Annotated in this window: 54 protein-coding genes, 1 tRNA gene and 1 riboswitch (2 of these 56 running past the window's edge); of the genes, 27 read left to right on the top strand and 28 right to left on the bottom strand. The window is 49.3% G+C overall.

The genetic code is table 11. From position 1 onward, the window contains the following. On the top strand, nt 1-832 hold the 3' portion of the coding sequence (locus tag JWG88_RS11990; RefSeq protein ID WP_205234010.1) for a prephenate dehydratase. The gene continues 17 nt to the left of window position 1, outside the view; the window shows 832 of its 849 coding nt (coding positions 18-849); the start codon falls outside the window, past its left edge; it ends in the stop codon at nt 830-832. 85 nt (nt 833-917) lie between these two features. On the opposite strand, the gene JWG88_RS11985 is transcribed toward JWG88_RS11990, so the two are convergent. The 3 genes from JWG88_RS11985 to JWG88_RS11975 form a co-directional block, all read right to left on the bottom strand. Beyond that, complete coding sequence (locus JWG88_RS11985) at nt 918-1,259, bottom strand: IscA/HesB family protein (protein ID WP_205234009.1); 342 nt, start codon at nt 1,257-1,259, stop codon at nt 918-920. 137 nt (nt 1,260-1,396) lie between these two features. Further along, entirely contained in the window at nt 1,397-2,083 is a 687-nt protein-coding gene (locus JWG88_RS11980) for a TVP38/TMEM64 family protein (protein WP_205234008.1), read from the bottom strand. 15 nt (nt 2,084-2,098) lie between these two features. Further along, entirely contained in the window at nt 2,099-4,375 is a 2,277-nt protein-coding gene (locus JWG88_RS11975; protein WP_205234007.1) for an endonuclease/exonuclease/phosphatase family protein, read from the bottom strand. A 596-nt stretch (nt 4,376-4,971) separates the two neighbouring features. Between JWG88_RS11975 and JWG88_RS11970 the strand changes: the two genes are divergently transcribed. Continuing rightward, the gene (locus JWG88_RS11970; RefSeq protein ID WP_205234006.1) at nt 4,972-6,225 is read left to right on the top strand and encodes a cation:proton antiporter; all 1,254 of its coding nucleotides are present in this window, start codon (nt 4,972-4,974) and stop codon (nt 6,223-6,225) included. Nucleotides 6,226-6,288: 63 nt separating this feature from the next. On the opposite strand, the gene JWG88_RS11965 is transcribed toward JWG88_RS11970, so the two are convergent. From JWG88_RS11965 to JWG88_RS11935, 7 genes are all read right to left on the bottom strand, one after another. Beyond that, nucleotides 6,289-6,708 carry a hypothetical protein gene (locus tag JWG88_RS11965; RefSeq protein WP_205234005.1) on the bottom strand — a complete coding sequence of 140 codons (420 nt, stop codon included), beginning with the start codon at nt 6,706-6,708 and terminating at the stop codon, nt 6,289-6,291. Between the two features lie 88 nt (nt 6,709-6,796). After that, nucleotides 6,797-7,306 (bottom strand): ferritin-like domain-containing protein, encoded by a 510-nt coding sequence (locus JWG88_RS11960; RefSeq protein WP_205234004.1) that lies wholly within the window; start codon nt 7,304-7,306, stop codon nt 6,797-6,799. Between the two features lie 239 nt (nt 7,307-7,545). Next, on the bottom strand, nt 7,546-7,761 hold the full coding sequence (locus JWG88_RS11955) for a hypothetical protein (RefSeq protein ID WP_205234003.1): 216 nt from the start codon (nt 7,759-7,761) through the stop codon (nt 7,546-7,548). A 185-nt stretch (nt 7,762-7,946) separates the two neighbouring features. Continuing rightward, nucleotides 7,947-9,344, bottom strand: coding sequence for a dihydrolipoyl dehydrogenase (gene lpdA, locus JWG88_RS11950; RefSeq protein WP_205234002.1), 1,398 nt, complete (start codon nt 9,342-9,344; stop codon nt 7,947-7,949). 2 nt (nt 9,345-9,346) lie between these two features. Continuing rightward, on the bottom strand, nt 9,347-10,654 hold the full coding sequence (gene odhB / locus JWG88_RS11945) for a 2-oxoglutarate dehydrogenase complex dihydrolipoyllysine-residue succinyltransferase (RefSeq protein WP_205234001.1): 1,308 nt from the start codon (nt 10,652-10,654) through the stop codon (nt 9,347-9,349). A gap of 69 nt (nt 10,655-10,723) precedes the next feature. Further along, the gene (locus JWG88_RS11940) at nt 10,724-13,546 is read right to left on the bottom strand and encodes a 2-oxoglutarate dehydrogenase E1 component (protein WP_205234000.1); all 2,823 of its coding nucleotides are present in this window, start codon (nt 13,544-13,546) and stop codon (nt 10,724-10,726) included. Between the two features lie 288 nt (nt 13,547-13,834). Continuing rightward, a complete protein-coding gene (locus JWG88_RS11935) occupies nt 13,835-14,041 on the bottom strand; it encodes a hypothetical protein (protein WP_205233999.1) in 207 nt (68 codons plus the stop codon). Nucleotides 14,042-14,266: 225 nt separating this feature from the next. On the opposite strand from JWG88_RS11935, the gene JWG88_RS11930 reads away from it, so the two are divergent. The 3 genes from JWG88_RS11930 to JWG88_RS11920 all read left to right on the top strand — a co-directional run bounded on the left by JWG88_RS11930 (nt 14,267) and on the right by JWG88_RS11920 (nt 16,733). Further along, a complete protein-coding gene (locus tag JWG88_RS11930) occupies nt 14,267-15,082 on the top strand; it encodes a dimethylarginine dimethylaminohydrolase family protein (protein WP_205233998.1) in 816 nt (271 codons plus the stop codon). A 562-nt stretch (nt 15,083-15,644) separates the two neighbouring features. Continuing rightward, a complete protein-coding gene (locus JWG88_RS11925) occupies nt 15,645-16,475 on the top strand; it encodes an MBL fold metallo-hydrolase (protein WP_205233997.1) in 831 nt (276 codons plus the stop codon). 168 nt (nt 16,476-16,643) lie between these two features. Continuing rightward, nucleotides 16,644-16,733: transfer RNA gene (locus tag JWG88_RS11920), tRNA-Ser, on the top strand. Between the two features lie 114 nt (nt 16,734-16,847). Here JWG88_RS11920 and JWG88_RS11915 read toward each other — a convergent pair. Beyond that, the gene (locus tag JWG88_RS11915; protein WP_205233996.1) at nt 16,848-17,867 is read right to left on the bottom strand and encodes an NADH:flavin oxidoreductase/NADH oxidase; all 1,020 of its coding nucleotides are present in this window, start codon (nt 17,865-17,867) and stop codon (nt 16,848-16,850) included. A gap of 681 nt (nt 17,868-18,548) precedes the next feature. Between JWG88_RS11915 and JWG88_RS11910 the strand changes: the two genes are divergently transcribed. Further along, nucleotides 18,549-20,759 (top strand): histidine kinase dimerization/phosphoacceptor domain -containing protein, encoded by a 2,211-nt coding sequence (locus tag JWG88_RS11910; protein ID WP_205233995.1) that lies wholly within the window; start codon nt 18,549-18,551, stop codon nt 20,757-20,759. Continuing rightward, nucleotides 20,756-21,127, top strand: coding sequence for a response regulator (locus tag JWG88_RS11905; RefSeq protein WP_205233994.1), 372 nt, complete (start codon nt 20,756-20,758; stop codon nt 21,125-21,127). Before JWG88_RS11910 ends, JWG88_RS11905 begins: the two co-directional genes overlap by 4 nt. Before the next feature lie 53 nt (nt 21,128-21,180). Here JWG88_RS11905 and JWG88_RS11900 read toward each other — a convergent pair whose 3' ends face one another. The 3 genes from JWG88_RS11900 to JWG88_RS11890 form a co-directional block, all read right to left on the bottom strand. After that, nucleotides 21,181-21,564 (bottom strand): hypothetical protein, encoded by a 384-nt coding sequence (locus tag JWG88_RS11900; protein ID WP_205233993.1) that lies wholly within the window; start codon nt 21,562-21,564, stop codon nt 21,181-21,183. Between the two features lie 339 nt (nt 21,565-21,903). Then, nucleotides 21,904-22,470 (bottom strand): YajG family lipoprotein, encoded by a 567-nt coding sequence (locus JWG88_RS11895; RefSeq protein WP_205233992.1) that lies wholly within the window; start codon nt 22,468-22,470, stop codon nt 21,904-21,906. A 57-nt stretch (nt 22,471-22,527) separates the two neighbouring features. Continuing rightward, nucleotides 22,528-23,814 carry a citrate synthase gene (locus tag JWG88_RS11890; protein WP_205233991.1) on the bottom strand — a complete coding sequence of 429 codons (1,287 nt, stop codon included), beginning with the start codon at nt 23,812-23,814 and terminating at the stop codon, nt 22,528-22,530. Between the two features lie 266 nt (nt 23,815-24,080). On the opposite strand from JWG88_RS11890, the gene JWG88_RS11885 reads away from it, so the two are divergent. Beyond that, the gene (locus tag JWG88_RS11885) at nt 24,081-25,034 is read left to right on the top strand and encodes a hypothetical protein (RefSeq protein ID WP_205233990.1); all 954 of its coding nucleotides are present in this window, start codon (nt 24,081-24,083) and stop codon (nt 25,032-25,034) included. 85 nt (nt 25,035-25,119) lie between these two features. Here JWG88_RS11885 and JWG88_RS11880 read toward each other — a convergent pair whose 3' ends face one another. After that, a complete protein-coding gene (locus JWG88_RS11880; protein WP_205233989.1) occupies nt 25,120-26,055 on the bottom strand; it encodes a ketopantoate reductase family protein in 936 nt (311 codons plus the stop codon). 300 nt (nt 26,056-26,355) lie between these two features. Between JWG88_RS11880 and JWG88_RS11875 the strand changes: the two genes are divergently transcribed. Continuing rightward, nucleotides 26,356-26,607, top strand: a complete 252-nt coding sequence (locus tag JWG88_RS11875; protein WP_205233988.1) for a hypothetical protein — start codon at nt 26,356-26,358, stop codon at nt 26,605-26,607. Between the two features lie 145 nt (nt 26,608-26,752). Here the strand turns inward: JWG88_RS11875 and gltA are convergent, their stop codons facing one another. Both gltA and JWG88_RS11865 read right to left on the bottom strand, forming a co-directional pair. Beyond that, a complete protein-coding gene (gene gltA, locus JWG88_RS11870) occupies nt 26,753-28,168 on the bottom strand; it encodes an NADPH-dependent glutamate synthase (RefSeq protein WP_205233987.1) in 1,416 nt (471 codons plus the stop codon). Nucleotides 28,169-28,248: 80 nt separating this feature from the next. After that, on the bottom strand, nt 28,249-29,085 hold the full coding sequence (locus JWG88_RS11865; RefSeq protein ID WP_205233986.1) for a sulfide/dihydroorotate dehydrogenase-like FAD/NAD-binding protein: 837 nt from the start codon (nt 29,083-29,085) through the stop codon (nt 28,249-28,251). A gap of 303 nt (nt 29,086-29,388) precedes the next feature. Here JWG88_RS11865 and thiD point away from each other — a divergent pair, with 303 nt between their 5' ends. After that, complete coding sequence (gene thiD, locus JWG88_RS11860; protein WP_205233985.1) at nt 29,389-30,222, top strand: bifunctional hydroxymethylpyrimidine kinase/phosphomethylpyrimidine kinase; 834 nt, start codon at nt 29,389-29,391, stop codon at nt 30,220-30,222. Then, nucleotides 30,219-30,800: a flavodoxin family protein gene (locus tag JWG88_RS11855; protein ID WP_205233984.1), complete on the top strand. Its 582-nt coding sequence runs from the start codon at nt 30,219-30,221 to the stop codon at nt 30,798-30,800. The genes thiD and JWG88_RS11855 overlap by 4 nt, the downstream gene beginning before the upstream one ends. Here the strand turns inward: JWG88_RS11855 and JWG88_RS11850 are convergent. Both JWG88_RS11850 and JWG88_RS11845 read right to left on the bottom strand, forming a co-directional pair. Continuing rightward, complete coding sequence (locus JWG88_RS11850; protein ID WP_205233983.1) at nt 30,797-31,717, bottom strand: mechanosensitive ion channel family protein; 921 nt, start codon at nt 31,715-31,717, stop codon at nt 30,797-30,799. The genes JWG88_RS11855 and JWG88_RS11850 overlap by 4 nt on opposite strands. Nucleotides 31,718-31,738: 21 nt before the next feature. After that, the gene (locus JWG88_RS11845; protein WP_205233982.1) at nt 31,739-32,905 is read right to left on the bottom strand and encodes an iron-containing alcohol dehydrogenase; all 1,167 of its coding nucleotides are present in this window, start codon (nt 32,903-32,905) and stop codon (nt 31,739-31,741) included. Between the two features lie 537 nt (nt 32,906-33,442). On the opposite strand from JWG88_RS11845, the gene ilvB reads away from it, so the two are divergent. From ilvB to JWG88_RS11825, 4 genes are all read left to right on the top strand, one after another. Further along, nucleotides 33,443-35,131 carry an acetolactate synthase large subunit gene (ilvB, locus tag JWG88_RS11840; RefSeq protein ID WP_205233981.1) on the top strand — a complete coding sequence of 563 codons (1,689 nt, stop codon included), beginning with the start codon at nt 33,443-33,445 and terminating at the stop codon, nt 35,129-35,131. A gap of 13 nt (nt 35,132-35,144) precedes the next feature. Next, nucleotides 35,145-35,438, top strand: a complete 294-nt coding sequence (locus JWG88_RS11835; protein WP_205233980.1) for an ACT domain-containing protein — start codon at nt 35,145-35,147, stop codon at nt 35,436-35,438. Nucleotides 35,439-35,832: 394 nt separating this feature from the next. Continuing rightward, a complete protein-coding gene (locus JWG88_RS11830) occupies nt 35,833-36,153 on the top strand; it encodes a cupin domain-containing protein (RefSeq protein WP_205233979.1) in 321 nt (106 codons plus the stop codon). 302 nt (nt 36,154-36,455) lie between these two features. Continuing rightward, nucleotides 36,456-38,462, top strand: a complete 2,007-nt coding sequence (locus tag JWG88_RS11825; RefSeq protein WP_205233978.1) for a methyl-accepting chemotaxis protein — start codon at nt 36,456-36,458, stop codon at nt 38,460-38,462. Nucleotides 38,463-38,625: 163 nt separating this feature from the next. On the opposite strand, the gene JWG88_RS11820 is transcribed toward JWG88_RS11825, so the two are convergent. Together JWG88_RS11820 and JWG88_RS11815 are read right to left on the bottom strand one after the other, a co-directional pair. Then, nucleotides 38,626-38,811, bottom strand: coding sequence for a hypothetical protein (locus tag JWG88_RS11820; protein WP_205233977.1), 186 nt, complete (start codon nt 38,809-38,811; stop codon nt 38,626-38,628). A gap of 91 nt (nt 38,812-38,902) precedes the next feature. Beyond that, nucleotides 38,903-39,220, bottom strand: coding sequence for a BON domain-containing protein (locus JWG88_RS11815; RefSeq protein WP_205233976.1), 318 nt, complete (start codon nt 39,218-39,220; stop codon nt 38,903-38,905). Between the two features lie 543 nt (nt 39,221-39,763). After that, nucleotides 39,764-39,851, top strand: a riboswitch (cyclic di-GMP riboswitch). A gap of 273 nt (nt 39,852-40,124) precedes the next feature. Here JWG88_RS11815 and JWG88_RS11810 point away from each other — a divergent pair. From JWG88_RS11810 to JWG88_RS11795, 4 genes are all read left to right on the top strand, one after another. Continuing rightward, nucleotides 40,125-40,946 (top strand): hypothetical protein, encoded by an 822-nt coding sequence (locus tag JWG88_RS11810; RefSeq protein ID WP_205233974.1) that lies wholly within the window; start codon nt 40,125-40,127, stop codon nt 40,944-40,946. Nucleotides 40,947-41,232: 286 nt separating this feature from the next. Continuing rightward, on the top strand, nt 41,233-41,820 hold the full coding sequence (locus tag JWG88_RS11805; protein WP_205233973.1) for a PRC-barrel domain-containing protein: 588 nt from the start codon (nt 41,233-41,235) through the stop codon (nt 41,818-41,820). A gap of 485 nt (nt 41,821-42,305) precedes the next feature. Further along, nucleotides 42,306-42,941, top strand: a complete 636-nt coding sequence (locus tag JWG88_RS11800) for a PRC-barrel domain-containing protein (RefSeq protein WP_205233971.1) — start codon at nt 42,306-42,308, stop codon at nt 42,939-42,941. Nucleotides 42,942-43,280: 339 nt separating this feature from the next. Next, nucleotides 43,281-43,853, top strand: a complete 573-nt coding sequence (locus tag JWG88_RS11795) for a PRC-barrel domain-containing protein (protein ID WP_205233970.1) — start codon at nt 43,281-43,283, stop codon at nt 43,851-43,853. Between the two features lie 190 nt (nt 43,854-44,043). Here the strand turns inward: JWG88_RS11795 and JWG88_RS11790 are convergent, their stop codons facing one another. From JWG88_RS11790 to JWG88_RS11770, 5 genes are all read right to left on the bottom strand, one after another. Next, nucleotides 44,044-44,493, bottom strand: coding sequence for a hemerythrin domain-containing protein (locus JWG88_RS11790; protein ID WP_205233969.1), 450 nt, complete (start codon nt 44,491-44,493; stop codon nt 44,044-44,046). A gap of 306 nt (nt 44,494-44,799) precedes the next feature. Continuing rightward, a complete protein-coding gene (locus JWG88_RS11785) occupies nt 44,800-44,967 on the bottom strand; it encodes a DUF1328 domain-containing protein (protein ID WP_205233968.1) in 168 nt (55 codons plus the stop codon). A 17-nt stretch (nt 44,968-44,984) separates the two neighbouring features. Continuing rightward, on the bottom strand, nt 44,985-45,344 hold the full coding sequence (locus JWG88_RS11780) for a hypothetical protein (RefSeq protein WP_205233967.1): 360 nt from the start codon (nt 45,342-45,344) through the stop codon (nt 44,985-44,987). 79 nt (nt 45,345-45,423) lie between these two features. After that, entirely contained in the window at nt 45,424-45,798 is a 375-nt protein-coding gene (locus JWG88_RS11775) for a hypothetical protein (protein ID WP_205233965.1), read from the bottom strand. Nucleotides 45,799-45,851: 53 nt separating this feature from the next. Further along, the gene (locus tag JWG88_RS11770) at nt 45,852-46,205 is read right to left on the bottom strand and encodes a YtxH domain-containing protein (RefSeq protein WP_205233964.1); all 354 of its coding nucleotides are present in this window, start codon (nt 46,203-46,205) and stop codon (nt 45,852-45,854) included. Nucleotides 46,206-46,851: 646 nt separating this feature from the next. Between JWG88_RS11770 and JWG88_RS11765 the strand changes: the two genes are divergently transcribed. The 5 genes from JWG88_RS11765 (at nt 46,852) to ychF (ending at nt 51,156) form a co-directional block, all read left to right on the top strand. Further along, nucleotides 46,852-48,225 carry an MBL fold metallo-hydrolase gene (locus tag JWG88_RS11765; RefSeq protein ID WP_240194414.1) on the top strand — a complete coding sequence of 458 codons (1,374 nt, stop codon included), beginning with the start codon at nt 46,852-46,854 and terminating at the stop codon, nt 48,223-48,225. A 7-nt stretch (nt 48,226-48,232) separates the two neighbouring features. Further along, nucleotides 48,233-48,769 carry a YeeE/YedE thiosulfate transporter family protein gene (locus JWG88_RS11760; RefSeq protein WP_205233962.1) on the top strand — a complete coding sequence of 179 codons (537 nt, stop codon included), beginning with the start codon at nt 48,233-48,235 and terminating at the stop codon, nt 48,767-48,769. A 9-nt stretch (nt 48,770-48,778) separates the two neighbouring features. Then, complete coding sequence (locus JWG88_RS11755; protein WP_205233961.1) at nt 48,779-49,339, top strand: YeeE/YedE thiosulfate transporter family protein; 561 nt, start codon at nt 48,779-48,781, stop codon at nt 49,337-49,339. A 171-nt stretch (nt 49,340-49,510) separates the two neighbouring features. Then, nucleotides 49,511-49,702 carry a hypothetical protein gene (locus JWG88_RS11750; protein WP_205233960.1) on the top strand — a complete coding sequence of 64 codons (192 nt, stop codon included), beginning with the start codon at nt 49,511-49,513 and terminating at the stop codon, nt 49,700-49,702. 383 nt (nt 49,703-50,085) lie between these two features. Next, on the top strand, nt 50,086-51,156 hold the full coding sequence (gene ychF, locus JWG88_RS11745) for a redox-regulated ATPase YchF (RefSeq protein WP_205233959.1): 1,071 nt from the start codon (nt 50,086-50,088) through the stop codon (nt 51,154-51,156). Here the strand turns inward: ychF and JWG88_RS11740 are convergent. Beyond that, entirely contained in the window at nt 51,146-52,285 is a 1,140-nt protein-coding gene (locus tag JWG88_RS11740; RefSeq protein WP_205233957.1) for a glycosyltransferase family 4 protein, read from the bottom strand. The genes ychF and JWG88_RS11740 overlap by 11 nt on opposite strands. Before the next feature lie 145 nt (nt 52,286-52,430). Between JWG88_RS11740 and JWG88_RS11735 the strand changes: the two genes are divergently transcribed. Then, on the top strand, nt 52,431-53,618 hold the full coding sequence (locus JWG88_RS11735) for a hypothetical protein (protein ID WP_205233956.1): 1,188 nt from the start codon (nt 52,431-52,433) through the stop codon (nt 53,616-53,618). Nucleotides 53,619-53,802: 184 nt separating this feature from the next. On the opposite strand, the gene JWG88_RS11730 is transcribed toward JWG88_RS11735, so the two are convergent. Then, nucleotides 53,803-55,689 (bottom strand): transketolase C-terminal domain-containing protein, encoded by a 1,887-nt coding sequence (locus JWG88_RS11730; RefSeq protein WP_205233954.1) that lies wholly within the window; start codon nt 55,687-55,689, stop codon nt 53,803-53,805. A gap of 284 nt (nt 55,690-55,973) precedes the next feature. Here JWG88_RS11730 and JWG88_RS11725 point away from each other — a divergent pair, with 284 nt between their 5' ends. Then, nucleotides 55,974-56,396 carry a 4Fe-4S binding protein gene (locus tag JWG88_RS11725; protein ID WP_205234219.1) on the top strand — a complete coding sequence of 141 codons (423 nt, stop codon included), beginning with the start codon at nt 55,974-55,976 and terminating at the stop codon, nt 56,394-56,396. Further along, nucleotides 56,393-56,956: the 5' end (the start) of an aldehyde ferredoxin oxidoreductase N-terminal domain-containing protein gene (locus JWG88_RS11720; RefSeq protein ID WP_205233953.1), read on the top strand. It continues 1,191 nt past the right edge of the window; the window shows 564 of its 1,755 coding nt (coding positions 1-564); the start codon lies at nt 56,393-56,395; its stop codon lies off the right edge, out of view. The genes JWG88_RS11725 and JWG88_RS11720 overlap by 4 nt, the downstream gene beginning before the upstream one ends.

Here is a 56,956-nt window from a genome sequence, read left to right as displayed (position 1 = left end):
AACCATAGCCTTCCAGGGAATGGCCGGAGCCTACTCAGATCTTGCCTGCAGAATGGCCTACCCTGATCTCGAGACCGTACCCTGTGTTTCTTTCGATGCCGCTTTCCGCGCCGTCCGCAAAAAAGAAGCTGATCTTGCCATGATCCCCGTGGACAACTCCCTCGCCGGCCGCGTAGCCGATGTGCACGATCTTATCCCCAACGGCAGTCTCTTCATTGTCGGCGAACATTTTCAGAAAATACGCCATTGCCTGTTAGGTGTACCAGGAGCTAAAATAGCTGAATTGACCGATGTCCACAGTCACGTTCATGCTATACCCCAATGCAAAAAAATTATAAAAGAGTTGCAACTCACCAGCCATGTGGTGGCCGATACTGCCAAGGGAGCTTCCGATATCAAAAAATGGAAAGATCTTACCCAGGCGGCCATCGGTTCTGAACTGGCAGCCGACATTTACGGTCTGGATATACTCAGGAAAGATGTGCAGGATGCGGATCACAACACTACACGATTTCTGGTTTTCTCTCGCAGCAACGTGGTCTCTCCAGCCCGGAAAGGGCAGCGCTATATCACCAGTTTCGTTTTTGAAGTCCGCAATATTCCGGCCGCATTGTATAAAGCGTTGGGTGGATTTGCCACCAACGGCGTGCAAATGGTAAAGCTCGAAAGTTATGTCGGCAAGTACTTCAACGTTGCCAGCTTTTATGCCGACGTTGAAGGTCATGTTGACGAACGGCCGTTGCAGCTGGCCTTGGAAGAACTAGGTTTTTTTGCCAAAAAGGTTGTCCTGCTGGGAACCTATCCAGCCCATGACTACAGATACGCCCCTTGAACCCGCAGTTAAAAATTATCCGGATTCCTGAAGATTCTCCGCCGTACCATTCAATCCGGTACGGCGAAAAACTGACTAGTAGTTATCAGCAGCCGCATCCTCCGGAACCGCAGGAGCCGGAATGACAACCACTCCCTGCTCCAGGCAGAGGGTTCGAGGATGTTATGCTGAATCCCGATTGACTGCCTGCATCGACAAAATCGATAGAGACCTCACCGCATTCGCTCAAAAGGTTTTTCTCGATGAGAAATGTCAACTCATCCAGAGTGGTAACATCATCGCTCTTCTTCTCCTCATCAAGGGCAAGTCCCAGCGCCGGGCCGGAACAGCCGCCCTCCATCAGCATGACACGCAGAGGAGATGAGATGTTATTTTGCAGCATATATTCGTTTAGTTTTTCTTGTGCTAAGGTTGTTACATCAACCATGAATTTCACCTTCCATTCTATTTAAGAGAAATCAAGGATACACCATGGACCCTCCATGATCCTTTTTTCCATTTGATTGGATACGCTAGCAACGGAGCATTCCCAAGTCAAGCCTGCCCTTTCGATTATTTCTCCGGTTAAGTCCCCGCGTTGCCTGGTGTTTCTTCCGGGATGATGGTTTTCCTGTATTTTTTTCGCAGAAAGTACTGCAGGAGATAGGCGGCAAGTAACAGAGCCAGGGCGATTCCCAGGATTGCCAGATTCATTTCCATTACAGCGCTGCCCAGAATAATCAAAGGGATACTCAGGCCGAATTGGGCTACCCAGTTAATGGTGAGGTAAGGAAGCAATGGCATTCCTGTCATTGCCAGCAGATTATTTTTTACTGCATAGGGCAGCCCTGGAATGAGCATGAAGATGAAGGCATGCCACTTATTGTGATCACCTTTGATTTCCGGAACCGGTATATGAAAAAATTTAAGCAGGGCATAAATCCACTTCCGCAGAAAGGAATGTATAAGAAAATACGTCGCCGCCATATGGAAGAGCATCACGGCAGCAGACAGCAGTACACCTTCAGCTGTACCAAACTTCATGCCTACCAGCACCAGGAAGAACGACAAAGGCACCCCGACAATCGGCAGAATAAGCATCAGAAGCAGAAAAAATACAGGATTGATATTGCTCTCCAGATACTCTTTAAGGATGACCAGCAAATTATGACTGTGTATAAGGTAGAAAGCTGTTGCCAGGAAAATTGCCAGGAAGCCGAGCTTGGCGATCAGTAAGGAGATGTTTCTCTTGCGAATATGTTTTACCTTCATAGTTATGATGTATTGTTATTTCTTAATTTGAGGGTGGTGAAGAAAAATTCCCGACACCGGGAGATGATCGGATGCCAACCTGCATTCCCAGTCATTGACAACGGCAACTTCAATCGGTGCCAAGTGATCTGAGTAAAAAATATGATCAAGCGTAAATAACGGATATGATGAAAAAAACGTTGGATCAGGCTGAAAATGGGAATGGATTTTCTGGGCATCTTTCAACTTTTTCGAGAGTAGAGTATACACTGTCGAACGGACGCCGGCATTGAAATCTCCGCAGAAAATGACGGGCTCCGACAACGGGATCCTATCGACAATATTTTCGATGACATACTGCATCTGAACAATTCTTTCTTTTTTTATAAGGCTTAAATGGGTGTTGAGTACATGCAACGGTCCATTCTGAGTGTCGATACGAATCCACATGATCCCTCTTTTTTCGGTGAAAGCGGTGTTCGACACCAGCGGCAGATAAGTGCAACTTATGACCTTTAACGGAAAACGACTTAGGATTGCAAGTCCGTATTCACCATTCCGGCCTTTTAACACCGGAAAATAGCTCCTTTGCATATTCAGCTGTTCAGCCAGCAGACTGGCCTGATCCTGGTTGCCGGTGCGCGACATTTTCCTGTCTACCTCCTGCAATGCCACGATATCAGGAGATAGCCGACTGATGATCCGGGCAATACGCTCCGGAAAGAGTTTACCGTCCATGCCGATGCAGCTGTGGATATTATACGACATGACCTTGATGGTCTGGAGAGCCTGGTGGCCCTTTTTCAAAGCCGGTACCATAACGGGCTGACCATTCCGGAGAATCGATCTGACATGCCTGCGAAGATCGAGGGCGCGCAGAACAGGTTGGTCCATGACATCCAAGATATCCGGTACAATAACGAAACCTTGAGTCTCATTTTTACCCGGACCGCCGTGGGATCCGTTTTCAATGGGAAAGGTCAAGGGCGCCCCTTGTGGGCGCCAGCCCGAAATAATGAATTCTCCGGCGTCCCTGTGGCGGCAGAGAATTTCCATGTCCCTGGTCACTTCCTGAAGAAGTGGATGATCCTCCCCAAATGCTTCGGCTGCTTTTTGGGAAAGTGTTCCAGAACCGGATCCAGTGACACAAATAACGTCGTCATCTGCTCTATAGAAAACCAGGGGAATTTTGGCCGTCTGGACCAGTCGATCCGCATATTCCTGCATCTGTTCATGATCAAGATTTATGGGCAGATAAATATGGCCAAGAGGTCCCATGGCGGTAGTATGAATCTTCTTGTCGGCCACACTCTCCTCTGCGCCGGAAGTTCCATTCTCTCTTTTTGAATTCCTGAAGAAGCCCTTGTTGCGCTGATGAAGTCTGATGTGGGGGATGACACTTTCCGGTTCGGCAAAGCTGCAATCCTTCAACGGACCTTCCTCAAATGCCACCTCTATGGCTTCGCGAAGCGTCCTGCCATGCTCCACTACAAATGGCACTGTCGCTTCCTGACCATGATCTGAGTAAATAAAGACATGGTAGTCACGATTTTCCGAGCGCACAGCCTTGTGCACCATATCCTTGATCGTCGCATCTATCCCCTTAAGGGTCCAAAGGGCAAAAGCAGAATTCGGATTGCGGCGATGGGAATGTTCATCATAACCCACAAAATTTGCATGTATGATCGGCAGGCCCCGGGCAATATCAATCTTAACATGAAGACGGACCATCTCCCGAAGGACGATACAGGCTCCGATCCGCGAAAATATGAATTTAAATTCCTTAAAGGGATTTTTACGAAGCAAGATTCCTTTGAAAAAATCATATATTGCCAATCCCATCTCCAGAAACGATAAGCCGATAATACGAACTATTTTCTCGATATTGGCGATGAAGATGAGAATGGTATTCCTGATTTTTATATTCCGGAAGATGGACTCCAGGCTCATCGACTGGATACAGAAGGGTGCCTCCGCCGCTCCACCTGCAAAAATATTGGAATAGGAACTGCCCCCTCTGAGCAGACCCCTATGATTCTTTTCCAGTTTGTGGGCAAGTTCATCAACTGCATCGGCATCAAACATCACCTTTTCCCGCTCCTCAAGCCGATCATAATAATTAAAGGCGGGCAGGCTGCACTTTACCCCATAGAACAATTCGGCCTGTACGGCAGGAGTAGTTGACGGCAGCCCTGAATAAAACTTTCTCAGCACAAAATTATCCCGCTGAATCATGCGCTGCAGAAAGGGCAGTCTTCTTTTCTCGATAGCACTCAGGAATTGTTCGTATCCCAATCCGTCGATCTGAATCATAAGGACGCCTGGTAAATGAATATCCTGATCCGGCTTTCTCTCTGAAGATTGAATGCGCTGGACAGTCCACTCGCTTCGTCCAATTTTTCGACGGAAACTCTGTAATATTTTCCCCAGATTGGTGATCAAATTCTCGCTCTCCGGATAACTCTCCTGCATTGATAATGCAAACCTGATGTCTGGAAAAGTATCTGATTTTTATCCAAATATTATCAAATCTTAAAATGCCATCGAAGTTGCCGAGATGGACTCCGCGATAAAGCAGATTTGGAGGATTTCCTCCCCTCTGCGTTGAATAAATCCACAACAGGCAGGCTGCTACTATAACCATTTTGACACCTTTTAAAACCATGACGACTAAGAGATATTTCGAGATCGTTGGTGTTCCAGACTTCCATATCAAGGGCGAAATCCCGGCGGCATCAGCTCGACATACTGCCTTGGCAAAGTTACCACTGGCCTGCAGGATACTTTTTTGATAGGCTTACCTGTAGTGTTCCAGTAAGCTCTTATGCCCACAGGCTAATGAGATTTTTTCCGAAATCCCGTTTGCGGCACACCCGCCACCCCATAACTATTTGGAAATATTTTGCATTATGCAACCTGCAATCCAAATTTTTTCGGTACATTCGGAAATGCCTCTCCTGGTTCTCATTTTTGGAGCCTTGACCATCATCAGTCTGATTACCAAGACCTGCCTTGAGCGCTTCTCTCTCCCTCCGATTCTCGGTTATCTGCTGATAGGCGGAGTTCTCGCGGTAATCGACAGAAAAATACCACTGATGAATGAAAGTGGGGAAACAGTCCTTTCCTTTCTTTCAGCGATAGGGATAATCATTCTCCTCTTCAAGGTCGGTATTGAAAGCGACATCCATGCCCTGCTGGAGGAATTGCCCAAGGCAAGCGTCATTTGGCTGCCGGCCATGATCATAAGCGGCGTACCCGCCTATTATATCACCCGATATCTACTTGATTATTCTTTAATTCCCAGTCTTTTCACAGGCGTAGCCATGACAGCCACAAGCGTCGGAGTTTCTCTGGCTGTATGGGAGGATACCGGAAAGATGGGGAGCAGGGAGGGTGATCTTCTACTTGACACGGCCGAGCTTGACGACATATCGGGTGTTGCCCTGATGGCATTGCTGTTCAGCATTGCGCCCGTCCTTCGCGAATTCTCTGAAGCAGCCTCCTCCGTATCACTTCCGGTAACCGAATTAGTGCAGACGCTCTTTATCCAGGCGGGACTGTTTGGGGCTAAGTTCCTGATCTTCGTCTTTTTGGTCGTACTCGCAGGGAGATTTCTGGAACAGCCTCTGCTCCAGAGTGCACGAAAGATCGGCAACAAGGCAACCGTTTTAATCTTTGTAATTGGTATAGGTTTTATTATAGCCGGCACAGCCGGTCTGATCGGATTGTCTCTTCCGGTAGGAGCGCTTTTAGCCGGACTTCTGTTAAGCCGGCACCGTCGGGACTATGGCGTTGAGCCGTTTTATCAGAGCATTTATCTGTTTTTCATTCCTTATTTTTTTATCCATATCGGCTTCCAGGTCGACCCTTCGCTGGTTACAGCCTCTTTCGGCAGCGGTCTTATATTAGTTGTTGTCGCTGTACTGGGGAAAGTCGTCGGTGTCGGCATATTCAGCAGATTGTTTACCACAACCTACGGAGCCTTTCTTATCAGTGTCAGCATGGTTCCCCGTGCTGAGATCGCCATGGTGATCATTCAACGCGGCAGTCAGCTGGGTGAATGGGCTATGCCTGATGACCTCTACGCCGCTATGGTACAGGTCTGCAGTATAACATGCCTCGGCACCACCCTGCTGCTCCACTGGGCTCTGCGGCGTGAGTAAATGTCTGGATCGCCAGCCTCGGAAATTCTCGGGGTGACTTCATATCCAGGCGGGGACGTCATATCACGGAAAAACAATTTTTATAATGTCTCTGTCCCCCTTCCTGCTGGTTTTTATCTCCAGATCCATGCTGCTGTCTCGAACACCTAAAGCAAGAATGGATTTTTCTCGTTTTTTTTCCATATGGGTGATACCACGAATAGCCTCCATTACTTTTTTCCCGGTTTCAGGTGGAGGAGCCGGCAGTTCCGACTTCTTATATTTAGCTATCACTTCCATATCACCATCTTTACCTACAGACAGTGTGATTTTTTCGGCATAGCTGTTGATTCCATGCAAAAGAGCCAGCGCGATCCATTTAATTTCCCCTTCATCTTCTACAGGGGCTTTGGCCATCTCGTACATTTCCTGGAGTGGATCAGTCGTTGCAAAACAGTCACACATTTCCTGAACTTTTAAATGAAGGTTTGAGCTGTCTTTCATTGCGGTTCTCCTTTCTTTATTCTAACCCAGCTGTGCTGGATAAGTGCTTTGGTAGTTCATTTGCAACATGACCGGATTACCTTCCCGCTTAATATTGATCCAGATGATAAAATTCCGCATCCTCGAGCCAGTTGCCCGGTTCCGGTCGCGATACAAATTCAACTATGTTATCCATGATGCGAAAATGCTTGTCCTCTTCCCGGGCTAGCTTCTTAAACAGAAGTTCCGCCGGCTGGCCCACTGACTCCTCGGCCTTTTCAAGGTAAAAATCCTTGCTGCTCTCTTCAATATCCCGCGCTTTTCTGTAGGCGTTTGTTTCTTCAGTGGTATCTACATAGAGCCCTTGTTCAAAGGCGAGGTTGCCCTCCCTCATCTCCTCAAAGATATTCTTCACATCCGAGAGTATTGCGGTGTCGACAACCTCAGACAAGCCGGTCTTCTCCCGCAGGTCTTTGACAATTTTGAAGTGTTTTATCTCTTCCTCGGCCAGCATCGTGAAAATTTTCCTCAAACCTTCACTTTTGCTCTTTTCCGCGAGTTCCCGGTAATATAGCTCACCATCCTTTTCCATCTGCATGGCAAAGATGTATATGTCCATTGACAACCTCCATAATTGATTGAAATGAGTAAGAAAGCGAATCCCCGGTTACCCGTAGGCAACCGTTTTCCTCCATATAGCAGCCGCTTTCTTCAATCTACCAGACATTCACCCGCAGCGGAGTGAACAGCAAGTTCGTGTGAAGACCATGATATGATGATCTCGTAAAAACCATCGAATTTACCTGGATGGACTCTGCAGCGCAGGTTTCGAGATCATAATATTGTAAAAAGTGATCTTTATCTTGGAGTGTTATCGGCACCACCGGCATCTAACTGACACTGCTTAAAATCAATTTTTTCATGACATTTTTTGCAGGTATGTTCCCGGTTGAATTCATCAGAAAATATTTCCACTTCGGTGCCGCAATTATTGCATTTACACATGAAAGATTTCAGATCTCTCATCTTCTCAAAACCCGGGCAATGACTTGGTGTATTATTCGGTGTACTCATTCTATCCTCCTTGGTGGACTGCTTGAGATAATGAATTATTATGGACTGTGTTTACCCCATATATATTAGTTATATGAAATAGGTACTTGGAAAGTCAAGTACGCCCCGAAAGGTCTTCTTTACAACCGGTGTATCAAGAGCCTGCTAAACCTATAAGGCGGGGAGGCGGACATTTTACTTGTCCATCAACCATGAATGGCACTGTCTTCGACGTTTAGAGCAGCTTCACGCAGTGCTTCCGAAAGAGTCGGATGGGCGTGGCAGGTTCGGCCAAGGTCTTCACTGCTTGCCCCGAATCCAATGGCGATTACCGCTTCGGCAAGAAGATCGCCGGCCTGCGGTCCGATGATATGCACCCCGAGAATTCTGTCGGTATCTTTATGGGCAAGAACTTTGACCATACCGTCGGGATCTTCGATGGCAAGCGCCCTGCCATTGCCCTTAAAATAGAAGACTCCCTTTTTGAAAGGAATACCCTCCTGTTGAAGGTCTTCTTCACTTTGGCCGACGGAGCCAATCTCCGGATGAGTATAGACAATGCTGGGAATGGTCTGGTAATTGACATGGCCATATCCCGTGGCCAGCCGCTCAACGCAGGCTATCCCTTCCTCCGAGGCCTTATGGGCCAGCATGGCGCCACCGATGACATCGCCGACGGCATATATTCCCGGTATCGATGTCTGCCAGTGTGAATCAACTTCAATAAATCCTTTGCCGTCGGTTGCTCCGCCAAGCTCCTTGAACCCCAGGCCTTCGAGGCAGGGCATTCTGCCGGCGGCGACCAGTACCTTGTCGGCCATAAGCGGCACGTGACCGGCAATTTCAATGCGGCAGCCGTCATCGCGCTGCTCCACACCCTCTATCTTCGCGCCAAGCTGGAACTTCAGGCCCTGCTTTTTAAAAAAGCGTAGACTCTGCTTGGCAATGCCTTTATCCATAGTGGGCAGCACCCGGTCAAAATATTCCACCACGGTCACCTCGGCACCCAGCCGGTGCCACACCGATCCCATTTCCAGGCCGATTGCTCCGGCGCCGATCACCACCAGACGTTGGGGAACTTCATCGAGCGAAAGTGCCTCGGTACTCGAAATAATATTGACTCCATCTCTTTTCACTCCGGGTATCTCCACGGCCTTGCTGCCTGTGGCAATGAGTATGGCTTTACCCTGCACGGTCTCCACCTTTTCCCCGCTGACCTCCACTTTAAGATTTTCCAGCAGGCGGGCAGTCCCGGTAAAACGGTCGATCCTGTTTTTCTTAAACAGATGTTCCAATCCCCCGGTAAGAGTGGCTACGATTCTGTCCTTGCGGGACATCATCATCTTGAGATCGAAGGAGATGTCCTTCAGGGTGATCCCATGGACATCCATACTGTGCACGCACTCATGGTATTTCCAGGTCGACTCCAACAGCGCCTTGCTGGGAATACATCCCACATTGAGACAGGTCCCCCCGAGGCTGTCGTGTTTCTCCACGCAGGCAACTTTGAGCCCCAGTTGTGCCGCGCGGATAGCGGCGACATAACCGCCGGGGCCGGCGCCGATCACCACCAGATCGTATATATCGTTTTTCTCTGCAGCCATAATCAAATCTCCAGGAGAAGTTTCCGCGGGTCTTCTATCCGCTCTTTTATGCTTTTGAGAAAGGTTACAGCCTCACGACCGTCGATGATTCGATGATCATAGGTCAGCGCCAGGTACATTATCGGCCGGATCACCACTTCGCCGTCAATGGCCACCGGCCTGTCCTTTATGGCGTGCAGGCCTAATATGGCGCTTTGCGGAGGATTGACGATCGGGGTAGAGAGCATCGATCCGTAAATCCCACCATTACTGATGGTGAAGGTCCCCCCTTGCAGCTCGTCCATGGTCAGGCTGTTATCCTTGGCCTTTTCGGCAAACTCACCGATCTTATTCTCTATATCGGCAAAGCCCAGGCGCTCTGCCCGACGCACGACCGGGACCACCAGCCCTTTGCCGCCACCGATGGCGACACCGATGTCGCAACTGTGGCTATAGACGATATCCCTGCCCTCTATTCTGGCGTTCACCCGGGGAAAATCGAGAAGGGCCGCAACCGAGGCCTTGACGAAGAACGACATGAATCCCAGCCTCACCCCGTATTTCTCGGCAAACTCCTTGCCGAAGAGGGTACGTGCTTTCTTGACCTCGGACATGTCCACTTCATTGAAGGTAGTCAGCAGGGCCATATTCTGCTTGGCTTCCAGAAGCCTGGCCGCAATGGTGCGGCGAATAGGCGTCATGGCAACACGATGTTCCAGCTCATCTTCCGAAATTTCCTCTTCGGCAAGGGATGGCTCCGGTTCCTCTTTCTTCTCTACCTTCTCTACCTTGGCCGCAGGCCTGTCCTCCACGGCGCGAAGGACGTCCTCCTTGAGCAGCCGTCCTCCGGGTCCGGTGGGCGTCACCGTCTCAGGGGAGATATCATGCTCTGCCAGGATTCTGGCGGCGGCAGGCATCACCTTAACCTTCGAGCCTTCCGGCATATCCCCTTTTCTTTCTCTGGATTCTTCGGGCGCCGGCTCAGGAGATTCTCCCTTATCGGACTCGATATCCCTTGTCGCCTTTTCAGCTTGTGCAGGCTCTTTTTCCTGTCCTGCATCGGGTTCTGCCGCAACTTTTTCCTTGCCGCCCTCCTCCGTATCAAGACGGCCGATGACCTCGCCGATTGCGGCTGTTTCACCCTGCTTTTTGAGAATCTCCACCAGGATTCCTTCCTGCGGAGAGGGGATTTCCACGGTCGCCTTTTCGGACTCTACTTCGACCAGCTCATCATCCAGCTTTACTCTGCCGCCGATGTCGACAAGCCATTCACCGATCTCAACCTCGTTTATCGTTTCCCCTAAATCAGGCACTTTAATTTCAACAATCATCTTTTCCCCCAGCTGGTAGCTCTTTCAGTTTCCGTTTCGCTCGACTATTCAAAATTACACTCTTTACCACTACCTCCGGTCATCAAAAACCGCCTTGAACAACAGTGATTGCTCCAGTCTGTGGCTGGATGCGGATCCTGTCGCCGGTGTTGCCGATATCGGCCGCCCCACCCTGTCGAATGACCAGTGCTCGCTGAGGAAATCGCCAAAGCGGATGCGTATAAAGGGATAGGCTCCCATATTGAGCGGCTCTTCCTGGACCCAGAGCAGCGGAATGTTTTTGGGGTAGGCGGCCAGGGCGGATGCCAGAATATCTTCAGGCAGAGGATAAAGCTGCTCCAGCCTTACAATGGCAATGGAGTTGAGGTTCCTCTCCTGCCGTTCTTTCAGCAGATCGTAATAAATCTTTCCGGTGCACAGCAGAATCCGTTCCACATCTGCGGCTTTAACCTCATCATCGGGAATGATTTTTCTGAAACTGCCCTGGGTCAAACTCTTTATTGATGAAACGGCTCCGGGATGCCGCAACAGGCTTTTCGGTGACATCACAATCAGAGGTTTTCGAATCTTGCGCATGGCCTGGCGCCTCAGAAGATGGAAGATCTGGCAGGGCTCCGTGGGCCAGACCACCTGATAGTTGTCCGTGGCCGCATTGGCAAGATATCGCTCCAGACGCGCACTGGCGTGCTCCGGACCTGTTCCTTCCAGACCATGGGGCAGGAGCAGAACCAGGCCGGAGAGGAGATTCCACTTGGTCTCCCCCGAGCTGATAAACTGGTCGATATAGACCTGGGCGACATTGGCAAAATCGCCGAACTGCGCCTCCCATATTACCAGCGACTCTGGAAAGGCTGTGGAGTAGCCGTACTCGAATCCCAGAACGGCACCTTCGGTGAGCGGGCTGTTAAGTATGTCGATTCTGGCCTGCGCTGCACTGATATTGGCAAGAGGCATAAAACTGGCCCCGTTTTCAGTGTCATGAAGTACACTGTGCCGGTGGCTGAAGGTACCCCGCTGACTATCCTGGCCACAGAGGCGCACCGGAATCTGTTCATCGATCAGCGAGGCAAAAGCAAGTGCTTCGGCAGCCCCCCAGTCAAGCGGAGAATCTCCGGAAAACATCTCTTTTCTTGCCTCGAGCAGCTTGACTATTTTCCGGTTCGCGTGAAAACCCGGTGGAATTGCGACCAGCCGCTCTCCCAGTTTCTGCAGGCGCTCAAGAGAAACACCTGTTTCCACCTCTTCTACATGGGCATCGATGCCACCGACATAAGGGCCGTGAGAGGGAGTGAACAGACTCAGTGGCGCAGAGCTCTCTTCTTCGGAATCTTCCAGCTTGCTGTATTCCTTTTCATAATATTGCTCACGGTTTCGTTGAATGCTATCCGCCTCCTCTTCCTCCAGTTCACCGAGGTCGACCAGATGCTTCACGTAGCTTTCCCGAACCGTTGGACGCTTTTCTATCTCGGCATACATAAGAGGCTGGGTAAACCGCGGTTCATCTCCTTCGTTATGCCCCTTGCGGCGATAACAATACATATCGATGACCACATCCCTCTTGAATTGCCGGCGAAAGTCCAGCGACAGATCCAGACACTGGGCCACGGCATGAGGCACTTCACCGTTTACATGAAAAATGGGAGTCTGGAGCATCTTGGCGACATCGCTGGCATACGTCGTCGAGCGTCCTTCGGCAGGCAGGGTGGTGAAACCGATCTGGTTGTTGACCACCACGTGCAGGGTTCCTCCCACGGAAAAGCCGGCCAGTTCGCTGAGGTTCAGGGTTTCCTGGACGATGCCTTCCCCCGCCATCGAGGCATCACCGTGAATAAGGATCAACAGCCCCCGGCTGGCGTCGGTTTCCTCGAGCTTGACCTGACGTGCCTTCAGAGCCCCCTGCGCCACCGGTCCGACAAACTCAAGATGACTGGGATTAAAAGAGAGATCCAGGACCACCTTCTTGCCGTCTTTGGTCATGTAATCACGGTGATATCCCTTGTGGTACTTGACATCACCCCGGCCGACGTTAAATTCGGCATAAGGATCCTGGAATTCCTCAAAAATTGTGTGGGGATGCTTACCCATGATATTGGCCAGAACGTTGAGCCGGCCCCTGTGGGGCATGCCTATGACAATATTGTCAACCCCTTGCTCCGCCGCTTTTTCTATGGCTTGATCAAGAAGAGGAATAAGCGTTTCGGCACCCTCCAGTGAAAAGGATTTTGCTCCGACGAATTTCTTCTGAATAAAACGCTCGAAGACGACTGCATCGGTCAGCCTCTCCAAAATCCTTACCTGCTGTTTCCTGGAAAGCCGGATTTTGTTTCTGCTGGACTCCATGCGCTGCTGCAGCCACTCCCGTTCCCGCAGGGCGTCTATATGCATGAACTGCACGCCGATAAAACCTGTATAGGTCTCCTTGAGTATCTCGATAATTTCCCGTAAAGGCATGGCCTTTTGTCCGGAAACAGGACCGAAATTAAAGAGCAGATCCAGATCATCCGGAGTCATCTCATAATATTTTGGATCGAGCTCGGGAAAAAAGGTGCGGGGTGTTACCAATGGATTGAAACCGGCGAGAAGATGTCCCCGCACCCTGTAGTTCCTGACCAGCAGACTGACATTGTACTGCAGAAACGACATGGCCTCGGCGCGGCCGCACCCTGCACAAACTTTACCTCCCGGTCCATATCCCTGATGCAGCTGTTGTCTGCCTGCTGCAAACCGTGGAGATTCGGTAGGCTGGGGTGGGGGCTGGGCTGAATCCTCGTTTTCAAATCCGGTAAAATAGGAATGCCATTGCGGCGATACCGAATCCGGATCCTGTTTATAGCGCTCCCAGACCGCTTCTATATATTGGAGATTCTCATAAGCTGGTAATTCTCTCTTCATTTGTCTCGCTTCTCCCCGATTTTCAATAAAAATTATGTATTGCCATCCGGTTCGGAACCGGCCGACCAATGAAATGGGATAGGATTTACTTCCAAGGCTTGAAAAAATGTCGATGTCCGTGATCGTTTTTTATAGCCTATCTTTTTTATCCTGTTTTTTCTAGGGATTTTCAAAGGATTTTTTCAACGTATCCACTAACATTCATTATACAACCTCTTCATTCTCTCAATTTCTGTTAATTCCACCTGCCCGGGTCGGGGTGCAGGAGCCTACCGTTGCTGCGAAGGCTCACCTTTCGAAGTTCATTTCAACGATCAGCAAAACATTGGGCTTTCTTTCGTCAGCACCAGCACACCCGATTGCTCCAAAGGCATTTTGAAAGAGTAGGTTGGCGGTGAGCGCAGCGAACCCCAACAATTTAAACTTCTTTGCAACATCATGAATAAATAGCTTTTCCAGATCACTTTCTACTATGAAAAATCCCCCGAAATTCATTGAAAACTAATTAAAATACTCTATATTTATGCACGACAAGCTCGTAAAAACCTCCAATATGTTTCAGTATCCGTCATTCCGGACTCGATCCGGAATCCAGCTGTTTTAAAAATAGATCAAGTCCGGAATGACGCAGAGAACACGTCGGTGGTTTTTACGATACCAGCACGCACAGCATAGGATTGCTTCATGAAATGTTCGGGTTAAACCGCAGAAAGGGGACACATGCCGACTCCCACACCTTGTTATCACTTCAATTCAGCAATAGTCAGAAAACCTTCAATATCCGTGATCCGTGGCCTGCGGGCTGAAGAACGAGGCGATCCCGACTACGAGGCGGTTCAAGCTGAACACCAGGCCTATGTCGCCGCCCTCGAATCCGCCGGACTCAATGTCATCGTGCTGCCTGGGCTCGAGGCGTTTCCGGATTCGCTCTTCGTTGAAGACCCGGCGCTGGTTTTTAGCGAAGGGGCCGTGCTGTTGAATGCCGGTGCAGCATCGAGACAGGGCGAAGCACAGGAACTTTCACCGGTTTTACACGATTGTTTCGACACTGTGCTGGAACTGCGGGAAAACGGTCATGTCGATGGCGGTGATATACTGGTGACGCCGAAATCCGTACTTATCGGCCTTTCCGCACGTACCGATCCCGCCGGAGCGGCTGTGCTCATCGATTGCCTCAAAACCCTGGGCTATAAGAGTGAGGTAGTGCACACTCCTACCGGAGTCCTGCATTTTAAAACCGAATGCTCGCTGCTCGATGAAGAGACGGTTCTGCTCACCCAGCGTATGGCACAATCGGATCTCTTTAATGGTTTTCGCAAAATGGTGATCCCTGATGGCGAGGAACCGGCCGCAAACGCCCTCCGGATCAACGATTCGGTTCTGGTAAGTGCGGGCTATCAGCGAACCATCGACATGCTTGCCGGAAGCGGCTATGCAATTGTGCCTGTCAAGACTGAAGAGATTGAAAAAATTGATGCCGGATTGTCCTGCATGTCCCTGCGCTGGTTCCATAACAGGAAGCCAAACAAATTCTAATTTAATTGCTCATTAATTCAGCTCGAGATTCTTTTCTTTCCGGCATGTCTCGAATCCCGGCGCAAGCGGCCGGGACTCTGTTCAGTACCCTACCCCCTTGAGGTATAAATACCTTGGCAGTAGACTGAGCCTGCCGGCTCTTAAAGTGCTTCCCGATTTCTTGTTTTTCTATGTGGATTTTCCGGAGTAACATCCTAATATTAAAGGTGTATTTATCAGTTACGTCATTCCGGACCTGATCCGGAATCCATCTATTTGGATGCTTCTGGATTAATCCCTTATCCCGGACTCCTATCAGGGACCGGAATGGATAGAAACAGGGTTTTATAAAATCTTCGATACAGGCAGCATGAAACCGGCTTTTTTAGTAATAGCTCTACTGGGTTCTTCACAGCGGAAAAATCCCGCCATTCCTCCGCCGATCTGAATATCCTGAAAAAGTCTCAACATTACCTGAAATTAGTATTGACTTCTTTTTAGATAAGTGGCACGATTCATATCGTGCATATGAACACTTCGCTTTGTTCTAAATGAATTATCGCGATGACTAGAGGACGTGAAAATGAGTAAATATCGCCTGACAATCCTGGTCGACAATAGAGCCGACACCGGCCTTATAAGTGAACACGGCTTTGCCTTGTTCATGGAAACCCCGACAGGAAACATTCTTCTCGACAGTGGCCAAAGTACCGCCCTGCTGCCCAACGCTAAAGCTCTAGGGATCGAACTCGACAAAACGGCCATTCTGGTACTGAGCCACGGCCACTATGACCACACCGGTGGAGTTGTAGATCTTCTCGAACTCAATAAAAGCCTGGAAATTTATCTTCACGCCGGGGTATTTCAGCCGCGCTACAGCCTGGGAGACGGTACAGCCAAAATCATTAAAATGCCGCTCACTGCCATGGAAGCGCTAATGCATCACCCGGATACCAGGGTACACTGGTTAACCAGACCAACAGATCTGCATGAAGGGATCGGCATAACCGGTCCGATTCCCAGAAACTGCACCTTTGAAGACACCGGGGGAAAATTTTTTCTCGATCCAGAGGGAAAAGAAATCGATATTATCCGTGATGACAATGCCATGTGGCTTCAGTGGAAAAAAGGACTGACCATTTGCCTGGGATGCTGCCATGCCGGCCTCCTCAACACCCTGGACTACATCGTTAAGCTGACAGGAGAGAAACGGATCGACACGATAATAGGTGGCTTGCATCTGCTTCATGCCGACGAATCCAGGTTGAACAGGACTGTAAAAAAACTGAAGTACTTTGATATCAGACGAATCATAGCCTGCCACTGCAGTGGCGATGCGACGGTAAACTATCTGGCTTCACATCTTAGCTGTGAGGTTATTCAGGGAAGTGCAGGGATGGTGATTGAAGTTTAATTATTTACGACTATCGCTTTTTCATCCGGATTAGATTCCAGGATGATTTTCCGGCTGCTGACCAGGAAAATCTTTCTTGTGCCAATCGTCTCAACCGGCAGGGATGTCTTCTTTTTTAAAGTTTTGTGCTTGAAAAAAAATGAACTTGCAGTATGAATGACAACCACAGGAGGAGTGCCGGAGCGGTTGAACGGGACGGTCTCGAAAACCGTTGTGGGGGCAACTCCACCCAGGGTTCGAATCCCTGCTCCTCCGCCAATACAAGGTGAAATATCCCAGTTAGTGGATTCTGCATTGTGGATTTTCAATCGGTGTTCAGTCAAAAAAAGCTGCTATCGCTTCTCCCGGATATCGTGGAGATCGCCTGCAACTTTACAACTTCGCTCTTGCATATTGTTCCGGCCACTCAATATCTTCACTAAGATGGCTGGCTGCATGCAGCGGCCAAAAGGGATTGCGCAGAAACTCACGACCAAGTGCTATAAAATCGGCCTTATTATTCTGTAATGCTTCTTCTGCAAAAGCTGGAGATTCCAGCATCCCAACCGCCATAACCGGCAGCTTTAACTGTTGCCGGAGAATATCGGCAAAGTGCAGCTGATACCCTGGATATGATTCCACGGCCGCATTTTCAATAACTCCACCTGAACTTACGTGCACAAGATCGATGAAATGCTTCACCGGCTCAAGAAGCCTGCACAAATCCTCAGGATGATTACCGCCTTCCATATATTCTTCTGCAGATACGCGTATAAAAACAGGCATCTGATCGGGAATAGATTTCACGACTTCTTCCAGAATCATTTTCAGAAACAGAGATTTATCTGTTCCAAATTCGTCTTTTCTCACATTTGTCAAAGGTGACAAAAACTGATTAATCAAATAACCGTGAGCCGCGTGTATTTCGATAAAATCAACACCGGCCGCTACTGCCCGCCTGGCAGAACTGGCAAAGTTATGTATCACACTGTCGATTTCAGAGGTACTTAATTCGACTGGAACCTGAAGTGTATCGTTAAACGGTATCGCACTTGGAGCCACAATTGGTTCGTCAACGATCGTTGCCTTTCGTCCGGCATGCGCTATCTGAATACCAATTTTACATCCATGTTTTTTAACCTGCCGGATCAGTTTATTAAACGGCTCGATCGCGGCATCACTCCAAATCCCCAGATCCCTGTTGGATATCCGCCCCCGGGATTCGACAGCTGTAGCTTCAACAATGATAAGGCCGGCTTGACCAATTGCTCTGGCAGCATAATGGATAAAATGCCAATCATTGACCAGGCCATCATTGCCCGCAGAGTATTGGCACATTGGAGCCATTGCGATACGGTTTTTAAATGTTACACCTTTGAGAGAGAACGATTCGAAAATTCGTGATTTTGCCATGGCCGCCTTCGCTTCTTACAGTAACTATTACTGTGAATGAATACATTGTTTAATAACAGATAGCACTTTCTACACCTGAGCACCAACATCAATACCTTTTTTTCTTTCAATCACCTTTTCGAGTTATTGAAACAACGAACATTTACCATACCACAACCAACCGGTGCAAAGAATTACTGCAAAGACGCACTGAATAGCAAGGGGGCTGGGACGAAATACCGGTAACCGAGGAAACCGGGCAAATACCAGTTGAAGAAGGTGATGTATATAAAGGGCCCCTTGGCCCTTGTGTGGCCGTCCATGGGTGTGTGCCTCCCATGGTGTTGGGCCCCGACAAGTCATTGATTTTCAATCGGTCGTGCAGAACATTGTTGAATGAAATCGAAGATAGAATTATGGTAGAGATCACCCATGGAAAAGAGCGATATCAGGTCTAAAGATCAAACCCCGTGTAATTCAGCTCACCTGCCATTCAGTGACTGGGATTAAATGTAATATATAGATCAATCCAGCGGACGAAACCCTGCTCCTCCGCCAACGACAACCCCTTAGTCCATACAAGTTGTTAGGAGTTATCACATTGGTGATTTTCAGATCAGTATTAAGTCCGTAAAATAGCTGCCTCAGCCTTACTCCGGATCAGCTGCTTCATATAGCCGCCGATTTGCCTTTATCGATCGCATGTTGAGAATAATAAAAGAAAGCCTGGGTGTTAAATTATTTGTCCTCCTTACCGCAGTTGTAGTCATGGCGGTTGTTCCTCTTACCTATTCGGCTTTGCACTCCCTGATCGACTACGGCGACCAGGCTCTTGAACTACACAGCGATCATATCACATCGCAGACGCTTTCTTCTTTGCAAAGAATTACCCGGGAAAAGGCAGCACTCCACCAGAAGCATTTCGATCAGATTGCCTCCTCGGCAGCCATGCTGGGAAGCCAGGCGGCGGCCATTTACAATAATCTTCAACTTTATGCCGGCAATCCACTCTACCATGATCATCTTTTGCCTTCTCCGCTTACCGGCAATTTCATCAGCGATCTTGCCGCACCGGTGACAACAATCTACTGGGGAGGATCACAGATCTCACCGGTCATCCGGGAGGAGTTGCGGGCCATAAGCCATATGGCTCCGCTGTTTGAAAGAGCTCTCAAAGATAACCCGGAAGCACTTGCCAGTCATACGATTACCGCTTCAGGTATAGGTAAGTATTGCACAACAAGGGAAAAATATAAAAAGGCTTCCCTGGAGATTCCTTCTCCATCTGTTTTCGATCTGAGGGATGGCGAGCCGATGACAATTTTCAGCCATGCTGAAGACCGCAGCGGAGATGTCCGCTGGACAGACATCTATAAAGACGATGTCATAGAAGGCTTCATGCTCACCGCCAGCGCCCCGGTCTATGATGACAAAGATCGATTTCGCGGTATTACAGGTATCGATGTACCGCTTTCCGCCGTCATCGACGATATTCTTACAACCGACAGTCACCAGGATGATAATTGGCCTCTGTTTTCCTTTCTCCTTGGTGCAAACAGCAAGATCATCGCCTTTCCCCAAAAGTACTACCCGCTCTTCGGCATTGAGCCTGACTCGTCGGAATATCTCTACTCCAGTGATCGACTCAATCTCTTTCTCGATGACTCGATCCATGACAATGTCCGAAGACTTGCCGGGATTGTGGCCGGCAGCCTTGAACATCAACAGAAAATAATGCTCGATGGCGAAAACTATTATGTCGTCACCAGCAAAATGCAGAAACAGGGATGGATTTTCGGCGTTGTCGTCCGTGAAAGCGATATGCTGCAAACCGTGAATTCAGGCCGTCGCGAACTCGGTCAGTCCATACGAACAATGGCCGTTAAAAGCGTGATCTTCTCGCTGGTCACTCTTAGTATAGCCATTGCCATCATCTTTCTACTGCTTGCACACTTAATCAACCCGCTGCGCAAACTCTCTCAGGCAACCGAGCAGGTGGCGGCCGGCAATTTCGAGGTACAATGTCCGGTGACCACCAAGGATGAACCGGGTATTCTGGCAGCATCGTTCAACTCCATGGTGATGCAGCTGCGCGCCGCCCAGAAGCAGCAGCAAAAGTACTCCAGCTATCTGGAAAAAGAGGTGGCAAAACGGAATGAGCAGGTCAACCACCAGAAGCTGGAACTGGAAAAAACCGTCATCAGATTGCAGGACGAGATAGAGCAACGCCAGATCGTCTCAGATAAGCTGCAGGAGCAGGGCGAGGAGTTGCAGAAATCGCTTCAGGAGAAGGAGGTGCTGCTGCGGGAGATACATCATCGTATCAAGAACAACATGCTTATTATCATCTCCATGCTCGCACTGCAGCGCCAGGATATCGAGCAAGAGAAACAGCGTGAGATTTTCAGAGAGATGGAAAATCGTATCCGGTCAATGGCACTGGTTCATGAAAAGCTCTACTCCTCCAACAGCATCAGCCAAATAGACACAGGTTCCTACCTTCATGATATCGCCAAGTCTCTGTTGTCCTCCATGGTAATTGACGGCAGGATAACTCTCGATGTGCAGACCGAACCCATAGCCATCGATATTGATCACGCCGTACCCATCGGCCTGGTGACCAATGAGATCATTACCAACTCCATCAGGCATGCCTTCCCGGAAGGTCGAAAAGGGACTATATCCCTTGCCGTCAAAAGGTGTGCAGACAACCAGCTGCTTCTAACTTTGGCCGATGACGGAATTGGACTGCCGGAGGATTTTGATATTATGCGGTCATCAACCTTTGGCACTGGCATTATCATCGCCGGTCTGGTAAAAATGCAGCTCAAGGGCGAACTGACAATGGAACGTGAAATGGGAACCAAATACAGCATCCGCTTTCTCGATCCCATACTACACAAGCGTTTATGAACAAAAATATCAGGATACTCGTCGTCGAGGACGAAATTCTCGTTGGCATCATGCTGAGCAGAAAACTAGAATCCTGCGGCTATGAGGTTGGCGATGTAATTATTAACGGCGAAGAAGCGGTGCGCGTCACCGATAGGGAACGGCCGGATGTGATTCTCATGGACATCGCTCTCTCCGGCAGCCTCAACGGACTGGAGGCTGCCCGGCAGATCCGGGATAAATATAATATTCCCATTATCCTCTTTACCGGTTACGACACGGAGAAACTTTCCCAGCAGGTTTTGGATATTGAACCGGCTGCCATTATATCCAAACTCGATAATATTGAAGTAGTGCTCAAAGCCATCGAAAAGGCCGTGGCCGCCTGATCTTAAAAAACCCAACTACAGATAACCCCTTACTCTGTGACATTTCATTTGACTTACTCTTTGGTCTTAAGACGACTGAATCCCGCGAAATGAGGCGTCATGGTCACGGGAACCCCCACTTCTTCATACTTCAAAAGCCTCTCCATTACACTATCATTTGGTTGTCCCAGAATATCCACGCGCTTTGGGTTACAGAATTCCATCACGTCAATCATGTATTCCTCAGATGTTTTCCAATGAGCCAGAATGGATTCAGAGTCGCGGTGGATCAGGCATGCACGAGCTTGCATGCTTTCTTCGTCGATATACATCTCGGCCATAAGCAGTGGGTCGTTTTCCTCGGCGAATTCTTGCGAACGCTTGACACTCGCCTTGAAGATCTCCAACTTGCCTTCTTTGATCTCAAATGTGTTGATTTGGATAATATAATCTGACATGCGATTCCTCTATTATTTCAGACCAAAAGAGCATAGTGTTCATTGGTAATTCAGCTCCTTCCACCTTTTCAAGGCTCAGAGTAGTTTTTTATTTAATTTCCTAATTACCCCTAATCCTCAGCTCAAGGTCGGGACTGCTCTTTTCACGGGTCTCTGCAGCCGGGACGGCTGCAGCGAAGCCCCATGGACGGGTTTATGGCGTCCCGATGAAAAAGAGCAGTCCCGGCCTGGGCCTGAAGATGCTGAGTTTCAGGGGTAATCAGTTTTAATTTTACTCTGACCCTTTTGATCCCTGACCCTTTTGACCCTTGGTGATGGGTGAAGCACCTACGGAGTTCTCTACTCCTGGCTCAGGAAGCTCTGGATTTTTTTGTCATCCAATATCTGGTTGACGATGTCGGAGAGTTGCATATTGAGCAACTCTTCGAGGTCATCGACCTTCGGTTTGCGGAGAGATTGGCGGTTGGACTTAAGACCGTAATTTTTGGTGAGAGTCGTGCCCCGGTTTTCCAGGACCAGTTGCACGCTACTGGCGGCATTGGTTATATACAGCGTTTTGGAGCGGGTCACTTCGGCGAGGAGTTCTTTTACCTCAACGGTGATATTTACCGGTGAAGAACTTTCGACCAGCAGACCCTGTTGACGCAATCCGCCTGCCAGGCGTTCGATGATGAGGATATGCGGTGGACTGAGGTTCGTGATGCCAACAGCAGGATCAGAAATCCTGTAAATCACGACTTCCGGGTTGTCTCTCTGGTCAAGCCCTTGTATAGACGCTGTTGCTCCCCCGCCATAAATCTGTTCGGCTTGCGGCGAGACCTGCAAATTAAGATGAGTGTTCAACGGATATTGAGGAGCACAGGCCGTCACGAACAGCATCCCGATTAAAATTAGAGCATTTCTCATTGGTTTACTCCTGAATATTAGAAATGGAGCGACAGCATAAAACGGTGCAAAAAAAAATCATCTCTTTTCAAGGGGCACAAAGGACCTCTCCTGAGACCCGGTATAAATCTGGCGAGGCCTGGTAATGCGCAGGCGCTGGTCATGGAGCTCCCGCCAGTTGGCTATCCAGCCGGGCATCCTGCCGAGGGCGAACATCACTGTATACATATCGAGGGGAATCCCTATCGCACGCAACAACAGACCGCTGTAAAAATCCACATTCGGGTAGAGCTTGCGGCTGATAAAATACTCATCCTTCAGGGTTTTCTCCTCAAGCTCGAGGGCAATATCGAGAAGGGGATCTTTTTTATTTAATTCCGCCAGCAGTTCATCCAGCCTGTTCTTCAGGATGCGTGAACGGGGATCGAAGTTCTTATAGACCCTGTGCCCAAATCCCATCAACCTGTAATCGCTGTCTTTATCTTTTGCTTTTTCCAGATAGTGGTCAATCGGACGGCCCGAGGATTTGATATCTTCCAGCATTCTGATCACGCCGATATTGGCGCCGCCGTGCAACGGCCCCCAGAGCGCACACACTCCCGAGGCGATGGAGCTGAACAGATTTGCACGGGAACTGGCGACTGCCCTGACCGTAGAGGTAGAACAGTTTTGTTCATGATCGGCATGGAGTACCAGAAAAAGCGACAGGGCCTTTTCGATAACGGGATTAGGAACATACTCCCGATAAGGATCGGAAAACATCATATGCAGGAAATTGGCACAGTAGTTGAGATTGGGGTTTGGTTGATTGAAGGGTTTACCGACAGACATCCTATAGGAGTAGGCGGCTATTGTCCGAACCTTGGAAAGCAGCAGGGCGGCGGTTCGATCAAATCCGTGTCCTTCCGAATATACTTCCAATACATCCGGATGGAAGCAGGAGACCAGATTGAGCATGGCAGACAGAATAGCCATGGGAGGCGAAGCCGTGGGAAGCCCGGAGAAGTGATGCTCGAGATTGGTATGCAGGGGAGCGTGTTCCGCCAAGGCATCCTGAAATTTGCTCAGGGTTTCGGCATCGGGAAGTTCGCCGTAAATAAGCAGTGAGCAGATCTCCACGAAACTTGCCTTCTCGGCTATTTCTTCAATGGGATAGCCCCGATAATGCAAAATTCCTTTGGCACCGTCAACATAGGTGATATCCGAATAGCATGACCCGGTATTGCCAAAACCCGGATCCATGGTGATATAGCCCGATTGTGCACGCAATTGTTGAATATCGATACATTTCTCGTTCTCACTTCCAGTCGTGACATCAAGTTCATAACTTGCGCCACCTACAGTCAGGGTTGCTTTTTCGCTCATATTTTTCTCCTTGAAAGATCCAGGTCGCCCGATTTAGTACCTTGTCCGGATGTCCATTATAAAAAACAGAAAAAAGGACAAAACTAACGGAACCGATTTCTTAAGTGAATCCGATAACTCTCTATATTGTTGAATGCCACTTGTTACATATTATGGTTTAAAAATATTTTTGGCAAGTGATCAAGGCATCTCACTTCATTTGTAATCTGCGCAATAAACTGTTAGAACCAAGTCGAATCTCCTTACGTTACTCAATGGAGTCCTTCATGATTATTGTTGATGTTATTGCAGCCGGTCTCTCCTGGCTGGGCCGCCAGGGCACCAAGGCGATTGCAGCGATTGTGGTTGTAGGCATCGCCTTCCCCTGGCTCGGCGGCCACCTCAAGCCCTTTGTAACCGAGGCCATTTTTGTCCTGTTATGCACGGCTTTTATGCGGGTTAATATGAGGGCGGCCGGAGCATGTCTGCGACGGCCTGGTCTGGTGATTGGTGCAACTGCATGGACGTCTCTGGCAATTCCCGCTCTTATTGGGATGATCTGTCTTTCCCTGGGAATCGATACCAGTGCTCCCGGCCTTTTTATTGCCATCATGTTTCAGGCGGTGGCATCCCCGATCATGGCAGCCCCCTCGCTGGCGGTATTGATGGGGCTCGATGCCACCCTGGTGCTCATCACTCTGGTCTGCGGTACCGCTCTGGTCCCGATCACCGCGCCCCTTTTTGCCCTTGTTTTCGTCGGCCCGGCGTTGTCGATTCCTCCTCTGCTGCTCGCCGGCAAACTCAGCATTATTCTTTTAGGGGCAGCCTTTGTCGGCTTCGGCATACGTCGACTGGTGGGGATTAAGGCGATCGAGCGGCAGGGGGAAAAAATCAACGGTTTCAATATCATTATTCTTTTTATATTCGTCGCGGCTATCATGGAAAATGTCGGGACCCGCGTACTTTCCGATACTGCGATGACGATAGCTATCACCGCCCTTTCCTTTGTGATTTTTTTCGCAGTCCTGTTCCTGACAACTCTTGTATTCCTGCCGGCAGGCCGGGAACGCGCTCTGGCCATAGGATTTACCGCATCGCAACGCAACATGGGCTTGATGCTCGCCGCTACTGGAGGAGCCCTGCCGGAAATGACCTGGCTCTACTTTGCCCTGGCTCAGTTTCCCATCTTCCTGGCCCCGTGGATCTTGCAACCGATGGTGAACAGGATACTCAAGCGGTAATCCGCTTATACCGCTGCAGGGTTTCGGATGATGACGATTTCCCCGGGTATAATATATGGATTACGCAGGCTTGCCGTTTATAAAATCATTTGTACTTTTGCGGCACTCCTGCCTGCTTTTCGATTACTCTGATGATATTCAATATTGTTTGATTAACAGGGGTGGCAACACCATGTTTCTCGCCCATGGCGACAACTTTGCCGGCAAATATCTCCACTTCTGTTTTCCTGCCTGCCTCAATATCCTGAAGCATTGAGGTTTTTCCTTGAGGTGCCAGGGTATCCAGGACGGAAAACCATTTATCCAGATCCTCGCTGGTCAGATCAACGGAAATCTTTCCGGCAAGTTCTATAACTTCCTGCATCAACAGCAGCAGTAATGATCGGGCATCGGGCGATTCCTGAAAAACGCCATAGGGAGCCCGCAACACCGCCGAGGCCTGATTAATCCCCACATTGATCATGAACTTCCACCACATGGTACGCACCATATCCGCGGGTATCTCATGCGGAATCCCTGCCCGGCTCAAGGCCTCCCGGAGACGCTCTGTACTGCTGCCGTCTCTCTGCCCGAAGATGATCCTGCCGGGTTGCGCGTAGGAAAAACGATCCCCCTCCCGCAGGGCATCGATACCGACGGCAATGGCAGGCAAGACGTTGCTCATACCACATGCCCTACCGATTATCTCCTCGCTTTCAAGGCCGTTCATCACCGAGAGGATTATCGTATCCGGACCAGTCACAGCTTTGATGGCCGGAAGGGCTTCATCAAGATGATGGTGCTTCAGGGCGACGAGAATCAGATCCGCCGGCTGAGATACCTCCCACGGCTGTCTGGCCTGAATCGTATAGTTCCTGCCATTGACCTGTAATTCTCTATTCTCCAGTCTATGGTATCGTTGACCCTCAGCAAGAAAAAATGGTGAGAACGAACCGGCATCCGAGAACATGGAGGCATAGGCCGACCCCATGGCACCGGCACCGACGACAGCTACCGTGGTAATTTTTTTTTCTACCTGCATAATTATTTTTCCTGATTATGTATGTTGTCTCAATTTCAGGGACTTAGGGTTTCTTGCGGTTCAACAAGGAGGAGGTGTACCTCTTTTCAATGCTATAGCCGCCGGAAACAAGGGTTGTCTCCTTCCTGAGACCAAATAGCTTCGGATAATAGCGGAATTACAACTTGAACTCAATTTGAGCTTAGTGTAATGTGATTGTTTCCCCCGCCTCGGGTGGACAGTGAAATTGATCATGAAGCAATGGCCGACAGCTTAATGGGTTTGGTCGTTTATCAGGAGAATTAAGAGGCTATCAACATAATGGCACGCAAAAGAGATAAAATCAAATTTTGCCTGGATGATTATCTGGAAACTCTTTCCCATGAAGAAAGATCAAAATATCTTCTGGAGAATACTGCGCTTATTTCTATTATCCATACCGGCGCCAGTGATGAGAAAATCATGAGTGAAGCGAAACGCTACGATGAGGAGAACAATACGGATCTCTTCTCCGAGGTTATCTTATTCAGGGTGTACTGCATCGCCTGCCATAAAGTTGAATGCGACTGCTGACTCTCTTCGGCCTCTCCGAACCGTTTTACAAATACTAAACAGATACTGCTTCTCTACATAAAAAAAATCCGGGTTCGCCCTCAATAGGCCGAACCCGGATTTTTTTGTGGTAGTGTGGTTGTATAGACTTCCTGCCCTTTTTAGTTTACCAGCCCAGGGTCAGGTAGTCGTGGATTGAATCGGCGGCTTCCCTGCCCGCTCCCATCGCCAGAATAACCGTGGCCGCACCGGTAACGATGTCTCCGCCGGCCCAGACACCTTTTTTGGTGGTCTTCCCGGTTTTTTCATCGGTAACGATATTGCCCCATTTATTCAACGCCATATCAGGAGTATCACTGGTAAGCAGTGGATTGGCTCCTGAACCTACGGCTACGATACAAAGATCGCACTCAAGCTCAAATTCGGAGCCTTTAACGGCTACCGGACGCCTTCTCCCTGATTCATCGGGTTCGCCAAGTTCCATCTTGAGACATTCCATACCTGTGAGCCGTCCCTTTTCATTGCCGAGATATTTTGTCGGATTGGTGAGGAGAAACATTTCGATGCCTTCCTCCTCGGCATGATGGATTTCAGCTTTACGTGCCGGCATCTCTTCACGCGAGCGCCGGTAAACGATCTTGACGCTGTCCGCACCGAGCCGCATTGCGGTTCTGGCCGAATCCATGGCAACATTTCCGGCACCCAGAACGACAACATTTTTGCCCATTGGAATAGGGGTGTCAACCTCGGGGAACTTATAGGCCTTCATCAGGTTGGCCCGGGTAAGATATTCGTTGGCGGAGAGGATGCCCACCAGATTCTCGCCGGGAATGTTCATAAAGCGGGGCAGCCCCGCGCCAACGCCTACATACACCGCGTCAAATCCCTGCTCAAACAGCTCATCCAGGGTAACGGTCCTGCCGATAACAACATTGCACTCAATTTTCACTCCAAGCTTTCTCAGGAAATCCACTTCCTGGGCGACAATGTCTTCCTTGGGCAGACGAAATTCGGGAATACCATAGACCAGAACACCGCCGGGTTTATGGAACGCCTCGAAAATGGTGACCTCATGGCCTTTTAAAATGAGATCTCCGGCAACCGTGAGCCCGGATGGACCCGAACCCACCACCGCGACCTTCTTGCCGGTGGGAGGCGCTACCGGAGGCATTTCGCCGGTACCGTGCTGTCGCTCGTAATCGGCGGCAAACCGCTCAAGATTGCCGATGGCAACAGGCTCTCCCTTTTTACCGACAATGCATTTTCCTTCACACTGGATCTCCTGAGGACAGACACGACCACAAACGGCGGGCAAGGCATTTTTTGTCCAAAGATTGCGAATGGCTCCGGTCATATCTCCCTGAGCGATCAAATCGATGAATCCCGGGATATCAACGCCCACCGGGCAGCCGGTAACACAGCCGGGTTTTCTACACTGAAGACAGCGCGCTGCTTCCTCCTGAGCCATTTTCAGGGTATATCCCGTGGGGACTTCGAGAAAATTCCTGGCCCTTACCTGTGGGTCCTGCTCGGGCATAGCAACTCTGGGGTTTTTTGTTTTTTTCTCGCCTTTTTCAGCCATATTTTCCTCCGTAGATAATCTCATCCACTACAGTATGTTAATGTATATTCAATATGTTATATGTTTTCAGGGTGCCGGATTTATTTCGAGTCCCGTATCGTACAGAAACTCTCATGACATTTTTTCTCATCTTCACGATATGCCTGCAGCCTGAGTGTCAACTCATCGAAATCTACCTGGTGACCGTCAAATTCAGGGCCGTCGACACAGGCAAATTTGGTTTCACCGCCCACGGTAACCCTGCAGCCACCGCACATTCCGGTGCCGTCCACCATGATCGGATTTAAGCTGACGAGGGTCGGTACCTTATATTCCCTGCTAAGATTGGAGACGGCTTTCATCATGGGAACGGGACCGATGCCGACGACCAGTTTAATATCGTCATCCTCAAGTACTTCCTTGAGAATATCGGTGACAAAGCCATGATGCCCGTAAGAACCGTCATCGGTGCAGACCCGCAAATCATGGGAGGCCTTTCTCATTTCATCTTCCAGTATCAGCAGATCCTTGTTCCTTGCTCCTATTATGCAGGTGACATCGTTGCCGACTTCCTTAAGGCCGCGGGTGATAGGATGCAGCACGGCAACACCTGTTCCGCCGCCGACGCAGACGACTTTGCCAACTTTTTCAAGATGGGTCGCCTTGCCTAGTGGACCAATGACATCCTGATAGCCATCGCCGACCTGCAGTTCTTTGAAGAGGGCAGTAGATTTGCCGACAACCATGTATATTATTGTAATTGTACCTTTTTCCGGATCAGAATCAGCCATGGTCAGCGGAATCCGTTCTCCGCCCTCACCGGATTTTACTATTACAAATTGGCCCGGAAGAGCTTTTTTTGCAATTCGTGGAGCCTCTATTTCATTGAGGATCACGGTTCCCTCAGACATCTCTTCACGCCGCACAATTTTAAACATTTTCCGCCTCCGCTTCTCTAAAATACCAATGGATTATTTTTCGAAAAAAATAACTGGGTTCGCACACTATTCAGAAAAAATAAAAGAGCATATACTCGCCAATATAGCAACCTCTTTTGCCTGCTACTCTGTAGCACCAATTTCAGGAGAGTGTTAAGTTCCTTTTTTTGACCGGGAGCATTTGCTGTTTTTAGATAAAATTTCTTTCGGTTATCTCCTTTTTTCGAGTAAAGTAACTAGTAGACACAATTTGTTCTAAAATATTTATACGACTCCTCAATTTAACTTAAAAAGGCAACGGAATTGAAGAGCTACAGAAAAGCACTTACCATCGCCGGTTCAGACAGCGGAGGCGGAGCAGGAATCCAGGCGGATCTTAAAACATTTTCGGCCTGCGGTTGTTACGGCATGAGCGCAATAACGGCGATCACGGCACAAAACACCTGCGGTGTCACCGCTATTCATCCTGTTCCGCCTGCGGTAATTGCCGCCCAGATACGCGCCGTTCTTGACGATATCGGCACAGATGCGATCAAGATAGGCATGCTCCATTCTGCGGATGTCATCATGACGGTTGCCCAGGTTCTGCGAGAGTATGGCTGCAACAACATCGTCCTCGATCCGGTCATGGTAGCCACAAGCGGCGACCGTTTAATCGAAGAAAGCGCCGTCGCAACACTGCTGGAAACGCTCTTGCCGCTGGCAACTCTTATTACTCCTAATATACCGGAAGCCGAAATTCTAACCAAGAAAAAGATTTCCACTCGTGACGATATGATCAGCGCCGCTCAACTGCTGAGCAGCGAGTATTCTCTTGCCGTACTGCTCAAAGGCGGACACCTCAAGGGAACAACCCTTGTGGATGTCTACTGGCCCAGGGATGCCGATAGCCCAATTTTCTTCGAGAATGAGCGCATCGCCACCAGAAACAGCCACGGTACAGGCTGCACGCTGTCCTCTGCAATCGCCGCATTCATCGCCCATCAGGAATCGCTCCATGATGCGGTCCGGCATGCAGAAAAGTACCTTTACCAGGCGATTAGTGCCGGCTCCGAGTATTCACTCGGTAAAGGTCATGGTCCTGTCCACCATTTTTTCAATTTTCATAAGCAATTGCCAAAGGAGAAAATATCATGAACATCCTCGCCGTTCTGGGAAGCCCTCGAAAAAACGGCAACAGCCAGACCCTGGTGCAAACAGTGATCAGCGGCATCGAGGAGAAAATCCAATGCCGGACCGAATATATTTATCTGCAAGGCATGAAATCCCTCTCCCCCTGCATCGGCTGTGGAGGATGCGAAAAAACCGGGATGTGCGTTATCAAGGATGACATGATCGAATTATACGGAAAGGCGGACACCGCCGATATCATTTTCCTGGTTACTCCCGTGTATTTTTATGGACCGACTTCCCAGCTTAAAGCCTTCATAGACCGCTTTCAAGCACGCTGGAGCAGAAAGTATCTGCTCAACGAGAGAGTCAGAATCGAGGATAAGCGCAGAGGCTATCTCCTGGCCACCGCGGCAACCAAGGGTCCAAAAGTTTTCGAGGGCTGCGTCCTGGTGGCCAAATCGTATTTCGACACCATCGATGTGCCCTACAGTGGCGAACTGCTGATCCGCGGCGTTGATGAAAAAAAGGCGTTTAAAAACAATACGGAGGAAACAGAGAATGCACTTCGCTTCGGCCGAGAAATTGCCGACTCTTTCGGCTAATCCGCCGTTTGTGCTCCTGCCTTTTTTTCAAGGATCTGCAGTTCGAAGGGCTTGCTCTCCTCCCCGAAATACATGGTCCGGTGCGGAAATGGTATCTCGATGCCCTTCTCATCAAAGGCATATTTAAGGCGACGCAGGTATTCCCGACCAGCATCCCACTGGCGAATCGGTTTGGTCTTGATCCGTCCCTTGATAATCACAGCGGAATCATCGAATTTGTCCACTCCGAAAATTTCCGGCTCCTCCAGCAGCAGTTTTCCGAAAACCTCGTCCTCGAACATGCCGTGCCCTACCTCCTTCATGATGGCAATGACTTTGTCGGTATCTTCCTTATAGGCCACCCCGATATCGAGAATGAAAGCCGACCATTCATTGGTCATATTGCTCAGGGTGGTGATGGTGCCGTTGGGGAAAATATGGACGATACCGGCTAGATCGCGGAGGACGACGGTACGAAAGTTAATCTTTTCAACCAGGCCTCCTGTGCCGTTGATGATAGCCACATCTCCGACGCGGACCTGATTTTCCAGGATAAGAAAAAAGCCGGAGATGATATCCCGCACCAGGTTCTGGGCGCCGAAACCCACGGCAAGACCGACGATTCCGGCGCTGGCGATAATCGGGGCGATATCAACGCCCACCTGCTTGAGAATGACCAGGCAGACGGTAAGCCAGAGTGCCAGCAGGGAACCCTGCCTCAATAGGCGGATGATTGTATCGATCCGCTTATCCGATTCCGATGCCGGTTCATTGTCATCCTGGCTTTTTGCGAGCAAGCGACGCTCCAATCGCCTCAAAGAACTGAGGATTACTTTCATTATAATCCAGGAAATGATCAGGATGAGGGTAATGCGCAGTCCGGACTTGATGATGACATCCCAGGAAATACTCGACAAAAATTCTCTAACTATCTCCATTTTGCACTCTCTCGTTCATTTTTATTTCCTCTTTGAAAGAATCTCCTCTAGTTCATCCCTCTCGAGCACGACAGGATTGTTTTTGCTGCCGGTCTTTTCGGCGATGGCGCTAAGATCCTTGCTGCTTATCCCATAATCGCCTAAAAGTTCCATACCTAAGGTTGCGGTGATAATCTGCAGGTCGGCAATAAAACTGTCCTGATAATATTCATCACTTCCCCTCTCGCGATCACTGAAAATCTTTCCCAGTTTCGCATATTTCCGCAGCGCACCAGAGAAATCGCCGCTCTTCCGTAATTTATGAAGGGTCACTTCGTTGCCTGCCGCCATAAGAGTGCCGCACACTACTCCATGGGGAATTGGATAGAGTCCGCCTATGACCGAAGCAAAACCATGGATAACTCCCAACCCCGCATTGGCCAGGGTAATTCCAGAAATTAAGGAGCCATAAGACATATTGCTCCGGTCCTCTATATTTCCACCATTCAGATGAACCGAGGTCAGGGACTTCTTCACTTTCCTCAGAGCTCCGAGGGCAAGATCATCCGTAAAGGGTGATGCTTTTGTGGAAAGATAGGATTCCACGAGTTGACTGAAGGCATCCATGGCACAATTCGCGGTGAGCCGTGGCGGGCAGGCAAGCGTCAGCGCCGGATCGACGAGGGCGACATCGGGAATATATCCGTCATGACGAAGGGATTTTTTGAAGCCGTCTTTTCCGACTCTGGAAATGACAGCGTTGCTGGTCACCTCGCTGCCTGTACCGGAGGTCGTCGGCACTGCAATAAAGGGGATTTTACGACCTTCCGGTTCTCTGGTTCCCACGCCTTCCAGGTAATCGAGAACACTGCCGCTGGTAGCCAACATGGCTGAGACCGCCTTGCCGCTATCCAGTACAGAGCCGCCGCCGATGGCGGCAACGGCGTTTATATTAAACTTTCGGTATTTGCCGGTTATAGCATCGATACTCTGCGGAGAAGGTTCCCCAGATATATGTTCAACATGGAAGGAGATGCCGCGCGCCGCTATCGACTGGCGCAGCTCTGCCCAGAATGGAGACTTGCCGAACGATTCTTTGCCGATTATAAACAGTACCGTGTTTCCAAAAGAGACTACCAGCTCAGTAAGATCGACAATTTTGCCGGGACCGAAATATATCCGCGGCAACGGTTTTAGAGAAAAGTTCATGGTTGATTTGGGATCCTTGTTGGTATTTTGCTAAAAAGCAATCTATAAAAGTGCTTATCCCGCTCAGCCGGGATTAGTCAAATGATAAACAATATTGATTGTCTGTAAACATTAACCTCACTTTATTGCCAGGAAAAACTCCTGGACCTTGACGAAATGGCGGTCTCCGACCTTATATGTATTTATTCTTCACAGCGGTCCGTCATCGTGTCGGGCTGTGTATGGAATTGAGAATTTTTACTTGACGTCCATTTTATTATCTGCTATCAGAAAGACATACACAAATTACTTCCTGGCCCTCTTGGCCCTCTAATATTATGAATAACACAGCACAGACCACCATACTTTCCAACATTGCACTCTCCAGCCTGGCGCTAGCTGGTGTAGTCGTGGTCGTCGTCGTGCGAATTCTATGGAGCGGAGCGCCGAAGTAGGGATTTCAGTCTGAAATTAGAAACTTACCCCCTGCCGGCGCTCGCCGGCAGGGGGTTTTTTTTTGCATAAAAAAACTCAACAGTAAAACGAGGAGAACCTCCAATGGAAAAGATGAACGGAGCAGAACTGATCATACGGCTGCTTGAAAACCAGGGAATCACTACTATTGCAGGCATTCCTGGCGGTGCGAACCTGCCGCTCTACGACGCCCTGCAGCGATCCACAAAAATCAGACATGTACTGAGCAGGCATGAACAGGGTGCCGGATTCATCGCCCAGGGAATGGCACGATCCACAGGAAAACCGGGGGTTTGCTTTGCCACATCCGGGCCGGGGGCAACCAACATCCTTACCGCTATAGCCGATGCCTTCCTTGATTCCGTCCCCTTGATCTGCATAACAGGCCAGGTTCCCAAAACGCTGATAGGAACCGATGCCTTCCAGGAGGTTGACACCTACGGCCTCTCGATTCCCATCACCAAGCATAATTATCTCATCCGTTCAGCCGCCGAGATTTCCGACACCATCCAGCGGGCCTTTGAAATTGCAACCACCGGCCGACCGGGACCGGTCGTGATCGATGTCCCCAAAGATGTTCAGCAGGAGATGATTGAAATTGCCGGCTTTCCCGAACCAATACAACAGCCTTCTGCCCTGCCCTGCGCCGCGGACAAGATCGCCCAAGCCGCCGATATGATCAACAACGCCGCCAGGCCTATCCTCTATCTCGGGGGAGGCGTGATAAACAGCGGTGCCGGCGAGCTAGCCCTGCAGCTTCTGGAAAAGAGCGGACTGCCGACCACCATGACACTAATGGGCCTCGGCGCCATCTCAACACGCCATCCGCTGGCCCTGGGTATGCTGGGCATGCATGCAGCCCGCTCCACCAACATGGCTCTGGAGGAATGTGACCTGCTCATTGCCGCCGGTGTCCGCTTTGATGACAGAGCAACGGGAAAGATTTCCGAGTTCTGCCCCGATGCCGATGTCATCCATATGGATATCGATCCCAGCGAGGTGCACAAACTCAGGCGCGCCAATGTAGCGCTGATCGGTGATCTTACCGACTGTATCGGCGAACTGCTCCCTTTTATAGTTGAGCAGAAACGTCCGGAATGGCAGGCGCGCATCACTGAGTTGAAGACCAAGCATCCCCTCACTATTCCGGAATCACTGGTCCCGCAGAAACCCTATGGCCTGATCCGCAAAGTAGCTGAAATAGTGGGAGACGATGCCATTATTACCACCGATGTCGGTAAGCATCAGATGTGGACCGCCCAGGTTTATCCCTTCTGCAAACCGCGCCAGTTCCTCACCTCCGGCGGACTGGGCACCATGGGATTCGGACTACCCGCGGCCATTGGCGCGGCACTTGCCAATCCCGACAGGCTGGTGGTTTGCTTCAGCGGCGACGGCAGTCTGCAGATGAACATCCAGGAACTCGCCACCGCCGTCGAACAGCGCTTGAACGTCAAGATCATTGTTTTGAATAATAACTCTCTGGGACTGGTACGCCAGCAGCAGAATCTTTTTTACAATAATAACAATTTCGCCTCTGATTTTGCCATTGACATCGATTTCGCCACCATCGCCAAGGGCTTCGGCATGCAGTCCGTCGATTTCAAATATTCTCCCCTGGCCGGTGAACTTCTCAAGGATGCACTCTCCGCACCGGGTCCATGTCTGATCAATGTACCCATCGACAAAGACGAAGAGGTTTATCCCATGGTGCCTCCGGGTGCAGCCAACACGGCCATGATTGGCGGATATACTACAACCACTAAAAACTAGACGACGGAAAATCATGAAAAATAACACAGAAGGCATTCTCATAGAACTTACAGTAAACAATCATCCCGGTGTAATGTCGCATATTTGCGGACTCTTCTCGCGACGTGCATACAATCTTGAAAAAATTCTCTGCTTTCCCATGGAGAATATGACGGAATCGAAAATGTGGCTTCTGGTCAAAGAAGAGAGCAAGCTGGACCAGGTTATCAAGCAGGTGGAAAAACTCGAAGACGTCCGTCGCCTCGAATACAGGCGCAACAGCAAGGCATTTTTCGTGCAGCTAGAGAAACTTATCGAAAATTATTGATTCTGATTACCCCTGAAAACTCAGCGTCTCCTGACCCAGGCCGGGACTGCTCTTTTCATCGGGACGCCATAAACCCATCCATGAGGGCTTCGCTGCTGCCGTCCGGGCAGCAGAGACCCGAGAAAAGAGCAGTCCCTACCTTGAGTTGAGGATAGCCCGATCTCCTGTGTTACAGGGAGCTTCGCGGCGACTTATCATGCTATCATTCTCAAAAAAAAAGATTTTTTGACAATGGTCAAGGATCTTCCATGATTATAAGTGTCTAATGAGCACGATAATCATAGACACCAGGTACTGATGAGCCATCGCTCCAAAGTGACATCGGCAGTACCGGGAAAACAGGATGAATGAAGACAATGTTCATATTCCTAAATCTGCAAATGGGAGATCTGTTATGAAAAAAATTGACCTGAACACGACCAGAGAGTTCACGGAAGGCGCAATGAAACGCTTTTTTCTGGTGGAAGATTCTCCGAATTTTAAAATCATTAATTTCAATCTGGCCGCGGGGGCCACTTTCCCCGTGCACTCTCACGATCTCGATGGTGAATTGTCCATCCTGGTAATCGAGGGCGAGGGGAATTTCCTTGGCGAAGGCGATGAGGAGATTCCTGCAAAAACCGGAGAAATGCTGATCTCGCAGATACGCGAGCCGCATGGCGTTCGCGCCACCACTGATATGCGCATCATTGTCACCATTGCACCTCCTATCTGATATTGCGGTGATGACCGGGCAGGAAAGGATATTCAATTCCTGCCCGTCCTTTCTCACTTAACCGTCAAAATGGATTCAAGCAGTCACAACTATCGTTTTCAGTAATAATTCTCACAAGCATCTGTTTCCGCTGGTTAATTCTCTTCCCCAACCTATAATTCCCAGACCTATGTCCTCAAGAAAAGGTGTTTTCAATCAAAAAATTCATTAAAGAAAAGGCTTAAATCCGTCGATAAAATAATATGTTTGTTAGTTATCTAACTATCTCGGTTAATTAAATTATTGTGGTGAGGATTAGAAGTATGAGAAAAATCGATGTTCATTCAATTTCATTTAAACTGGTTGCCGGTGGTTGTCTGGCGGTCTTCATTCCACTGCTGATCGTAGCGGTTATCTCCATCCCCAAAATCACCGGTGTTCTGCTTGATACCGGTAAGGCCAGTGCCCTCAGCAAGGCTAATGAACTTGCCTCCATTGTACAGAGGACTATCGAGCTTCAGGCTAAAACCGCTGCCGCTTTTGCAACCGGTTACAAGGTCCGGGAAGTGGGTGAAAAAGTGAAACAGCTCGGTGTGGAAGGGGCAACAGAGGACATTGCCGTGCTGCGCAGCGAGATGAAGAAGAAGTATAAAGCACTTGATGATACATATCTGGGGATTTTTGTCACAGACGAGAATGGGCTGCTCTACACCGGAGAACTTGCAAACGGTGACGAGTACAAAGGATCGAATGTGGCAAGCCGGGAATATTTCCAGGAAGCCAAAAGCACTGGAAAAGCAGTTGTCGGTGAGATTGTCCGCTCGAAATCCACGGGCAAACTGATCTATGTGGTCAGCGCTCCGATTCTTTCCGATTCAGGTCAGTTCCTGGGGATCTTCGGAATGTCGGTGAAGGCAAGCGCTCTGGTTGCCCTGATCTCCTCCACAACAGTCGGTGAATCAGGTTACGCCTATATGGTTGATAAAAAAGGAATTATAAACGCACATCCCAATGACGATTTCATTCTTAGCCTGGATCTGAAAACATTGGCGGGTATGGAAGAAATAACCAGGGGAATGCTTGCCGGAAATCAGGGAGTGAATGAATATTTCTTTAAGGGAGTCGATAAAATTGCCGGCTATGCGCCTGTTCCATTAAAAGACTGGAGCATTGCCTTAACCCAGAATAAAGCGGAATTCCTCAAAGAACCGCATGCCTTTCGCAACAGCATCGCTTTCACGACCCTGGCCGCTCTGCTGATTGTCGGCATATTAGTCTTCATCTTCTCGAAAAAGATCACCAGACCTTTAGACGACGCCGTTGCCGGACTGCAGGATATTGCCGAAGGAGAAGGCGATCTGACCATGCGCCTGAAGGTCTCCTCCAAAGACGAAATCGGAGATATGGCAAAATGGTTCAATGTCTTTATCGAAAAACTGCAAGGCATCGTCAAGCAGATTGCCGAAAGTTCAGAAGGCGTAGCCGTCAGCTCGACCAGTCTTTCACAAATTTCGCAGGACCTGCTGGCCAACTCTGAAAACACTTCTCAACGAGCCACCAATGTCGCCACCGCCTCAGAGGAGATGAGCGCCAATCTGAATAACGTGGCTGCGGCAATGGAGCAATCTTCGACAAATGCCAATATGGTAGCCACCGCTGCCGAGGAGATGAGCGCCACCATAAATGAAATTGCCGAAAATGCGGAAAAGGCGAGAAATGTATCCGCCGACGCCGTGCAACAGGCCCAGAGCGCTTCAGGCAAGATGACCGAACTGGGACAGGCCGCGGATAAAATAGGCAAAGTAACGGAAACTATTACTGAAATATCGGAGCAGACCAATCTCCTGGCCCTCAATGCAACCATTGAAGCAGCCAGGGCCGGTGAAGCCGGCAAGGGCTTTGCCGTTGTCGCCAATGAAATCAAGGAATTGGCAAAGCAGACGGCTGCAGCCACACTCGATATTAAGACATTGATTGAAAACGTTCAGAATACCAGCAGAATGACAGGAGATGAGATCGGCCAGATTTCCTCGGTGATCAGCGGCGTAAATGATATTGTCTCAACAATAGCAACCGCCGTGGAGGAGCAGACCGCGGCTACCCGGGAAATTGCCGACAATATCTCCCAGGCAAGCCAGGGGATCGAGGAAGTAAATGAAAATGTCAATCAGAGCTCCACTGTCGCCGCCGATATTACCCGGGACATTACAGAGGTTTCGGCTTCGGCTCATAGTATCTCGAACAGCAGCAATGATGTCAAGGAGAGTGCCGATGACCTGCTAAGTCGCGCCTCTGAGCTGAAAACAATAGTGGGAAGCTTTAAGGTGTAAAGCTTGGGTGCCTCCATTACCGTAGTAATGGATTTTTGATCATAATTCTCTTTCAGGTAAGAGTGCGGCAGCTTCCGTTGCCGCACTCTTCCGATCGTCTTCATTTGCAATCCAACCCGAAACTGACAGTGATACTTCCCAGCTTTCTACTACATACCCCTCATCATTCATCTAAATCCAGATAACCCTTCAGTTTTTCTATCAGGGTATCGGGAAGAGGTTCCTTATGGAGAAATGCCCTTGCTTCCTCTCCCGTTATCTGTTGCTTTATTTCTATCGGCAGCCCCCGAAGGACCTCCATCCGTTCCGGATCAACCTTTTCTTTATCTATTGATGCTTTTCTATCCATTTTCCCCCCGGGGAGTGCTGATGAGTACCTTACTCCTGAGGCTGCAGTTCATCCATAAACCTGCCAGACTCGTGAAATGTCGGGGCCAGGATTACTTAAGGCCAAGGAGATTATTTACACTCTGTACTCCTTTCACCGATTCGGCAATCTCCGTAGCCAATTCCCTTTGTTGTTCAGTTTCAACGGCACCTGTCAGGGTTACCACCTGCTCGAAGGTATCGACATTGATGGCAAACCCACTCAGCTCACTGGAATCAAAGAGCTTCGCTTTGACTTTTGTCGCAATTGTGGAGTCATCGATAACCTCTCCGGCGCTGCGCCCTGCAGGAGTATAACACCCCGACATCATAGGAATAAAGAAGACAAGCAGTATAAGCGTAAGAATAATCGGACTTTTTTTCACCAACATAGTTTTTCTCCTATTTTTTCAACAATTTGATTTTTTCATCTTCTTGAATAGACCACTCTATTCAACTGATAAAGTCAGTTATACAATAAATGTGCCACAAAGACAAATCACTGCAGCTTCCATTTTTCGGTACATAGCGTGAATCATTCTGGATTCAGGTATTTTTACCTGTCCAACCCGACAGTACCAATCCTACGGGACTGGATTTCTCACCGCCTAATCGGACTCGCCTTTTTATTGGTTTGTGAAAAAATATAATAATTCCAAAAAAAACTCATATGCTGCTGAATTTACGATCGTATCTGTAGCTTCTAAAGTTTTTTTTTCGGACACATTTTCTTTTCTCTATTACACCATCACGATTTGCTCCACTCGTATTGCATCAGGAATACTCATTTTATTTCCCAAAACACCTTCTGATACCCTTTGTACAACTGGGTTTGCACAGTTTTCAGGAATCATTCATCCGTTGACAGGTATTAGGGGGTATGGTAATTTATCGCGAAATGTGAGTGATAGTCAAAGTCACTTACCCAAGAAACTATCTGATAAAGGCAAATTCATCGAAAGGTGAATGCGCAAAGTCACCGGTCTAAAAGGGCGTGTAACCCTAGACAGCGGGATTGCCAGATACGGATTAGAGCGAATTTTTCTGTATATCTTCCCGCCCGCACGAACCATATAGCCGGAACAGGGAAAATAACAGGAAATGCAGCTATTTACATATCATACATTTCGCAACGTCCACCAATGTGCGGCATCTGCATGCAGCACATTGATCGCCGCCGCCCAAAAGCCTCTCCCGGGTATTTTTCTGATCATATGTACACTATTGGTCCTGTCCGCCTCGGGGAGCGTATTAGCCTCACCTGAGCGCACACAAGATTCATCCGGTTATTTAGATATGCCAGCCGAATATGGTGACGCTATCTTCCGTATAAATCCGCATAGCCCCAAACAGCTTTATATCATCGGGATCAGCCATCGGGACCCGAACAGCGGTGCCAATAACAGTACCACTGTCCGAACTCAAATGGAGATATTCCGCATAGGAGAATGGCTGAAGGAAAACAGACGCCTGGATTTGTTGCTTCCGGAAGGATATTTCGCCGCTGGAAAAACCATATCGGCACCCTCAACTGTTCATGCTTCTAATCAGTTGCGTCCCGAACTGGACAATGCTTTTCTCCTGGAGAGCCTGGCTGCCGACTCACCAGGTGTAAACGCCGAAAAACTGCTCATGCAGCACTATAACCTGCAAGCCTGTCAGGTAGAAGACAGGAGAATCTATAATGCAGTGCGCAGCAGTCTCGGCAAACTGAAAAATGCCGGCAGCGGAACAGATGAAATTGCCGGCAACATAGATGAACTGATATACCTTCAAGAAGTCAGGACCGCTCAACTTCTGCAGAACATACCCGGTGTAATTGAATATGAATTCCTCCGGGGAGCAGTCGGCAACCGCTCCGCTCTCTTTACCATCGGCCTGAACCATATAAAAGATATTTTCCGCTATATCGAAAACGAGCAAATCTATATTGAGCCCCCGAGTGGTGTCCAATCCGATAGCCTTACCTCCAACCTTAACCTTCTGCAGACAGGGTATGGTATCACTATCATTATTCCCCGTACTCTGGCCGATGACCATAAACTCCTGGAGATGACCGATATTGATCGCATTGTTCTGGCCGACGCCAAACATTCAAGACGGACTCGGCAGAACTAGCAACACCCAACCAACTGATATAACCATGTAAAATCCTATCCTGCCAGGCAGGATAGGATTCCTGCAAAGATGGACTTGAATCCATCTCCTCTTCTCCACCCGGATATTTTTCTTGGAGTTTCATCGCGTTTACTCCTTTCCGTTTTCTTTGTTCCTGGCATGTTAATTGCTCCATAAGGAGCAATCTTAAGAAAACGGTACCTGTGCCGAATTCTTAAGCAGCGTTCAGGAATAAAGGCAGAATGAATGATACGCGACATCCCTACTCATTCCAAGGAGGAACAACATGAAGAAATTATCCACAATTCTTATCGCACTTGTAGCGACGCTGGCATTAGCCAGCCCTCTCTACGCAGCAGGGGACAAGAGTGACAAAGATCCGGCGCAGGCAGGAGCGATGGAAGGTAAGTCTGCCAAGGATCTGGAAGGCATGAAGGTAGTCTCTCAGGATGGAGAAGAAATCGGTGAAATTCAGAGCGTCACCGAAGACGAGCAGACCGGTGAAATCCAGTTTGTCACCCTTTCCAGAGGTGGAGTGCTGGGTATGGGCGGCGAAGAGACTCCTGTACCGTATGAAGCTTTGCAGATCGACCAGGAGCAGGCTACACTGACCGTTGACCAGAGCAAGCTGGACAATGCTCCGCAGCAGGCCAACATGTCTGATCAGGAATTCCGCAGCGAGCTGGAAAGCCATTATGGTATTTCCCCGGCATGGGAGCAAGATACCCAAATGGACCAGCCACAAACAACTGATCCGACTATGCAGCCCGAGACTGAATCCCCGGGTATGGAGGATCCGGCTACTTCCCCGGACATGCAGTCCACCCCGGGTACCTCTACGGATATGCAGGAATCTCCCGATACTCAGCAGTAACATGCATGTTGAACGGGCGATTGAGCCATATCTCATATTATCATCAACGGCGGCCTGATCATGTAGTGGCCGCCGGTTTTCATTCATTCCTGCCGTAAAGGGTGCCGTAGTGGCACCCTTTTTTTTGCGCAAATTTGGTCATACAGGCGTTTTACTCCCCCTCTTCTTCTCCTATTGTAGCCCTGAAATGAATTTGTCGCTCTCTGAGTTCATTTTTTTAAACTTCCAGTCCGCCAATCCGAACATTGTGTCAGGAACTTACCAATTTCCGAGCAAGTCACTCTAATTCCCTAATAATTATCCATTCCGGCCCATGAGCCGGACATCTTTTAAGTCCTGGCATGGTAATTGCTTCATACAGAACAACTGCTGAAAAGAAACAGCAGTCACGGTCTGATCAAACAGACCGCTTTTGGGATAAAGGAAGACTGGATGCAAGGTGCATTCACCGAAACATCTCGATTCATCTATCAAGGAGGAACAAAATGAAGAAAGCAACAATCACTTTTATCACATCCGCAGCATTGGCCTTCGCTATTCCACTCTATGCCGCTGACGAGCCTGGTATGAAATCCGACTCTCAACAGCCGGCGGGTGCAACTCAGCAGCAGTCCGATAAAATGCATTCCGATCAAATGCAGACCGGTCAAATGCAGACCGATAAAATGCAGGCCGGTCAATTGATAACAGCAGAGGAGCTTCAAGGAATGGCAGTAGTTTCTCAGGAGGGAGAAGAGATTGGTGAAATCAAAAACGTCAAGATAGACGAGCAGTCCGGTGAAGTACAATTCGTCACTATCTCCAAGGGCGGTATTCTCGGCATGGGCGGCGAGGAAGTTGCAGCTCCGCTGGGCGCCTTCGAATTTGGCGATGAACAGGCTACATTGACCGTTGACCAATCCAAGCTCGAAAATGTCCCGGAGCAGACAGCAGAGGCTAACGACAGAGATTACCAGCGCGACTTAGAGACTCACTATGGTGTGGCTCCGGCATGGGAGAAGGAAGATCTAGGCGACACCACCCAGGGTCCGCAGATGCAAGAGTCTGGTGAACCGGCTCCCCAGACGAACATAGATTCTCAGGAGTTTACAGATCCACAGAAAATAGATACCCAGAACTAAGAGATCCGTCTTTATCTGCAACCGGTGACACCGCATAAGCGGCGTTGCCGCAGCCATTCATTATTGTAATCAAAAAGGGGTGCCTTCGCGGCACCCCTTTTTTGCTTGCTGGAGGCCGTTGAGGAAGCTTATTGTCACCCTCCGCTTTCTCTTTTCCGCTGGCATAATAATTGCTCCACTAAAGTATACGCTAGCAACCAGCCTGATAACCGGCTTTCTGCTAAATTGGATAGCACAGAGACGCTTAATATACAGCGTCTGCAGCTCAGCTGGTTGGAAAACAGGACAGAATGGATGCACCTAACCACTCAATAAGATAGTTACCAAGAGGAACTAATCATGAATAAATTAGCTACAAAGTTGATCACAGCTGCAGCGACACTGGCCTTTACAGTTCCGCTTTACGCAGCGGATGAGTACACGAAATCATCAGCAGAACAACAGCTGGAATCAGCCAAAATCAAATCTGCTGAGGAATTAAAGGGAATGCAGGTCGTCTCGCAGACAGGTGATGAAATCGGTGAAATCAAAGAGGTAAGGATCGATACGGAAACGGGCGAGGTACAGTTCGTCACCATTTCCAGGGAAGGGGCGCTTGAGACTGGTGAGGAAATAGTAGCCGCACCGCTGGGAGCATTCGAGTTTGACGGTGAGCAGGCCAAACTTACTATTGATGAAAACAGACTTGAAAACGTCCCGGCACAGGCCGAATTGTCTGATCGTGATTATCGGCGTGACCTGGAAACTCACTACGGTGTAGCGCCGGCGTGGGAAAAAGAAGACCCAGGGGATACCACGATGACCGACCAGATGGATCCAGATCCTATGGAACCGGCTCCTCAGACGAACATAGATACCCAGGATTTCACAGATCCTCAGAAGATCGACACCCAGAGTCCCAGTAGTAACTAAATAAGCCCAGGTCATTAAAAACAAAAGCCGTCAGCATGGCTCCTAACGTGCTGACGGCACCATCATTCCTGCCGCAAAAAGAGAAGGATGCCCGATGTATTCTTCTCTTGCCTCTTTACTATATAAACAACTCTCCTCCTATCAGAAATCTGATCTCTGCATCATGCGCGGAGAAGTGAGGCGAAACAGCTTATGACTCAACCTCGTCTTCAGCCTTTTCATATTTCTCGAACAGCTCGTCCATCTGGTCTTCACTGCACATCTTCTTGAGGTGGCCGAAAACATCTTCTTCCTCCTCTTCAATGTGGTGCCGATTGATTTCATCCAGGACCTTGGCCTTTGCCTTGAAAATAGCACTCTGCGTATCTATTTCCATGATTTCCCGGAGAATGATTTTTGCCACATGATGCTCCTGCAGTCCCTCGAGCGCATCATCTTTGACCTCTTCGTCGTCAGCTTCACTGAGCAGCTTGAACATTGAGGCCTCCTCACCTACCATATGCGGGTAGAGAGCGCTGTAAAACTGCTGCCGTAATTTTTGGCGGTCTTCAGAAGATTTTGCCTCCACAAGTTTTCTACCCAGTTCTTTCTGTTCCTGGTGATCTTCTCGCAGATGGAGAAGGAATTTATGTTCGCTCATTTTTCCTCCATATTTGTTAGTCTCATTTTGGTGTTCTTCTATATATAGGCCGCCACGCAGACGGCAACCTCATCCTTAATTCCTGTAGAAACTCCAGGCTCAGGCCAGAAAACAGCGCAACAGGTCAGTGCCATGCACACTCAATCGGTTGACGGATGAATTCCTCACTGAACCATCTGTTTTCGAAATTTGGGCAACAGAAATTATCCTCTGATTCAGGAAGATTACGTGAATGTACCTGAATCTAAAACAGGATTCCCTTAACCTGCCAAAGCAGGTTAAGGGAAACGGATTCGGCTGCCTCCGTTATCTGGCGGAAGATCCTCTGCCAAAGATCAGGAAAACGACAAACAGGATCAATCCAATCACAAATAGGATCCAGGCAATATTTGTAGCTGCACCGGCTATTCCTGTTAATCCAAACACTCCGGCAACTAAGCCGATAATCAAAAAAACAACAGCCCAGTAAAACATAGCATTACCTCCGAATTCTAAAATTTAAAAAATCTTTTCTTCTTTTTCAGCATGCCCCCATGTCTCAAAATCGTCAGGGCCTCCTTGAAATCAGCTATGCTTTCTGAAATACCGATTGCACAGCGATCATTCTTTTTCCGGCAGGATGCTCTTTTCCCGGTAAATTCTTCGCTTATGCACTGGAAATCAGCAGCTGACTGCTGCATCTTCTCAGCTGCCCGAGAGATGCGCTCCTGAAATCTGGTAATCCTGGCTGTTATGGCCGATAATTCTTCATTGATATTCTTGTAGATTTGCAGAGCATATACGATGATTATCACCAGAATTCCGCAGAAAAACATTATTATGAAATGATTCAGCGTTAGGGTTACCTGCATGATTTTTTCTCTCTCCCCAACGGTTTGTCCCGGTATTGAATCCAATGCTGGTTTTGTCACCTCAACCAAACCGTCATAATCATTTTTTTAAGAACCGACTCAGAACCTTGATGATTTCATTGACGTTCCCAACAAGGGTCCTGATCCGGCTGGTAGCATCATTGACCAGGAGTAATGAATCGGCTCCCGTCTGGAAGATTGAACTGACCACAAGCTCGTTTTTCTCGAACTGCCTTTTCAGCTGCCCGCTGAAAAGAGCGGTATTGCCGCTTATCTCTTCCAGATGAGCAAGAAGCTGGTCAATCTTCTCCTGGTTTTCCGCCAATGTTTTATTTACATTGAGGATGAGATTATTAGCGTTCTTCAGAACCACCAGCAGGTAGATGCCAACGGCAAGCCCTATTATTCCCAGCAGCAACAGCATAATTCCTTCAACGGTCACGGTAAGAGTCATTTTTATCCCTGCTCCTTTTTTATGAGATCAAATCTCCTGCAGAACAGGCATCATTATCCTGCAGCTTTCTCTATTGCTTCTTCGGCTTCGGAGCAAAGTTTCTCCTTTTTTTTATGTATGATGTCGACCACCTGATCCTTACCTTCCATAATCCCGGACTGCAGGCGTTCAAGCTGGCTACAGGCGGATTCGGAAATCATCTCCCGGGTTTCTTTACCGGGTCGTGGGGCAAAAAGCAGTCCGATTCCAACTCCCACCGCCATGCCAATCAACGAACCCGAAACCGAACAGGCTGCCTGTTTTCTGTACTGCTCTCTTTCCCGGTGTTGCTGTGAGCTGATGACAAAATCAGCCGCTTCCCTGGCCAGCAATACATACCCACCAAGCTTTAGAATGTTTCCAATCATATCAGATCTCCTTAAGCAGCATAAATGAAGTGTTGTTCATGAGGATTCCGATGATCTCATAAAAGGTCATGAAATTGCCGAGATAGTTTCTGCGATAAACGCAGACTTCGAGAAAGTTCGATCTTTATGTACGTAGATCCGACTTTTTACGAATCAAGCATTCCTCAAGGTATATGATTCCACTTAGCTTGTTGCGAAATACATGCCAGCAACAGCAATTCTCCAGCTTTTCCGGACTGGAGCCGATTTGCCACTGCCAAGATAATATTCCGATGATTCTTCGAACCTTATCCTGTCCTGCCCTGCAGGAAAATTTCCAGTTGGATCGGACGAAAGCAGGCGTCCATGGCAAAGGGGAGTCTTCCTGACTGAAATTATGGTGACATTCGGTGTTTCCGGTACGAGGCAAATTTTACCGGCACAGGTTGCTCCAGTTGAACAAAGCCCATTTCAACCCCCGCCTTCCCCCCCTTCGGTTTTATGCTGAATCATCATACAATCCAATTGATGCTCCGGTACCACTGAAAGCTGATGTAAGGCCTCTGTCCTCCGGGCACTCTTTGAAGCAGCTTCTTTTGGTATATTTATTGCTTCGGTATTTTTGAAGAGTTGCTGACCATGCATCATCCTATAAAAAAGGAGATCAATGATGTTTCTGGAAAAAATTAAATCTGAAGGTATAGCCCATCTATCATACATACTCGGTGACGGCCGTGATGCGGTTGTTATCGACCCCCGACGCGATTGTGAAATATATGCGCAAATAGCCGCGCAGCAAGGCACTCGAATAACCAGGATATTTGAAACCCACCGCAATGAAGATTACGTCATCGGTTCCGAGGATCTTGCCAGGCGCACGGGAGCAACTATTCATCACGGCAAAGCGCTCGATTTTTCTTACGGCGAAGGCGTTTCCGAGGGCGATACTTTTGAAGTTGGTGATTTAGTTCTGAGAATTCTCGAAACTCCCGGACATACCTTTGAATCCATTTCCATTGTCATTACCGATAAAAACTACGGTGATGATGCAGTGGGGGTGTTCACCGGCGATGCTTTGTTTATAGGAGATGTCGGTCGAACAGATTTCTACCCTGATCGGGCACGTGAGGTGGCTGGCGCGCTGTATGATTCCATCTTCGAAAAACTTCTGCCATTGGGAGACCAGACCATCCTCTATCCGGCCCACGGCGCCGGATCGGTTTGTGGTGACAGCATGGCTTCCCGCGAATTCTCGACTATTGGACATGAACGGCTGCACAACCCGGTGCTCAAGAAGACAGACAGGGAGTCCTTTATCGATTTCAAGGTCAATGAACATCACTATCAGCCACCCTATTTCCGAAAAATGGAAGAATATAACCAGTACGGTTCGCCGCCCCTGCACACGCTGCCGCAACCGATACCGTTGAGTGCCGGAGATGTGGAGAAGGCACAGAAGGACGGGGCCGTACTTCTTGATCTACGCAGCCCAGAGGCGTATGCCGGTGCTTTCATACCGGGCAGCCTCGCCATGCCGCTGGAAATGATACCGGCATATGCCGGATATCTGCTGGATTACGATACCGACATTATCCTGATACCTGAGACGCCGGAGCAGATTTCTGAAGCGGTGGAGCATTTTATCCGCATCGGATATGAACGCCTGTCAGGATATCTTAAAAACGGCATGCACAGCTGGGAAGTCAGTGGTCTCAAGTATGATCGTATCGGAGCCGTCCATGCCGCAGCCCTTGAGCAACGCCTGAAAAACAAGGAAGACTTCACCCTGCTCGACGTCCGCCAGATCAGCGAATATAAACAGGGCCGACTGGCGGGTGCTACCCACATTTTTCTTGGGGAACTTCGGAATCGAATCGATGAACTCGATCCGGACAAACCCACGGTAACTTTCTGCGGCAGCGGTAAAAGGGCAATAATAGCGGCTTCGATTTTGAAACGCCATGGCTTCGACAAGGTGGAAGACAGCCTCGGATCGATGCAGGCCTGTAAAAATGTGGGCTGCGAACTGCAGCAGGGATGATCGGCAAATGGAAATAGTTCAAACAATCGCCAATTATCTCTTCGCTTCCGCATGGTCGCCATATCTCGTCGGAGTGGGAATTGGAATTCTCTCCTGGCTGGCCTTTTTGCTCTCCAATCACCCCATAGGAGTTTCCACTGCGTTTGCCAAAAGCGCAGGCATGATAGAAGTAGCTCTGCGCGGGCCAAAAGTTCGTAAGAAGCTCTATTATCAGGAAAAGACTCCCAGGATAGACTGGGAATGGATGCTGGTCCTTGGACTGTTCCTGGGGGCGTATACGGCCGCGTGGCTTTCCGGAGACATCAACTGGAAATGGGTGCCGGGAATGTGGGAAGAAACCTTCGGCTCAAACATTCTGCTGCGTCTGAGCGTCGCCCTGTTCGGCGGCATCTGTGTTGGTTTTGGGGCACGCTGGGGATCCGGCTGCACCAGCGGCCATGGTATCAGCGGCACCATGCAGCTTGTGCTGAGCAGCTGGATAGCGGTCTTCTGTTTCTTTTTCGGGGGGGTCGCCGTTGCGTTTCTCCTCTACCGGATCATCTAGGAAGGCGATATGCTGAAAAAACTCCACAGCCGTACCCGGGTGCAATACTTTTTCGGACTGATCATCGGGTTTCTTTTCGGCTTTCTCCTGCAGAAGGGGGGGGTCTGCTACTATGAAGTCATCATGCAGCAACTGCTGCTCCAGGATTTTACCGTCGTAAAAATTATTCTGACCGCGATCGTAACGGGAATGCTGGGGGTATATGCCATGCATAGCGCCGGCTGGGTGAGCCTTCACAAGAAAGCAGGTTCAATCGGAGCAACCATTCCGGGACCGTTGCTCTTTGGTATCGGCTTCGCCCTTCTTGGATATTGTCCGGGAACATCGGTGGGTGCCGTCGGACATGGAGCGCTGGATGCCCTGATTGGAGGGGGCATCGGCATTATGGTCGGCGCCGGTCTCTATGCCGCCGTCTATCCTCGTCTAAAGGAAAAAGTCCTGCCCATCGGAAGTTTTGGTGACAAGACTCTGATTGACCTTGTTCAGGCCGGCAACCCCTGGTTGGTGATTATTCCGGTGGCAGCACTTATTGTCGGCTTTTTGGTGTTACTGGAAATTGCGGGGCTATGATTAAGATGGTCCGGGCCAATGCTATGTCCTGCGCAGCTGAGCCTGCTATCCAAGGGTTCGGTCCGCTCCGGTTCTATGCAGATGTTCTATATGATAACGATGTACAGCAACTCAGGCAGGAATGAAACCATATAATGTTGGAGGGAAAAGCTTCCAACAAAGGAGGAAAACATGAAAACTATATTAAATATCATGCGCTTATGTATAATTGCAATGCTCGCTTTTGGGGTATACGGCTGTGACACCTCCGAAGAACCCATGGAGGAAACCGGTGAAGCAATTGAAGATTTAGGTGAAGCGGTGGAGGATTCAGCTGAAGAAACAGGCGAGGCGGTGGAGGATTCAGTCGATAGAGCGGATTGATCGCGTTGTTCTCCGGGTTTTAAAATCCGCAGAAGGCCAAGACCTGAACTCTGCACAATTACCTGAAATTCATCTTTAAATATCATTGCCGTCATTCAGGGCCAACCGGAATGACGGCTGAAGGCCGTCTTGGAGAGATCCGCCCTCCAGTCTTGGAAAATATACCATTGATAATGGGTTCCTCTTGATTTTTCTTCGAAGAGGAAATATAAACCGTTGCAGTCATCGTGATATGATCCCAGATCCTGTTTGGCGTGACGTAACGAAATTTCCTTTTGTCTTGCAGCAGCAAAGCTAGCTGTTCGACGTGATCGGAGATTGAGCAGAGAAGCGTCCTATTTTGCCAAACTGCAGCATCTCTCTTTAATATTCCAGGTAATCCCATGAAAATCGGCATAATCGGCCTTCCCCAGACAGGTAAAAAAACTCTCTTCCAAACCTTAACCGGTAATATACTTCGCGAACAATCGGGTCCGCCCAAACCTCTGCCCGGCAGCGCCGAAATTATTGACAGCAGATTTGACGCACTGGTGCGGCTCTACTCCCCCAAAAGTGAGGTTCGGGCGAAAATTGAACTGATGCTGCTGCCTAAACTTGAACAGGAGAACATTGCCAAAGGCGATATATTCAAGGACATCGCCGATGTCGATGCCATTTGTCATGTGATCCGGGCATTTGAGGACGAATCGGTCTATCACGCCCAGGGCTCTGTCGATCCAATCCGGGATATGGAAATGGTCTGTTCGGAACTGCTGATGCATGATCAGATTTTCGTGGAAAAGCGAATTGAACGGATCGAGACCGCAATTAAAAAGAAGAAGGACGAAAATCAGGAAAAAGAGCTCATCCTGCTCAATAAAATGCTCGACCACCTCGAACATGAAAAGCCTTTACGTCTGCTGGAGATTTCCCCGGACGAGGATTTCCTTCTTAAAAGCTACCCCTTGATCACTCGTAAAGAGATGATTCTTGCCTTTAATGTCTCCGAAGAGGACCTCAATAACAGCGACATTCTCAAAGAAGCCGAAGAAAAATGCAGCGCCGAAAAGATGGAGGCCATGGTGGTCTCGGCTCAGGTAGAATCGGAAATCGCCCTGCTCGACTCCGAGGAAGAGAAGCAGGACTTTCTTGAAGATCTGCAGATCGAGGAGGCGGCGCTGGGTACCCTCACCAGGCTGTGCCTCAGGGCTCTGGGTCTGATTTCCTTTTTCACGGTTGGAGAGGATGAAGTCAGGCAGTGGCTGGTAAGAAGCAATTCTCCGGCGCCTGTAGCTGCCGGGGTTATCCATTCCGATCTTCAACGCGGCTTTATCAGGGCCGAGGTCATGAAGTATGATGAGCTTATGGAATACGGCAGCGAAGCTGAACTGAAAAAAGTCGGAAAAATGAAGGTTGAGGGCAAAGAATACATCGTCAGGGACGGCGATATATTAAATATCAGGTTTAAGGTCTGATTGACACTTCCGCATCTTTGTCCATGACGATCTCATGCAGCTTCCGGTATACCAGGGTATAGTTGCTGTCGATATCATGGAATTTTCCGATATGTTCGGCGGCTGCCCTTCCCATGCTGCGCCGCAGGTCTGCATTATCTGCTAATTTATGCAGATTTTCGGTGAATTTTTCCTCTTCGGCTGCCGGAGAAAGTAATCCCGTTTCTAGATCGACGACGGCTTCGCTTGCTCCCCAGTCGCTGTATGCCACCACCGGAAGTCCGCAGGCCTGGGCCTCAAGGAAAACCATGCCCAGGGACTCTTCTATTCCCGGAAAGGCAAAAATATCGGCGGCGCTGTAATACTTTCTCATCATCTTTCTCGGCAACTTCCCTAAAAAGACGGCTGCGTCACCCAGTTCCAACGCTGCCTTTTTCTCAAGCATTTTCCTTTCGTTGCCGTCACCGGCTATCAGAAGCAGGGTATCGCAGCCGTTTGCAATAAGTGCACTACAGCTGTGTATTACCTTGCAGATTCCCCGGGCCTTGACACCCGGTCGAAACATCGCCGCGGTTATGACCACGACCCGATCCTCAACCTGCAGTTGATGGCGAATCTCACTCCGGGCATCATCGTCAAATCGAAATCCCTGCGGATGCAGGCCCGGCGCAATATAAAGGAGACGAACAGGAGGAAGCAGCCGTGCCAGATTAGCGTGATCGGTCTTCTTGTTGGTCATGACACAAGCAGCCTGCAACAGCGCCCGACGATTGAGATGGAATCCCATCCAGGTTTTCATGGACCTGCGCCTCTTGGTTGAATAGACTCCCTGGAAGATGACATAGGGAATCTTCAGCAAACGGCAACACAGAGGGCCGATGATATCAGGCGCTTTGTAGTAGGAATGGTATGTCAGCCAGATATCAGGTTTTTCCCTGTTGCAACGCCTGATAATCCGGAGCAGTTCGAACAGCAGATATGGCCAAAGATAGGGCTTGAGATAGATCCAGCGGCAGCGAAACCTGGAGATCGTGCTGATTTCGGCACCACCGGCTTCAAGAAAGTGAAAAAGCTCAGTTCCGATAATGAGATCACCAGAGGGATTCTTATGCCCTAGAGGCTTGAACGGCATATAATAGGCTATTTTCATCTGCCTTCTTTTATCTGCACATCTGTGATGTCAAAGTCGTGATTGCATTCCCTGCCGGAAACTTCTATGCTGGAAGCATTAGCACTAGCTTTAACAGCTTTAACACTTTTAACTAATTTTTCGCTGTTTTTATAAACGATTACCAATGGACGCCGTTCCCAGACTGGATGTACTGCTATATGCTCATGATGGCCGGGGGCTCGGCCATGCCAGCCGTACTATTGCCATAGGCATGGCCCTGCGGCGGCTTGCTCCTGATCTCCGGGTGCTTTTCCTCTCCGGCTGCAATCTTTCCCAGGAGCTGATCGGCGAGGCTCCCCTGGACTGGCTGAAGCTTCCCTCCTATGAAACCGTGGTTGAAAGTGGACGATCCCGGGGAGTCAAAGGCAAAAGCAATTTTGCCGACAATGAGCTCGGCAGGCTGCGGAGTAAGCAGATCTTAAACATTGTCAAAACCTACCGCCCACGCCTCATTCTCGCCGATCATTCCCCTCAGGGCAAGCACAAAGAACTTCTCCCTGCACTTCAAGCAGATGCCGCGGAAATTCAGTGGGTTCTTGGTCTGCGCGGAATAGTGGGACAGGTCAGCCAGGTGAGCTCCCAGTTGGCTACCTCTCTGTTCATCAAGCACTATACCTCCCTGCTCTGGTATGGCGATTCCACAATTTTAGGCACTGCACAGCTTACCGAAATCAGAAAAAATTTTAATACTGTTCCGGTTGAATGCGGTTATGTCTCCGGCATCAGAGAGCGCAGCGAGGATTTCAGTTTCTGCGGAGAAAAGTTAGCCGGCACGGTTTCAGTACCATGGATCGGCGAAAAAACTCCGACTTTTCTGAGGCATCTCCATGCTGTTTTAGCAGAAATGGGCGATACCGCAGGGCGCTGGATTCTTTACCTTGATGCTTCGCATCCACGATCTGCTGAATTCTACACCCTCTTTCAACGGCTTCCCTGGTGCGACGTCGAAGAACCGAGCCGGCGCTATATAACATCCCTGCGTCATTCACGATGCGCCCTGATCTATGGAGGGTACAACAGTCTGGTCGATGTTCTCAGTCTGTCGTTGCCGGCCCTGGTCATTCTTCGTGATATGTTGGACAGTGAACAGCAGCAGCATCTTGACATACTCAAACATACACCGGGAATATCTCTCACCACCCTGCCGGAAGATACCGGGGAAGACCGGCTTGCCGAGATTCTGCACAATTTACCACACCACCAGAGTTCATCCCGGAATTTAGTGAACCTTGATGGTGCCGTCAATGCAGCAAAGCACCTCCTCGCACTGCTGGGCCAGGTGCCTGTGAACAGCTCTCCTGCAAAAACCTGAACAGAGCGCGTTTATCAACGAAATGGTGTCTGTAACTACAGACTCATGTACTGCAGGGGGGAGAGCTACAATCCCATCTCCTGAATGAGAAGAGCAGCACAAACAGGATTAAATCGAACAGGATAAAAAAAGGCAGCCTGGTGGTGGATCAGGCTGCCTTTTTTTACTCTACTGCTCTAGCTATTTACAGCAGGGTACGAACTTTGGCCAGAATATCCTCTATTGCCAGTCCCTGGTAGGGTATCTGTTCGGTGAGACCGCCCTGTCCCTCCCTGTGAGTTCCCAGATACCCATAATTGGTGGTGAAGCCGTTTTCAAGGAGCCAGGTCCCGTAACGGATTCCCAGGCCGGTTTTGACGTTCTGGGTCTCGACCACCAGCGCCATTTTGGTGTTGCCCACTCTGGCCAACATTTCCCGGTCGATTACATTCAGGGTCGGCTTGTTGATCAGGCCGATGTCTATGCCCTCGCCGGCCAACAGTTCGACCACGTGAAGGCATCTGTAGAGCATCTCTCCATAGGAGACGATATACCCGGCGGTACCCTCCCTGATAATTTCATCCTTACCGGGGATGAAGCTGTAGCCCTGTTCAAAAAATCTCCCGCCTGTCTTCTTTTCGATAAACGGGGTGGCCGACCTGGTGGTATAAATAAAGCGTAGCCCCTCATCGTTGAATGTTGTTTCCAACATGGCCTTAAGCTGCAGCGCATCGGCGGGGAAATAGAGCCTGGTGGTATCATCTGCACCGAGGCCATGATCGGCAAAAAAGTTATTGATGCCGAAATGACTGGTATTGTCAGCCATATCATCGACACCGGCATGGGAAAAATGGGCTATTACATTGGCCCTGTTCAGCCTGGCCATGGTGATTTCGGAGATTACCATCTCCTGAAAGGCGGAGAATGTACCGTAAATTCCCTGTTTTCCGGAGACCGAGCCGAAACCGGCCGCCACTGAAAAATTGTTCCTCTCCATAATGCCGCCGGATACATAGACCTGGGGGTAGTTTTTACGGATATGGTGAAGGCCGCAGGAACCCTCGAGATCCGAATCGACCACAATCACGGAATCTTCCGGTTTATCCATTTGGCCGAGGATCTCACAGATAATCTTGCCGAAATCGTCGCGGCATTTCGCCGTTTCTTTGGTGCTGCCTAAATATTCATCACCATTATTCGGCTTATCCATATCCTGCAAAATAAGGACCGCTTCCGGATATCCCTTGGATTCGAGATAAGCAATGGCCATGTCTACGGGAATGACGTCATGTCCCTTGGGGAGTCCTTCGATACCCGGAACACCGATTGCCATTTTGCGCTTGTTCACCAGCGCCACCGGTCCATCATGGAGCAGACTTTCCCTGATGCGGGCAAAGAGATCGTCGACATCCTCGCCATCCCCTGCATTGGCGGCCATGCCCTGACCTGCGAGGGTCTTGGCAATATCGAAGCCCTGCATATAGGTGCTGGGGTTGCCTGCTATGGTGACATCATTATCGTCGATGATCAATTTTATGTTCAGGTTGCGGGCGACGGCATACCTGGCCGCCTCGGCATCATTGCCTTCCTGTTGTGAGCCGTCGCTGCCCAGCAGAAACAGGACCTTGTCGGTAAGTGCCTCGGCAACGCCGTTCACATAGCTCCATAGATGGCCGAGCCTTCCGGAACTGAAAAACACTCCGCGCTGATCATCTCTTTCAGGATGTCCGTACAACCCTTTTTCGAATTCCCGATAATGCAGCAAAGAGGAGACATCGGCATAGCCGTTGAGTACCGCCATGATATACTGCAGGGCGACTCTGTGTCCCGCCTCATCGAAAAAGACAGGATGAAAACGGTCATCGCCCTTCATGAAGCCGTCCATGATGAGAACTTCCGGGACAATATCGTAGGCACCGCCGGTATGACCTCCCAGTCCCTTGCAATTTGCCAGCGCGGTGAAGAAAATGATACTGTCTCTCACCACTTCTATGTTCTTCTTCAGCTGCTCTCGCTGCGCAACCCCCAGTTCCTTTTGATCCGTAGTAAAAACCAGCTGTTTATAGACGCTCAAGTCTATTGGGAATTTCATGAAAACCTCCGGACGTTTCATATCCTGTGTATATTAACGGTAACTTGATCGGGCAGGCCCTATCGCAACTCCAATTGGTTACCTCTATTTATCCGCTTTTCTCCGGAGTGGCAACAGCCAATATTAAATTTCCGGCAGGATATGAATCACAACCCGGGAATCGTTCTCTTCTTAAATAAACCCTTAGGAACTTGATGGTTGCTATAATGAAAACGCTGACATAATATAACGAAAGTATAAAAAAACCTAGTATGCAACTTACAAAGGATTATTGCCAATACACCATGAAACAACTTACCACACCCCGCATGGATCAATGCACCGGCTGCCACTCCTGTTCCCTGGCCTGTGCCAGACTGGTTTACAAGAGGCTTTCCTGGAACTGCGCCGGAATCCGCATCGAGTCTTCAGGAGGACTTTCAACCGGTTTCAGAACCACCCGCTGCCTCTCCTGCGACCCGGCGCCCTGTGCCGAAGCCTGCCCGACAAAGGCCTACAGCCAGAGAAAAGGCGGCGGAGTCGTCTTCTCCAAAAAACTGTGTATCCGTTGTGGTTCCTGTGTTCCGGCCTGCCCTGTAGACGCTATTTATCAAAATGGTGAAGGGAACGTTTTCGTCTGCATTCATTGCGGAAGGTGCGTTGATTTTTGTCCCCAGGGATGCCTCGACTTCCAAAAAATAGACGATATTGAGGAGGTTCTGTTATGATCCGTGAGCAATTCAAGATCCTCCTCTATGACCTCTCCGAAAAAAGAGGTAAAATTGTCTATCATGACGGACGCAACCGGTTTGCCGGTGGCAGTGGACTCGCAGCTCTGCTCTTTATCGCCTATGGGCGTATGGACAGAGACTGGAATGCCGAAGAGCAACCCCTCATTTTGACCATCGGCCCCTTAACCGGCCTCTTTCCCCTGATGAGCAAGATGGTCTGCGCCTTCAAATCCCCCTATCATAACCAGTACACCGAAAGCCACGGCGGCGGCAGAGCGGCGTTCGCCCTGCGGTTTGCCGATCTCGATGCAATCGTAATTACCGGCAAAGCCAAAACTCTCTGCTGTCTCAGTATCGGCTCGAATCATATCGAATGCAGGGACGTCGGCTTTATGCGAGGCATGAACGCGCTGTCCAGCGGCAGGCTGATGCGCAAAATGTTCAGCAGAAACAGCGGCCACCGCTCCATCCTGCGCATCGGCCAGTCCGGCGAATCAGGCTCGGCCATGGCCTGCATCAATATCGATACCTACAGGCATTTCGGCAGACTCGGCGGC

This window comes from Desulfopila inferna (assembly GCF_016919005.1).
GTDB classification, from domain to species: domain Bacteria; phylum Desulfobacterota; class Desulfobulbia; order Desulfobulbales; family Desulfocapsaceae; genus Desulfopila_A; species Desulfopila_A inferna.
Note: the sequence above shows the minus strand (reverse complement) of the source record. Positions and strands in the feature narration are given on the sequence as shown.

What these genes read in the sequence shown, in the direction of transcription:
- JWG88_RS11985 (WP_205234009.1), bottom strand. Translation starts at nt 1,259, where the DNA reads ATGGTTGATGTAACAACCTTAGCACAAGAAAAACTAAACGAATATATG.
- JWG88_RS11980 (WP_205234008.1), bottom strand. Translation starts at nt 2,083, where the DNA reads ATGAAGGTAAAACATATTCGCAAGAGAAACATCTCCTTACTGATCGCC.
- JWG88_RS11975 (WP_205234007.1), bottom strand. Translation starts at nt 4,375, where the DNA reads ATGATTCAGATCGACGGATTGGGATACGAACAATTCCTGAGTGCTATC.
- JWG88_RS11970 (WP_205234006.1), top strand. Translation starts at nt 4,972, where the DNA reads ATGCAACCTGCAATCCAAATTTTTTCGGTACATTCGGAAATGCCTCTC.
- JWG88_RS11965 (WP_205234005.1), bottom strand. Translation starts at nt 6,708, where the DNA reads ATGAAAGACAGCTCAAACCTTCATTTAAAAGTTCAGGAAATGTGTGAC.
- JWG88_RS11960 (WP_205234004.1), bottom strand. Translation starts at nt 7,306, where the DNA reads ATGGACATATACATCTTTGCCATGCAGATGGAAAAGGATGGTGAGCTA.
- JWG88_RS11955 (WP_205234003.1), bottom strand. Translation starts at nt 7,761, where the DNA reads ATGAGTACACCGAATAATACACCAAGTCATTGCCCGGGTTTTGAGAAG.
- lpdA (WP_205234002.1), bottom strand. Translation starts at nt 9,344, where the DNA reads ATGGCTGCAGAGAAAAACGATATATACGATCTGGTGGTGATCGGCGCC.
- odhB (WP_205234001.1), bottom strand. Translation starts at nt 10,654, where the DNA reads ATGATTGTTGAAATTAAAGTGCCTGATTTAGGGGAAACGATAAACGAG.
- JWG88_RS11940 (WP_205234000.1), bottom strand. Translation starts at nt 13,546, where the DNA reads ATGAAGAGAGAATTACCAGCTTATGAGAATCTCCAATATATAGAAGCG.
- JWG88_RS11935 (WP_205233999.1), bottom strand. Translation starts at nt 14,041, where the DNA reads ATGAATTTCGGGGGATTTTTCATAGTAGAAAGTGATCTGGAAAAGCTA.
- JWG88_RS11930 (WP_205233998.1), top strand. Translation starts at nt 14,267, where the DNA reads ATGCCGACTCCCACACCTTGTTATCACTTCAATTCAGCAATAGTCAGA.
- JWG88_RS11925 (WP_205233997.1), top strand. Translation starts at nt 15,645, where the DNA reads ATGAGTAAATATCGCCTGACAATCCTGGTCGACAATAGAGCCGACACC.
- JWG88_RS11915 (WP_205233996.1), bottom strand. Translation starts at nt 17,867, where the DNA reads ATGGCAAAATCACGAATTTTCGAATCGTTCTCTCTCAAAGGTGTAACA.
- JWG88_RS11910 (WP_205233995.1), top strand. Translation starts at nt 18,549, where the DNA reads ATGTTGAGAATAATAAAAGAAAGCCTGGGTGTTAAATTATTTGTCCTC.
- JWG88_RS11905 (WP_205233994.1), top strand. Translation starts at nt 20,756, where the DNA reads ATGAACAAAAATATCAGGATACTCGTCGTCGAGGACGAAATTCTCGTT.
- JWG88_RS11900 (WP_205233993.1), bottom strand. Translation starts at nt 21,564, where the DNA reads ATGTCAGATTATATTATCCAAATCAACACATTTGAGATCAAAGAAGGC.
- JWG88_RS11895 (WP_205233992.1), bottom strand. Translation starts at nt 22,470, where the DNA reads ATGAGAAATGCTCTAATTTTAATCGGGATGCTGTTCGTGACGGCCTGT.
- JWG88_RS11890 (WP_205233991.1), bottom strand. Translation starts at nt 23,814, where the DNA reads ATGAGCGAAAAAGCAACCCTGACTGTAGGTGGCGCAAGTTATGAACTT.
- JWG88_RS11885 (WP_205233990.1), top strand. Translation starts at nt 24,081, where the DNA reads ATGATTATTGTTGATGTTATTGCAGCCGGTCTCTCCTGGCTGGGCCGC.
- JWG88_RS11880 (WP_205233989.1), bottom strand. Translation starts at nt 26,055, where the DNA reads ATGCAGGTAGAAAAAAAAATTACCACGGTAGCTGTCGTCGGTGCCGGT.
- JWG88_RS11875 (WP_205233988.1), top strand. Translation starts at nt 26,356, where the DNA reads ATGGCACGCAAAAGAGATAAAATCAAATTTTGCCTGGATGATTATCTG.
- gltA (WP_205233987.1), bottom strand. Translation starts at nt 28,168, where the DNA reads ATGGCTGAAAAAGGCGAGAAAAAAACAAAAAACCCCAGAGTTGCTATG.
- JWG88_RS11865 (WP_205233986.1), bottom strand. Translation starts at nt 29,085, where the DNA reads ATGTTTAAAATTGTGCGGCGTGAAGAGATGTCTGAGGGAACCGTGATC.
- JWG88_RS11855 (WP_205233984.1), top strand. Translation starts at nt 30,219, where the DNA reads ATGAACATCCTCGCCGTTCTGGGAAGCCCTCGAAAAAACGGCAACAGC.
- JWG88_RS11850 (WP_205233983.1), bottom strand. Translation starts at nt 31,717, where the DNA reads ATGGAGATAGTTAGAGAATTTTTGTCGAGTATTTCCTGGGATGTCATC.
- JWG88_RS11845 (WP_205233982.1), bottom strand. Translation starts at nt 32,905, where the DNA reads ATGAACTTTTCTCTAAAACCGTTGCCGCGGATATATTTCGGTCCCGGC.
- ilvB (WP_205233981.1), top strand. Translation starts at nt 33,443, where the DNA reads ATGGAAAAGATGAACGGAGCAGAACTGATCATACGGCTGCTTGAAAAC.
- JWG88_RS11835 (WP_205233980.1), top strand. Translation starts at nt 35,145, where the DNA reads ATGAAAAATAACACAGAAGGCATTCTCATAGAACTTACAGTAAACAAT.
- JWG88_RS11830 (WP_205233979.1), top strand. Translation starts at nt 35,833, where the DNA reads ATGAAAAAAATTGACCTGAACACGACCAGAGAGTTCACGGAAGGCGCA.
- JWG88_RS11825 (WP_205233978.1), top strand. Translation starts at nt 36,456, where the DNA reads ATGAGAAAAATCGATGTTCATTCAATTTCATTTAAACTGGTTGCCGGT.
- JWG88_RS11820 (WP_205233977.1), bottom strand. Translation starts at nt 38,811, where the DNA reads ATGGATAGAAAAGCATCAATAGATAAAGAAAAGGTTGATCCGGAACGG.
- JWG88_RS11815 (WP_205233976.1), bottom strand. Translation starts at nt 39,220, where the DNA reads ATGTTGGTGAAAAAAAGTCCGATTATTCTTACGCTTATACTGCTTGTC.
- JWG88_RS11810 (WP_205233974.1), top strand. Translation starts at nt 40,125, where the DNA reads ATGCCAGCCGAATATGGTGACGCTATCTTCCGTATAAATCCGCATAGC.
- JWG88_RS11805 (WP_205233973.1), top strand. Translation starts at nt 41,233, where the DNA reads ATGAAGAAATTATCCACAATTCTTATCGCACTTGTAGCGACGCTGGCA.
- JWG88_RS11800 (WP_205233971.1), top strand. Translation starts at nt 42,306, where the DNA reads ATGAAGAAAGCAACAATCACTTTTATCACATCCGCAGCATTGGCCTTC.
- JWG88_RS11795 (WP_205233970.1), top strand. Translation starts at nt 43,281, where the DNA reads ATGAATAAATTAGCTACAAAGTTGATCACAGCTGCAGCGACACTGGCC.
- JWG88_RS11790 (WP_205233969.1), bottom strand. Translation starts at nt 44,493, where the DNA reads ATGAGCGAACATAAATTCCTTCTCCATCTGCGAGAAGATCACCAGGAA.
- JWG88_RS11785 (WP_205233968.1), bottom strand. Translation starts at nt 44,967, where the DNA reads ATGTTTTACTGGGCTGTTGTTTTTTTGATTATCGGCTTAGTTGCCGGA.
- JWG88_RS11780 (WP_205233967.1), bottom strand. Translation starts at nt 45,344, where the DNA reads ATGCAGGTAACCCTAACGCTGAATCATTTCATAATAATGTTTTTCTGC.
- JWG88_RS11775 (WP_205233965.1), bottom strand. Translation starts at nt 45,798, where the DNA reads ATGACTCTTACCGTGACCGTTGAAGGAATTATGCTGTTGCTGCTGGGA.
- JWG88_RS11770 (WP_205233964.1), bottom strand. Translation starts at nt 46,205, where the DNA reads ATGATTGGAAACATTCTAAAGCTTGGTGGGTATGTATTGCTGGCCAGG.
- JWG88_RS11765 (WP_240194414.1), top strand. Translation starts at nt 46,852, where the DNA reads ATGATGTTTCTGGAAAAAATTAAATCTGAAGGTATAGCCCATCTATCA.
- JWG88_RS11760 (WP_205233962.1), top strand. Translation starts at nt 48,233, where the DNA reads ATGGAAATAGTTCAAACAATCGCCAATTATCTCTTCGCTTCCGCATGG.
- JWG88_RS11755 (WP_205233961.1), top strand. Translation starts at nt 48,779, where the DNA reads ATGCTGAAAAAACTCCACAGCCGTACCCGGGTGCAATACTTTTTCGGA.
- JWG88_RS11750 (WP_205233960.1), top strand. Translation starts at nt 49,511, where the DNA reads ATGAAAACTATATTAAATATCATGCGCTTATGTATAATTGCAATGCTC.
- ychF (WP_205233959.1), top strand. Translation starts at nt 50,086, where the DNA reads ATGAAAATCGGCATAATCGGCCTTCCCCAGACAGGTAAAAAAACTCTC.
- JWG88_RS11740 (WP_205233957.1), bottom strand. Translation starts at nt 52,285, where the DNA reads ATGAAAATAGCCTATTATATGCCGTTCAAGCCTCTAGGGCATAAGAAT.
- JWG88_RS11735 (WP_205233956.1), top strand. Translation starts at nt 52,431, where the DNA reads ATGGACGCCGTTCCCAGACTGGATGTACTGCTATATGCTCATGATGGC.
- JWG88_RS11730 (WP_205233954.1), bottom strand. Translation starts at nt 55,689, where the DNA reads ATGAAATTCCCAATAGACTTGAGCGTCTATAAACAGCTGGTTTTTACT.
- JWG88_RS11725 (WP_205234219.1), top strand. Translation starts at nt 55,974, where the DNA reads ATGAAACAACTTACCACACCCCGCATGGATCAATGCACCGGCTGCCAC.